46 protein-coding genes and 1 tRNA gene (1 of these 47 running past the window's edge) are annotated in these 57671 nt (G+C 36.9%); 27 read left to right on the forward strand and 20 right to left on the reverse strand.

From position 1 onward, the window contains the following. Positions 1-223: 223 nt before the first annotated feature. The 3 genes from asnS (at position 224) to ACT9TX_RS11635 (ending at position 2780) form a co-directional block, all read left to right on the forward strand. Positions 224-1675 carry an asparagine--tRNA ligase gene (asnS, locus tag ACT9TX_RS11625; protein WP_481338463.1) on the forward strand — a complete coding sequence of 484 codons (1452 nt, stop codon included), beginning with the start codon at positions 224-226 and terminating at the stop codon, positions 1673-1675. 154 nt (positions 1676-1829) lie between these two features. Continuing rightward, positions 1830-2618, forward strand: a complete 789-nt coding sequence (locus ACT9TX_RS11630) for a DUF3050 domain-containing protein (RefSeq protein WP_481338464.1) — start codon at positions 1830-1832, stop codon at positions 2616-2618. An 89-nt stretch (positions 2619-2707) separates the two neighbouring features. Continuing rightward, a tRNA-Phe gene (locus ACT9TX_RS11635) sits at positions 2708-2780 on the forward strand. A gap of 76 nt (positions 2781-2856) precedes the next feature. On the opposite strand, the gene ACT9TX_RS11640 is transcribed toward ACT9TX_RS11635, so the two are convergent. Both ACT9TX_RS11640 and ACT9TX_RS11645 read right to left on the reverse strand, forming a co-directional pair. Further along, a complete protein-coding gene (locus ACT9TX_RS11640) occupies positions 2857-3963 on the reverse strand; it encodes an acyltransferase family protein (protein ID WP_481338465.1) in 1107 nt (368 codons plus the stop codon). Positions 3964-4109: 146 nt separating this feature from the next. After that, positions 4110-12155 (reverse strand): PKD domain-containing protein, encoded by an 8046-nt coding sequence (locus tag ACT9TX_RS11645; protein WP_481338466.1) that lies wholly within the window; start codon positions 12153-12155, stop codon positions 4110-4112. An 816-nt stretch (positions 12156-12971) separates the two neighbouring features. Between ACT9TX_RS11645 and ACT9TX_RS11650 the strand changes: the two genes are divergently transcribed. Both ACT9TX_RS11650 and ACT9TX_RS11655 read left to right on the forward strand, forming a co-directional pair. Then, entirely contained in the window at positions 12972-14294 is a 1323-nt protein-coding gene (locus tag ACT9TX_RS11650; protein ID WP_481338467.1) for a glycosyltransferase 87 family protein, read from the forward strand. Between the two features lie 294 nt (positions 14295-14588). After that, entirely contained in the window at positions 14589-15623 is a 1035-nt protein-coding gene (locus ACT9TX_RS11655) for a 2-oxoacid:ferredoxin oxidoreductase subunit beta (RefSeq protein ID WP_481338468.1), read from the forward strand. A gap of 60 nt (positions 15624-15683) precedes the next feature. Here ACT9TX_RS11655 and ACT9TX_RS11660 read toward each other — a convergent pair whose 3' ends face one another. Continuing rightward, positions 15684-16244, reverse strand: coding sequence for a DUF4256 domain-containing protein (locus ACT9TX_RS11660; protein WP_481338469.1), 561 nt, complete (start codon positions 16242-16244; stop codon positions 15684-15686). A gap of 157 nt (positions 16245-16401) precedes the next feature. Between ACT9TX_RS11660 and ACT9TX_RS11665 the strand changes: the two genes are divergently transcribed. The 7 genes from ACT9TX_RS11665 (at position 16402) to ACT9TX_RS11695 (ending at position 23340) form a co-directional block, all read left to right on the forward strand. After that, positions 16402-17208: an N-acetylmuramoyl-L-alanine amidase gene (locus tag ACT9TX_RS11665; protein ID WP_481338470.1), complete on the forward strand. Its 807-nt coding sequence runs from the start codon at positions 16402-16404 to the stop codon at positions 17206-17208. Positions 17209-17280: 72 nt separating this feature from the next. After that, positions 17281-18444 carry a trans-sulfuration enzyme family protein gene (locus ACT9TX_RS11670; RefSeq protein ID WP_481338471.1) on the forward strand — a complete coding sequence of 388 codons (1164 nt, stop codon included), beginning with the start codon at positions 17281-17283 and terminating at the stop codon, positions 18442-18444. Positions 18445-18598: 154 nt separating this feature from the next. After that, entirely contained in the window at positions 18599-20026 is a 1428-nt protein-coding gene (locus ACT9TX_RS11675; RefSeq protein ID WP_481338472.1) for a TolC family protein, read from the forward strand. Between the two features lie 62 nt (positions 20027-20088). After that, a complete protein-coding gene (locus ACT9TX_RS11680; protein ID WP_481338473.1) occupies positions 20089-21450 on the forward strand; it encodes an efflux RND transporter periplasmic adaptor subunit in 1362 nt (453 codons plus the stop codon). Between the two features lie 247 nt (positions 21451-21697). Further along, a complete protein-coding gene (locus tag ACT9TX_RS11685) occupies positions 21698-21946 on the forward strand; it encodes a hypothetical protein (RefSeq protein ID WP_481338474.1) in 249 nt (82 codons plus the stop codon). Beyond that, on the forward strand, positions 21931-22236 hold the full coding sequence (locus tag ACT9TX_RS11690) for a hypothetical protein (protein WP_481338475.1): 306 nt from the start codon (positions 21931-21933) through the stop codon (positions 22234-22236). The genes ACT9TX_RS11685 and ACT9TX_RS11690 overlap by 16 nt, the downstream gene beginning before the upstream one ends. A gap of 93 nt (positions 22237-22329) precedes the next feature. Then, positions 22330-23340, forward strand: coding sequence for an NAD(P)H-dependent glycerol-3-phosphate dehydrogenase (locus ACT9TX_RS11695; protein ID WP_481338476.1), 1011 nt, complete (start codon positions 22330-22332; stop codon positions 23338-23340). Positions 23341-23655: 315 nt separating this feature from the next. Here ACT9TX_RS11695 and ACT9TX_RS11700 read toward each other — a convergent pair whose 3' ends face one another. Next, entirely contained in the window at positions 23656-24387 is a 732-nt protein-coding gene (locus tag ACT9TX_RS11700) for a YjjG family noncanonical pyrimidine nucleotidase (RefSeq protein WP_481338477.1), read from the reverse strand. Between the two features lie 36 nt (positions 24388-24423). Here ACT9TX_RS11700 and ACT9TX_RS11705 point away from each other — a divergent pair, with 36 nt between their 5' ends. Continuing rightward, positions 24424-25161 (forward strand): SDR family oxidoreductase, encoded by a 738-nt coding sequence (locus ACT9TX_RS11705; RefSeq protein WP_481338478.1) that lies wholly within the window; start codon positions 24424-24426, stop codon positions 25159-25161. Positions 25162-25248: 87 nt separating this feature from the next. Here the strand turns inward: ACT9TX_RS11705 and ACT9TX_RS11710 are convergent, their stop codons facing one another. Then, positions 25249-26394 (reverse strand): esterase-like activity of phytase family protein, encoded by a 1146-nt coding sequence (locus tag ACT9TX_RS11710; RefSeq protein WP_481338479.1) that lies wholly within the window; start codon positions 26392-26394, stop codon positions 25249-25251. Positions 26395-26555: 161 nt separating this feature from the next. On the opposite strand from ACT9TX_RS11710, the gene ACT9TX_RS11715 reads away from it, so the two are divergent. The 5 genes from ACT9TX_RS11715 (at position 26556) to ACT9TX_RS11735 (ending at position 31946) form a co-directional block, all read left to right on the forward strand. Beyond that, a complete protein-coding gene (locus tag ACT9TX_RS11715; RefSeq protein WP_481338480.1) occupies positions 26556-28076 on the forward strand; it encodes a M28 family peptidase in 1521 nt (506 codons plus the stop codon). A 92-nt stretch (positions 28077-28168) separates the two neighbouring features. Then, positions 28169-28705, forward strand: coding sequence for a Uma2 family endonuclease (locus ACT9TX_RS11720; protein WP_481338481.1), 537 nt, complete (start codon positions 28169-28171; stop codon positions 28703-28705). Positions 28706-28723: 18 nt separating this feature from the next. Further along, positions 28724-29560, forward strand: a complete 837-nt coding sequence (locus ACT9TX_RS11725) for a universal stress protein (protein WP_481338482.1) — start codon at positions 28724-28726, stop codon at positions 29558-29560. Positions 29561-29624: 64 nt separating this feature from the next. Further along, complete coding sequence (locus tag ACT9TX_RS11730; RefSeq protein ID WP_481338483.1) at positions 29625-30323, forward strand: RsmE family RNA methyltransferase; 699 nt, start codon at positions 29625-29627, stop codon at positions 30321-30323. A 24-nt stretch (positions 30324-30347) separates the two neighbouring features. Then, entirely contained in the window at positions 30348-31946 is a 1599-nt protein-coding gene (locus ACT9TX_RS11735) for a L,D-transpeptidase family protein (protein WP_481338484.1), read from the forward strand. Between the two features lie 12 nt (positions 31947-31958). Here ACT9TX_RS11735 and rimM read toward each other — a convergent pair whose 3' ends face one another. The 5 genes from rimM to ACT9TX_RS11760 are packed head-to-tail and all read right to left on the reverse strand — an operon-like array spanning position 31959 to position 37000. Then, entirely contained in the window at positions 31959-32474 is a 516-nt protein-coding gene (gene rimM / locus ACT9TX_RS11740) for a ribosome maturation factor RimM (RefSeq protein WP_481338485.1), read from the reverse strand. Positions 32475-32529: 55 nt separating this feature from the next. Then, the gene (gene uvrC / locus ACT9TX_RS11745; RefSeq protein WP_481338486.1) at positions 32530-34344 is read right to left on the reverse strand and encodes an excinuclease ABC subunit UvrC; all 1815 of its coding nucleotides are present in this window, start codon (positions 34342-34344) and stop codon (positions 32530-32532) included. A 34-nt stretch (positions 34345-34378) separates the two neighbouring features. Next, on the reverse strand, positions 34379-34963 hold the full coding sequence (locus ACT9TX_RS11750; protein ID WP_481338487.1) for a hypothetical protein: 585 nt from the start codon (positions 34961-34963) through the stop codon (positions 34379-34381). A 27-nt stretch (positions 34964-34990) separates the two neighbouring features. After that, the gene (locus ACT9TX_RS11755) at positions 34991-36406 is read right to left on the reverse strand and encodes an outer membrane beta-barrel protein (protein ID WP_481338488.1); all 1416 of its coding nucleotides are present in this window, start codon (positions 36404-36406) and stop codon (positions 34991-34993) included. 12 nt (positions 36407-36418) lie between these two features. Further along, positions 36419-37000, reverse strand: a complete 582-nt coding sequence (locus ACT9TX_RS11760) for an RNA polymerase sigma factor (protein WP_481338489.1) — start codon at positions 36998-37000, stop codon at positions 36419-36421. A 272-nt stretch (positions 37001-37272) separates the two neighbouring features. Here ACT9TX_RS11760 and nadB point away from each other — a divergent pair, with 272 nt between their 5' ends. The 3 genes from nadB (at position 37273) to ACT9TX_RS11775 (ending at position 40263) form a co-directional block, all read left to right on the forward strand. Next, positions 37273-38868, forward strand: a complete 1596-nt coding sequence (gene nadB / locus ACT9TX_RS11765; RefSeq protein WP_481338490.1) for an L-aspartate oxidase — start codon at positions 37273-37275, stop codon at positions 38866-38868. Positions 38869-38923: 55 nt separating this feature from the next. Beyond that, entirely contained in the window at positions 38924-39313 is a 390-nt protein-coding gene (locus ACT9TX_RS11770; RefSeq protein ID WP_481338491.1) for a four helix bundle protein, read from the forward strand. A gap of 65 nt (positions 39314-39378) precedes the next feature. Next, complete coding sequence (locus ACT9TX_RS11775; protein WP_481338492.1) at positions 39379-40263, forward strand: lysophospholipid acyltransferase family protein; 885 nt, start codon at positions 39379-39381, stop codon at positions 40261-40263. On the opposite strand, the gene cysS is transcribed toward ACT9TX_RS11775, so the two are convergent. From cysS to serS, 8 genes are all read right to left on the reverse strand, one after another. Beyond that, the gene (cysS, locus tag ACT9TX_RS11780; protein ID WP_481338493.1) at positions 40264-41763 is read right to left on the reverse strand and encodes a cysteine--tRNA ligase; all 1500 of its coding nucleotides are present in this window, start codon (positions 41761-41763) and stop codon (positions 40264-40266) included. 145 nt (positions 41764-41908) lie between these two features. After that, positions 41909-43021, reverse strand: a complete 1113-nt coding sequence (locus ACT9TX_RS11785) for an endonuclease/exonuclease/phosphatase family protein (protein WP_481338494.1) — start codon at positions 43019-43021, stop codon at positions 41909-41911. Positions 43022-43043: 22 nt separating this feature from the next. After that, complete coding sequence (locus ACT9TX_RS11790) at positions 43044-43859, reverse strand: endonuclease/exonuclease/phosphatase family protein (protein WP_481338495.1); 816 nt, start codon at positions 43857-43859, stop codon at positions 43044-43046. 348 nt (positions 43860-44207) lie between these two features. Next, entirely contained in the window at positions 44208-45347 is a 1140-nt protein-coding gene (locus ACT9TX_RS11795; RefSeq protein ID WP_481338496.1) for an endonuclease/exonuclease/phosphatase family protein, read from the reverse strand. Positions 45348-45351: 4 nt separating this feature from the next. Further along, on the reverse strand, positions 45352-46269 hold the full coding sequence (locus ACT9TX_RS11800) for a rhomboid family intramembrane serine protease (RefSeq protein WP_481338497.1): 918 nt from the start codon (positions 46267-46269) through the stop codon (positions 45352-45354). Positions 46270-46305: 36 nt separating this feature from the next. Beyond that, positions 46306-47070 carry a rhomboid family intramembrane serine protease gene (locus ACT9TX_RS11805; RefSeq protein WP_481338498.1) on the reverse strand — a complete coding sequence of 255 codons (765 nt, stop codon included), beginning with the start codon at positions 47068-47070 and terminating at the stop codon, positions 46306-46308. Between the two features lie 30 nt (positions 47071-47100). Further along, on the reverse strand, positions 47101-48552 hold the full coding sequence (gene rlmD, locus ACT9TX_RS11810) for a 23S rRNA (uracil(1939)-C(5))-methyltransferase RlmD (protein ID WP_481338499.1): 1452 nt from the start codon (positions 48550-48552) through the stop codon (positions 47101-47103). 130 nt (positions 48553-48682) lie between these two features. Continuing rightward, positions 48683-49999 carry a serine--tRNA ligase gene (gene serS, locus ACT9TX_RS11815; RefSeq protein ID WP_481338527.1) on the reverse strand — a complete coding sequence of 439 codons (1317 nt, stop codon included), beginning with the start codon at positions 49997-49999 and terminating at the stop codon, positions 48683-48685. Between the two features lie 138 nt (positions 50000-50137). On the opposite strand from serS, the gene ACT9TX_RS11820 reads away from it, so the two are divergent. The 5 genes from ACT9TX_RS11820 (at position 50138) to ACT9TX_RS11840 (ending at position 53161) form a co-directional block, all read left to right on the forward strand. After that, complete coding sequence (locus ACT9TX_RS11820; protein WP_481338500.1) at positions 50138-50482, forward strand: hypothetical protein; 345 nt, start codon at positions 50138-50140, stop codon at positions 50480-50482. A gap of 38 nt (positions 50483-50520) precedes the next feature. After that, positions 50521-51258 (forward strand): peptidylprolyl isomerase, encoded by a 738-nt coding sequence (locus tag ACT9TX_RS11825; RefSeq protein WP_481338501.1) that lies wholly within the window; start codon positions 50521-50523, stop codon positions 51256-51258. Between the two features lie 51 nt (positions 51259-51309). After that, on the forward strand, positions 51310-51687 hold the full coding sequence (gcvH, locus tag ACT9TX_RS11830) for a glycine cleavage system protein GcvH (RefSeq protein WP_481338502.1): 378 nt from the start codon (positions 51310-51312) through the stop codon (positions 51685-51687). A gap of 84 nt (positions 51688-51771) precedes the next feature. Next, a complete protein-coding gene (locus tag ACT9TX_RS11835; RefSeq protein ID WP_481338503.1) occupies positions 51772-52314 on the forward strand; it encodes an RNA polymerase sigma factor in 543 nt (180 codons plus the stop codon). Between the two features lies 1 nt (position 52315). Then, positions 52316-53161 (forward strand): anti-sigma factor, encoded by an 846-nt coding sequence (locus ACT9TX_RS11840; protein ID WP_481338504.1) that lies wholly within the window; start codon positions 52316-52318, stop codon positions 53159-53161. 737 nt (positions 53162-53898) lie between these two features. Here the strand turns inward: ACT9TX_RS11840 and ACT9TX_RS11845 are convergent. Together ACT9TX_RS11845 and ACT9TX_RS11850 are read right to left on the reverse strand one after the other, a co-directional pair. Then, positions 53899-54534, reverse strand: coding sequence for a flavin reductase family protein (locus ACT9TX_RS11845; RefSeq protein ID WP_481338505.1), 636 nt, complete (start codon positions 54532-54534; stop codon positions 53899-53901). 81 nt (positions 54535-54615) lie between these two features. Beyond that, the gene (locus tag ACT9TX_RS11850) at positions 54616-57282 is read right to left on the reverse strand and encodes an MGH1-like glycoside hydrolase domain-containing protein (RefSeq protein ID WP_481338506.1); all 2667 of its coding nucleotides are present in this window, start codon (positions 57280-57282) and stop codon (positions 54616-54618) included. A 191-nt stretch (positions 57283-57473) separates the two neighbouring features. Between ACT9TX_RS11850 and ACT9TX_RS11855 the strand changes: the two genes are divergently transcribed. Continuing rightward, positions 57474-57671: the beginning of a phosphoribosylanthranilate isomerase gene (locus tag ACT9TX_RS11855; protein ID WP_481338507.1), read on the forward strand. It continues 453 nt past the right edge of the window; only the first 198 of its 651 coding nucleotides appear in the window; its start codon is at positions 57474-57476; its stop codon lies off the right edge, out of view.

Here is a 57671-nt window from a genome sequence, read left to right on the forward strand (position 1 = left end):
AATGTTTTCTATCCAAAACGTTCGCCTTTACTTAATAAGTATGCAAAAAATAAATTTAGATGCGTTTGCCCTGTTTTGTTCAATTATATCACATTACTAAGTTGTCAAAACTTTATCTTCGCAATCCTTTTTAAGGTGGGCAAAGCCCAATAATGTATCTAGCCGATGTTGACAGAGACGCATTGCAATGCGTCTTTACTGCCGGCTACCAAAACAAAAAGCCATGTTTAACAACAGAACAAAAATTAAAGCACTACTTGCAAGTGAACAAACGGGTCACGAAGTGATTGTAATGGGTTGGGTTCGTACGTTTAGAAACAACCAGTTTATAGCCTTGAACGATGGTAGTACTAATAATAATTTACAAGTAGTAGTAACACTTGGCTTAGTAGATGACGACACGCTGAAACGCTTAACCACAGGCACTTCTATTAAAGTTACAGGCACTGTGGTACCAAGTTTAGGTAAGGGTCAATCGGTAGAAGTTAAAGCCACCACTTTAGAAATTTTAGGCGATAGCGATGCTGAAAAATATCCTTTACAGCCTAAAAAACATAGCCTTGAGTTTTTACGTGAAAAAGCACATTTACGTTTTAGAACCAATACGTTTGGTGCTATTTTTCGTGTACGTCACTCATTGGCATTTGCTGTGCATCAGTTTTTTAATAACCGTGGTTTTGTGTACTTACACACACCCATTATTACCGCTAGCGATGCTGAAGGTGCTGGTGAAATGTTTAGAGTAACCACCTTGCCAATGGATGGCAGCGCACCAAAAAATGAAGATGGCAGCATTAATTATGGCGAAGATTTCTTTGGTAAAAGCACCAATCTTACGGTAAGTGGCCAGCTTGAAGGTGAATTGGGCGCTATGGCTTTTAGCGATATCTACACATTTGGCCCTACGTTTAGAGCTGAAAACAGTAACACAGCTCGTCACTTGGCTGAGTTTTGGATGATTGAGCCAGAAGTTGCCTTTAATGATCTTGAAGACAATATGGATTTGGCAGAAGACTTTATCCAATACTTGATTAAATATGTAATGGAAAACAACAAGGAAGACCTTGAGTTTTTAGACCAACGCTTAGCAGAAGAAGAAAAACAAAAGCCACAAGCAGAGCGTCAAGAATTTGGTTTGCTAGAGAAATTACGCTTTGTAACCGATAATAAATTTGAGCGCATTACTTATACAGAAGCCATTCAAATATTGTTGGATTCACCGCATTATAAAAAGAAGAAGTTTAAATACGATGTATCTTGGGGTATTGATATGCAAAGTGAACATGAGCGCTACTTGGTAGAAAAACATTTTAAAAAGCCGGTGATTGTAACCAATTACCCTGCACATATCAAATCGTTTTACATGCGCCTAAACGATGGCTGTGAGGAAGGCAAACAAACCGTAGCAGCGATGGATATTTTGGCACCAGGTATTGGCGAAATTGTTGGTGGAAGCCAAAGAGAAGAACGCTTGGAAAAGTTAGAAGCTCGTATGGCAGAAATGCACATACCTGCTGAAGAAATGAGCTGGTACTTAGATACACGTAGATTTGGTAGCGTACCGCATGCAGGCTTTGGCCTTGGCTTTGAGCGTATGGTATTATTTGTAAGCGGTATGACGAACATTAGAGACGTAATACCTTTTGCAAGAACACCTAAAAACTGTGAATTCTAAGCACGAATTATTAGAAGAATTACACGAATGTTACGAATTAGTGTGTCATTATTTTCAAAGAAATATACTACATCGAAACCTGCTAAGTAAACTTTAGCAGGTTTCTTTTTGTTATTATAGCATCCAAGTTTTTATTACAATCGTATTTATAAGCATGAGTAATCAACACATTCAGCAGTTACAAGCAGCCATTGCACCACATAGGGCAAAATTGGTAGCGCATCCATTGTACAGTCAATTACAGAATATCCCTCAAATACAGTTATTTACAACGTATCATGTGTTTGCCGTGTGGGATTTTATGAGTTTGTTAAAGGCGTTACAACAACATCTCACCTGCACTACCACACCTTGGGTACCTGTAGGCAGTGCCAATACTAGATATTTAATTAACGAAATAGTATTGGGCGAAGAAAGTGATGTAGATGAACATGGTAATCGTACTAGTCATTTTGAACTGTACCTAAAAGCCATGCAACAGCTTGGTGCAGACACTGCTACTATTGAACAATTGCTTACATACATTAACAATGGTGTGGATGTAATTACCGCTTTGGATAAGTTACAAATGCCCGAAGCCATCAAAGCATTTGTAGGTTTTACGTTTGATATTGTACGTAATCATCCAGCCCATGTGCAAGCAGCAGTATTTACTTTTGGCAGAGAAGACTTAATACCAGATATGTTTTTAGGTTTGGTAAGAGATTTATCGGCTAGCCACCCTGAACAAGTAAGTACCTTAAAATACTACTTAGAGCGTCATATTGAGGTAGATGGTGACCATCACGGCCACTTGGCTATGGAAATGGTAGCAGAATTATGTGGTGATGATACAGCTAAATGGCAAGCGGCTACAGAAGCATCTATTTTGGCTTTGCAAAAGCGCCAATTACTGTGGAATGCCATTAGTCAAAAGCTAGAAGAAGTGGTTTCTTTAGCTTAAGAAAAATTATTTTAAGATTTCTCCAAAAAAACTAGCAGATTATTTCTGAAATTGCAAACTAGCTATTATATTTGCAGCCCTTTACGGATGGTGCGGTAGCTCAGTCGGTAGAGCAAAGGACTGAAAATCCTTGTGTCGCCGGTTCGATCCCGGCTCACACCACATTTAAAGAACATAAACCCACACTAGTTGTGGGTTTTGTGTTTTGTACCTTTTCCTAATCGCTAAAAGCTATTATTTACTTTCTAGGTACAGCCACTTGCAACCGCTTTCTACAATAATTGTACAGAGGTGTTTCTATAAATTTATATAAGGCAATAGCTATTAGCCACAGTAATACAAAATTCCTATCCGGCAGCAGCACCCATGTTTTTAAACGAAGATTGACGTAGCTAATATGTATTAAATAGAAAGCAAAAGAAGCATTGCCTAATAATACTAACAGTTTGCTACCAAGTAAGCGTTGTAATACTGTCGCTTCGCAAATAAGCCCTGCCAAAAGCAAAGCAATACTCATTGGCAATAAGGTTTTAGACAACAACATACCTACAGGATGATTATAGCCATGCTGATAAGCATTTGGCTGTAGTAAACCAATACCATACATAGCCATTATCAAACTAATGATGCCAACGATAGTTTTATAAGGCATCTTCATTAGCCATGCCTGCTGCTGCTTTATAGCTTTTGCCAGAAGCATGCCTGCTAAAAAATCTGTTGCCCTACCGGGAAAAGTACCCATTAGCAAAAAGTGGGCGGGTCTAAAATACCGCTGCGTATTATGGTTGATAACATACCAAACACTGCCGATAGACCAATAAGCTGCATACAAGCCTATTAGCGCTAGAAACAACCACACAATATGCTTTTGCTGAAGAAAAAATAACAAAGGCGCTAATAAGTAAAAATTAAGCTCTACCGTAAGCGACCAAGCTTGGTTAATACCATCTAAATTATGCACATCACTAAAGCCATGTGCTAGCGTGTAGGTAAATGCAGAAAAATGATAATTACCATAACGCTTGTCTAAATAATATGCGGTTAATATTACCCAATACAAGGGCAGTATTCTGGCACAACGTACCAAGCAATAGCGCCAGTAGCTACTAGCAGATTGCAGTGGTTTATCTTCATACGTGTAGGCAATTAAAAAGCCACTCAACACAAAAAATAGAGTTACCCCAATGTGACATTCATTCGCTAAGCGCATTACCTCTGGATGTAGCCAACCGTACCAATATTTTCGGTTGTGGTAGATAAACACCATACACACAGCAATACACCTAATGCCAGTTAGTGCCTGAAACCGTTGCGTTTGGTTGCTTGCTGCTGCTAAAGAAGTCATATCTGATAAGAGACAATGGGTTTTAAAAGCGATAAATATAAATAGTATTGGTACAACTGGTCGTATAGTAATGAATACAAAGTAAAGCGGCTAATAACTTTCGTTACTAGCCGCTTACTATTTATCTATTCTCTTAACTTATTTACTTACTGCTTCAATATCGCTTTAGTAGCTAGGAAGCCGTTTTGCTCGTCTGATATGTACAATACATAGCTACCACTTTGCAAGCCTCTTGTGTTCATCGTAGCTAGTACATTCACGCCTCTACTGCTTGGTGTTACCGTTTGTACTTGTAAGGTTCTACCTGCTAAGTCCATTAGCTTAAACGTGGTTGGCGTTGCTGACGCTGACACAAAGCTTACTTGTATCGCATCTATCACTGGGTTTGGATACACTTTCACACTTGCTACTGCTAGCTCGGTGATGCTTTGTATCGATGAGTCTTTACAACTACCAATACCACTTACTACTAGTTTTACTGTGTAAGTACCTGGTGTGTAAGTAGTGGTTGGGTTTATTAGGGTAGATGTTTGTCCATTACCTAAATCCCACAAGTAACTCATATTGCCTGCGGCTATAGTGCTTGAGCTGATGAATGTGGTATTCTGACCATTGCCTGTATGCGTTAATATGCTAAAGCCTGCTTTTGGTTGTGCACCTACATGTATTTGTGTGGTAGCTGCGTGGCTAGTACAACCATTGGCATCGGTTACCATTAGGGTGACATCTCTATCACCATAGTTAGCATACGTTTTTGTTACATTGGCTGTAGTGGCTGTTGTACCATCATTTAAATCCCACAAGTAGGTAAATGGTGCGGTACCGCCTGTGGTGGTATTGGTAAATACATACTGATTACCATTCACACATTGGCTAAGATTATTGACACTAAAGCTGGCTTGTAGGTTACATGGTGTAGGTGTTGGTAGCACTACTACTGGCGGTACTACTGCTGTTACAGTAATGCTTAAGCTGGTGGCTGGTGCACCACAACTGTTGCTTACAGTATAGCTGATGGTAGTTGTACCTGCTGCTACCGCTGTTACTACACCTGTATTGGCATCTACTGTTGCTACTGCTGTATTGCTGCTGCTCCATACACCGCCTGTTGTGGCGCTGCTATAGTTGCTGGTGGTTCCTGCTGTTATAGTAGTGGCGCCGCTAATGCCTGATGGCGTTGCTGGTGCAGTTGCTACGGTTACTGTTTTGCTTACTTGGTTACTACCGCAAGCATTAGTTGCTACTAGGGTTACTGTATAGGTATTACCTGCTGTATAGCTATAAGTTGCATTGGTAGTAGTTACGCTTGCGCTGCCATCACCAAAGATCCAGGTGTAATTAGGTGCAGTACCTGTGCTGCTATTGGTAAAGCTGAAGCTATTGCCTGTTAAGCACTGTGTGGCATTGTTGATGCTAAAGTTAGCTACTGGTGCTGCACATGCTGGCGGTGTTACTGGCGGCACTGCTGCTGTTACGGTAATGCCTAAACTGGTAGCTGTTGCACCACAACTATTGCTTACTGTGTAGCTGATGGTTGCTGTACCTACTGATATGGCTGTTACCACACCTGTATTGGCGTCTACTGTTGCTACGGCTGTATTGCTGCTGCTCCATACACCACCTGTTGTGGCGCTGCTTAGTGTAGTAGTAGCACCTGCTGTTATACTGGTTGAACCACTAATACTTGCTGGCATAGCTGGTGCGGTATTTACAGTTACTGTTTTGCTTACTTGGTGGCTACCACAGCTATTGGTTGCTACTAGCGTTACCGTGTAGGTATTGGCTGTTGTGTAGCTGTAGGCTGCGGCCGTCGTGGTTACGGCTGTGCTGCCATCACCAAAGGTCCATGTATAGCTTGGTGCGGTACCTGTGCTGGTATTGGTAAAGCTGAAGGCATTTCCTGTTAAGCACTGTGTGGCATTGGCTATGGTAAAGTCGGCTACTGGTGCGGTACATGCTGGTGGTGTTACTGGCGGTGCTGCTATGCTTACTACCACACTTTGTGTAATAGAATCTTTACAGCCTAAATCGCCTGTTACGACTAGTTTCACTTGGTAAGTACCTGCTGTTGTATAAGTTACCGATGGACTGATTAGTGTTGATGTGGTACCGTTGCCTAAATCCCAGAAGTAGGTCATATTACCATTGGTAATGGTTGAAGTACTAATGTAGGTATAGCTTCCACCGTTCACAGTATTATTTATAATGGTAAAGCCTGGTGTGATGTTACATGTCGTTGGCGCTGGTGGTGGGCAGCTGACTATTGTTACGGTTTGTACTGCCGTGTCCTTGCAGCCGCCTGCACTTATTACGGCTTGTTGCACCGTAAATAAAGCGACTGTTGCGTATTTATGTGTTACGCTATTGCCTGTAGCTGTAGTACCATCACCAAAGTTCCAACTACTTGTTGTATTGGCACTGGTTGAGGTGAATCTGAAGGTGCTATCGCAATTGTTGGTGGCATTTGCTGTAATGAAGCCTGCTTTTACACCGCCTGTTACGGTAGTAACTACTGACATAGCTGAGGTACAAGTACCTGTAGTCACTAATACGCTATAGTCGCCTGGCTCTGTTACGGTAATACTTGGTGTTATTGCACCTGTTGAATTACCATTTTTGAACCATAAATTACCAGTTGCTGATGATGAGGTTAGTGTTACGCTACCGCCATTGCATAAGGTAGTTGAACCGCTTACGCTGATGGTTGGTTTGGTTAAAGTATTGGTGGTGCTCACTACTTGTGGTGCTGATGGAACGCTCCAACAGCCTGCACCGTTGGTACCTGCTAGTGTGTAGCTACCGATGCCTGTGGCATCTACCGTGATACATGAGCTGGTGCCTGTCGTACCTGCTACTGGGTAACCGTCTTTGTACCATTGGTAGTTACTAAAGCCCCATGTTAGTGGGCATAATTGTACCGTTGAACCTGAACAGATAATTGGTGAACCTGCATTTACATTGATAACTGGGCTGGTTGGGCCTGTCACATAAATATCTACGGTGTCTTTACCACCAAACGTGGTGTACACATAACTTAGTTTGCCTGTAAATGGTGCGACTGGCAGGGTGATTTCTACCACACCGTTGGTATTGGTGCCTATAGTTGCCGTTGGGTCGTTGCCTGCCATTGATGACCATACACCTGTGGTTGGTAACGAACCTGTTAAGGTCACTGTTTTTACAGTGCTGCCACACGCTACCGTTTGGTCTGGGCCAGCACTTGGTTTTGGATCTACCGTGAAGTCTAAGGTGGCGATACTGTCACAACCTACCGCATTGGTTAAATGCGCTACATAAATACCTGTGGCACTGTAGGTGACACCATTGAATACATAGGTAGCACCAAATGGCACTTTGATTACTGTCGTTGAGGCGCTTGGGCTGTTAACTACAACAGTTGTATTAGCCGATGTGGTTGTACAGCCATTGGCATTAGTTACAGCTACATTATAGTTACCAGCAGTACTTACAGTAATGGCTCTAGTTGTTGCCCCATTGCTCCATACATAACTACTGCCTGCACTTGCTGTTAATGTTACTGAACTGCCCAAGCACAAGGTTGTTGAACCACTTGCAGAAATGGTAGCTACTGGCAATGTATTTACTGTGATAGACTTTGTAACTGTTGTTACGCAACCATTACTGTTTGTAACCGTGTAGTTAATGCTTGTAGTACCAGCTGTTACACCTGTTACTACACCAGAAGCATCCACACTCGCTACACTTGCATTTAATGATGACCAAATACCACCACTAGTTACGTCAGTAAATTGAAGCTGATTACCTAAACAAACAATGCCGCTTATAACGCTACTATTTGCACCTGCCATAAAATTAGAGATATTACCATTTAAAGATATATTCTGTAATGTGCCGTTATTCGCATTTGAAGTTTTATCTAGTAAAGTAGTTATGCCAGTATTAGTACCACCAGCAACTCCTTGGTTAAAATTATAATAAGCCACCAATCCTGCTTCTGTACCTGCTAGCTCTGTAGCAATAGATGCTTGTATTTGAGCCTGAGTTCTAGCAACATTCCAAATACGTACTTCATCTAAGCCACCATTAAAGTATTCGGTATTATTAGTAGTACCAATTCTTAAATTAGAGGTATTTGTAACTGCTTGACCACTCGGGTTATCTTGACCTCTTAATATACCATCTACATATATTTTACGAGTAGTACCGTCATATGTAGCTGCAATGTGATGCCACAAACCATCAGCTAAACTTGCAGGTAGAGTCACTATCAAATCGTTAGACCACCAGTAGTTTATTACTGTGTTACCGGTGCCTAAACGTAGAGCATTTACTTGGTTAACCGCGCCCCAGTTACCCCATCCTACTATACCATTATTAGCATGTACACTTGGTTTTATGTACGACTCTATAGTGTAAGCACCTGTAGTTACAGGTATATTAGTATTGGTTGAAACACTTACATAGTTAGCAGCGGCGCTATTAAAGGCTAGCCCATTACCAAGATCTCCACCTTGACCAATACCATTTACGGTTGGCAACACATTTACTGTTACTGTTATGCCATTAGAAGATACAGGCGGTGTATATCCATTATTATAGTTTTGTAATACCTCGGCAGCAGTTAATGCTTTACCGCCATAAGCCATAAATGATGACATACTTCCTGTAAAGTTGTAGCCATTATGGCAACAACCACCATTTCTAAGACCTAAGAACATATAGGCTGTAGAACCTGGACCACTAAATGTTTGGTTTGTAGCAGAATTCACCAAAGCGCCATTTACATACAACTTACTTGTTCTTAAAGAACCATCGTACACTAATGTTACATGATACCAGGTATTCAAGGTAAAATCTGACACATCCGATATTGGCGTGTTACTATACACACTACCTATAAATCTTTTATTGGTAAAGTATAATGGCGGCATGTTCCATCCACCACCATTTACATCGCTAGACATGTACATAATAGTACCTGATGTGGTTGTTGGATATACCCAAGCTGACCATGTTACCGAAGTATTACCACCAACACCAGTATTTGGTATAGATGGTGTTCTTACAATACTGTTACTACCATTAAAGGCAAATTCACCATTATTGGCGTTACTGTAAGTAACATTGGTTAATGAAGAGTTATAACCATTACCACTTATATCGTACCAAGTAGAACCCGTACCCGGATAGCTAGTGGTATTTTTTGCATTTAAATAAATAGATAACCCAGAAGTTACGATACCTGTTATCGAATTAGTACTCATAGCACCTGCAACAGTCATATCAACAGTAATAACATCACTGTTTGCCAATGTGTTTGTTGTATAAGTGCTACCTGTTGCACCAGAAATAGCCACACCATTTTTCTTCCATTGATAAGTAGGATTAGTAGCATACTTAGGTGTAGCTGTAAATGTTATCGACGTACCAGCACAAATAGTATTAGTAGGAACATTTGATGTAATAGTTACAGATGGTACAGTAATAGTGCCTGATGCAGTTACATTACCACAGCCACCAGTCAATGTTACTGTATAATTATAAATACCACTTACAGTTGGCGTACCACTAATAGTTACCACATTAGCATTCCAATTACCGGTTACACCATTTGGCAAGCCGCTAAAGCTAGCGCCTGTTGCACCCGTGGTACTATAAGTAATATTAGTCATTGCAGTATTAGCATATACCGTTTGTGCTGCTGTTGCTGCCGATGAAGTAAGCGACATTGTATTAGCTGGCAATGTTGTTACAGTTACAGGTGCCGATGTAGCAGTACAATTACCATTTGACACGGTTACTGAATAAGTACCAGCAGCTGATACGGTAATAGCTTGTGTGGTAGCACCGCCTGTCCAAGCATAACTTGTAGCAGCGTCTGATGTTAAGGTTACTGAACCACCAGTACAAAAAGTAGTAGCACTACTTGGTGTAATAGTTGGTGCAGGTGGTAATGGGTTTACCGTAAGGTTTAGTGTCGCTGCACTATCGCAACCTACTGCATTGGTTAAATGAACCAAATAAGTACCAGCAGTTGTGTAGCTACTACCACCAAAACTATAACTACCACCTGCACAAATGCTAGTATTAGTAGTTGATGTAGATGGTTGTTTTACGGTTACTGTTACAGTATTTGATGTTGCAAGTGTACAACTTCCATTGGTTACCACTACTCTGTAATATGTTGTAGCTGATAAGTTGCTTGCAACATAAGTGGCGCCTGTTTCACCAGCAATATCTGTAAACGTGCTATTATTGGTAGATGATTGCCATTGTATGCTACCTGTATTACCATTTAAACTTAGCGTGGTACTATTTGTACTAGCACATACAGACGTAGAACCACTTGCTGTGCCTGCTACCGAAGCAGGATTAACACTAATAACGCCTATGGCACTAATAGCTGTGCCGCAAGAACCATTGGTTAGTATGGCTCTATATCTTCTTGTTGCTGTAATGCCTGTATAGCTAAGGGTTGTTATGGTGTTAGCTACATCTGTCCATACTACACCGCCATCTATTGAATATTGCCATTTAGATACATTACCTGTAGAACCTGTAAGGTTTAATGTACCGCTATTGCTACCACCGCAGAATGTAGCATTACTTACAGTACCGCCCACAGGTGCCGAACCATTAATTACTGTAATAGTGTAAGGTGTTGTGTTTACGCTATTTGAGCAATTATTTAGCACAGCTCTAAAATAGTATGTACCTGCTGTACTTAATTGATAAGACAATACAGCCGTAGTATTGGCTATGTCTGTAACACCACTTGCAAATGTGCTACTGGTAGAAACCTGCCATTTACTGATTGTGCCACTATAGCCATTCAACGTAAAGTTCACACTAGCCCCATTACAAATGGTGTTATTATCTGCAACAATATTACCTGCCACAGCAGTGCTCACTTTAATAAAAGTTGATGATGTAGGATTATTAGAACAGCCTGTAGTATTTACAAGCGCACGATAAAATGTATTTTGCGAAATATTACTTGCTGTATAACTTGTGCTTGTATTAGCAATATCTGTTGTGTTAGTTGTGGTTATAAAATTATCTGTAGATGATTGCCATTTAGAAACCGTACCAACGCTAGCCAACCCACTTAAGGTTAATGTGGTACTGTTAGTACCCGAACAAACGGTATTGTTACCATTAGTAATTGTACCCGATGGTGCACCTGAAAGATTTATTGTTCTTGTAAACACGACGTTAGATGACACATTATCTGTAGACATATCGCCATACTCATAAATTGTATTTAGATTACAACAAGTAGCTGGCAAATCATTCCATAGACCAGTACCACCGCTTAGCATTTGTCCAAAATTCTCACTACCGTTATTACCATTTGGCTCAGTAGGAAATCCTTGTGCATTACAACAACCATTCCAATTGGCATATTGCCCAACAGCAGTTAGTGGAGAGGTAGAACTAGTATTTCCACTAGAAAACAAAGTACCCTTTTCTGGCCCTGTAACCCAATGCCAAAAACCTTCAGACCCTGTACTTGAAGTACCGCTTGAAGATCCTTGTTGACTATATTTTATAAATCCCACAGCTGTATCTATATATCTATAATCATCAGAAGCCCCTAACCAAGATACAGAGTAAGAAGCAACCAAACTATTTTCAGCAGCCGAAGTAATGGTTACCATATAAGCCTGACGACCAAAATAAGATGTAACTTTTGCAGTGTTATAGCCGGTTATCCAATCTGTTGCATTGGCCGATTTTTCGTAAAAGTGACCATTGATTAAGTTATACAATTTAGGCCCAACAATAAAACTCACTTGTCTTTGCTCTGGATAGCAAGTTACGTTGGCAGTAGTAATCGTTACTCGCCTCAATAAATCTTGCCAAGTAGCTGCATCTGCTATACCAGCAAACTGTAGCGCTTTGTAAGTAGTATTAAAGCTGCCGTTTAAAACAGTAATACCAAAAGGAAGGCTTCCATTATAGCCAAGTACATCGCCATTAGTATAGCTACCAGTTATTTGCACTGTAAAGCCTGAAATGGTACCATCAGATGTAAGTGTTAAATTGGGATCTACTACCGTAGATGTAGCTTTTGTTACCGTGTTGATACTGCTTGTACCGCCTACTTGAACAGTAGAGGCTGTTTGGGCTACAGTTAGTTGTGCTATACAGGCTAATAGTAGCGACAATACGACAGCATACAGGCATTTAGTAAAGGATTTAGGCATGGTCTGATTTTTATAAGGATATATTGGTTTTTTGCTAAGTAAACAATCGTTATAACTTTTACAACCAATACTCTATCACGCAAATAACGTAAATGGGAAGTATTTAGTATTTTGAACAGATAATCTTCATCGGATTAGTGTCAAAATGGTACAAAAGTTATTAACAATTTTTTAGCAATTGTGATGCAAAATAGACTTTTTTTCTATCTACCAAAAAAATATTAACACATTATAGACTATACCCCCTAAGATAAAGGGGTGGCACTTATAAAAGCTGATTGCACTTACTGCCACCTGTATTAGTGACAACTTATTAATCATCAAACTAGTTATCTACTGAATTGTTGTTGCTTGTAGTTGCCTGAAGATAGTCGAAGCAATACAACTATAAACTTTTTTAGGACGAAAAAGTTGCTCGTGAAAAACCCCGTCTGCGACCACCCCTACTCTAAAAAATGGGAATTTAATGTGGTGGGTTGTGATATTATTATGACTAAAGAAAGGGAAAAAAGTAAAACGCTTCACTAGTCTGCTATGCTGTTTTGTTATAATGCAGTTCTAACAATTTTGAAACCTAGCATTTGTATATCCATTGATAAATCGCTTATTTAGGCGGTATTAGTAACCCTATCGGAAAACTTGCTTAAGTGAATTCTAAGATTAAAAAACGTTGTAAATGAAGATTATGGCTATGTGCAGTAAAATACTAGCAATCTATTTCTACTGAATAATCAATATACTATTAGTTTTGCTATTGCAAGCTGACAAAACCATTTATTCTTCGTGACATTTTTAACACACATCAAAACAAAATACTTGATATGGCTTGTTTTACTAGCAATTGCAGCAGCATCCATATTTATAACCTCTCGCTACTTTAAGCAACGCTATTTTCAAGATTTGCGAACAAGAATTACTGGTACAAGATTACTTGATGCGCATAAATCGGCCTATTTTTATAAGTGGCAACTAGGTGATGATATTAGCTTACTCAATTTTACAGAAAGGCAAACTGAAATTGTAAATGGCAATACGGTAACACCTACTGTACTTTTCTTCACCAACCACTTACACAGGCTTACTTATTCTCGAATTGTAGTCATTTGGTATATACTTGGTTACCTTTCATTACTCAGTATACTACTTCTACTTACCCAAAAAATAGAGAACACCATATATCATAACAATCGATTTCTAGTTGTAATAGCATGCCTATTTCCATTTATAGCAGGATGGCGATTTCATTGCAGCAGCGGACAGATATACATTCACTACACATTGCTGGCAGTCGCATCTTTATATGCCTATAAAAAAGAGCAAAAAATTCTTGCTGCTCTATTGGCTGGTATTGTTACGATAGCAAGGTTGCCATATGCCATGGTATTTTTACCATTATTTCTGTTTAAGAAAAATAACAAGATGGTTTTACCATACTTAGGAATCATTATTGTTGTATACACCATTACTAGCCTTGCCTATGGCACTCAGGTATGGATTGAGTATTTTAAAGCGATGCCGTTTTATGGGTTTGAAAATATGGGCACAATACCAAACGTAAGAGAAGAGTTTGTCATTCATTTACCAAGCTACCTAGAAGGTATGCCTACATTTAAAACGCCTGAACTAGTGGCTTATGAAAATTGGGATAAAGCAGATATATTTTCTGTACAAAAGCTCTTAATTCTACTGCATTTACCTAGCAATGCATCGGTATTATATACCATGTATACGTTTGTTTCGGCATTCTTTTTTTGGGGTATCAACAAATGGCATCCGAAGTTTTATCAGCAGGAAAAGCTATATATCCTTTTTGCTGCGGTATTGATGTTAGTACTAGAATATTTTTTACCAGCCCTTCGGTTCAACTACAATTTTCTGCAGTTTTTGGTTATTATAAGCATCATTGTATTTTTTGATATCCCTATCACGCAAACAGCTAAGTGGTTATTAGTAACTGGTATACTGTTGAATATTTTTAGAGTTAGTTGGATACCTGAATCTTATTCATTAGGTGAAGTACTTTGTATTTTGGCTGTACTTCTTACCATTATTCAGTCTCGCAAGGCTGAATTACAAATAACAAAGGAGTTCAATTTTGCGGGTCGTTTTATTAATAGGCTATTAATGTTGTTACCCTAGAAATTTAGCATGTTCTTATTTTTCCGCATAATCAAAACTTGGTTCTGACTATAGAAATTCTCACACGACTGTGGCACATATAGCTAATTTACTATTGCGATAGGACTACTTCAAGTTCTTTTTTACAACTCATTCCAACTAGGTAATAACTCCTACCTTACTCCCATCAAAAGCCGTACTATAGTTGAAAATTACAGCATAGCGGTTTACCATTTCCATAAAATTTATTAGCCAACTTATCTAGTAGACAATATTTCAGTTGGTTAATGCTTTACATTCAAATACTTTTGCAGCATGAGTACAGATACATTAGCAGCACCAACCCTAACAGCAAAAGATTTTGCTACGGATCAAGAGGTGCGTTGGTGCCCTGGCTGTGGCGACTATTCTATACTAGCCCAGGTGCAAAAAGTAATGCCAACTATCGGCGTTCCTAAAGAGAATATTGTAATAATTAGTGGTATTGGTTGTAGCAGTCGCTTTCCCTACTATATGAATACATTTGGTATGCATTCTATTCATGGACGTGCAACCGCTGTAGCTAGTGGCCTTAAAGCAACTAGACCTGAACTAAGTGTATGGATAGTTACAGGTGATGGTGATGGCTTAAGCATAGGTGGTAATCATACCATTCATTTGCTTCGCAGAAACTTTGATGTAAATATTTTATTGTTTAACAATCAGATTTATGGTTTAACCAAGGGGCAATATTCACCTACATCTGAAGAAAATAAGATTACGAAAAGTACACCAATAGGTAGTATTGACCATCCATTTAACCCGATGGCCTTGGCTATGGGTGCTGATGCAACTTTTATTGCACGCAGTATGGACCGTGATCCTAAGCATTTACAAGCGATGCTTACAAGAAGTCAGCAACATAAGGGCGCTTCATTCTTAGAGATATACCAAAACTGCAACATTTTTAACGATGGAGCATTTGAAATATTTACTGAAAAAGGTTCTAAACTAAATGAGGTTATTTTCTTAGAACATGGTCAGCCATTGGTATTTGGTGCAGCAAAAAACAAAGGTATTAAGCTAGATGGTTTGCGCCCTGTGATTGTAGACCTAGAAGAAGGTGCAAGTACTGATGACTTGTGGATTCACGACGAGAACGACTTTTACAAAGCTCAAATATTAGTACGCATGTTTGACGACCCAAGAGTTGAAGGACATTTTCCAAGACCATTTGGTGTATTTTATGCCACCGAAAGAGCTTGCTACGAAGATGTGATGCGCTTACAAATAGAAGAAACCATTGCCACCAAAGGCAAAGGCAATTTAGACGCGTTGTTACGAGGCAAAGAAGTGTGGGAAATTGTATAAAAGGCAAAGAGATAAAAAACAGAAAGACAAAAAGTCATTGGCATAAGCTAATGACTTTTTTTATACCCGTAATAATCCTCTAAAGCCTCTAGCAGCGTAGTAAGATTCTGCACCATTGTGGTAAACAAATACTTGACCATAGCGATAATCGCCAAAAATAGCACCGCCAAGTTGCCTAATTAATGAAGGTGTTAATAGCCAACTAGAAGTTTTGGTATCTACTTTTTCTAGCTGTTGTAGCTGCTTATATTCTTTTTCAGATAATATTGTAATTCCCATTTCTTGTGCCATAGCAATAGCGTTACCCTTTGGCTTGTTTTCTTTACGAGCATCAAGCGCTTGTTGATCGTAACACAAGCTACGACGACCTTTTGGGCTTTCAGCTACACAATCGTAGAAAAGATATTCATTAGAAGTTGCATCAAAGCCAATAACATCTGGTTCGCCGCCAGTTTCTTCCATTTGCCATAATGACCATAGTTTTTGTTGGTTTAATTCTAACTTTAACTGCACATCTTTCCATTCAATGTTTAGATGGCGATATGTGTGTCGCTCAAACCTAGTTTGTAAAGTGGTTAACAGTGTAGATTGTTGTTCTTTTGATATTAATATTTTGGCCATTGATGAAGATTGGGTTAGAATGTTTCAAATGTAATCTTAACAGATAATAAAAATGATTTAAAAGCTTTAAACTAGCCGATGTAGTACATAAGAATCATTTAAATGGTAAAAGCTAGTGACTTGTAAATGCTTAATTTGCCCCAACTAATTTACCGCTATGCTTAAACAAACCTTACCATTACTGCTGCTATTATTCCTAGTTTTTGGCTGTTCAAAATCACCTTACCGCACTACCAATAAAGTGTACAAGGAACAAGCAAAAGCTTTTGCCAGTGTGCTTAAGCAATATCCTTTAACTGATAGTGTATTTGGCAATACAGATTTTGTAGGCACTACCAATTTTGGTATGCGCAAGCCGAACTTTGTTATCATTCACCACACCGCACAAAACAGTTGCGAACAAACACTTAAAACCTTTACCACCAAAGCTTCGCAAGTAAGTGCACACTATGTTATTTGTAAAAATGGTACAGTTCATCACATGCTTAATGATTACTTAAGGGCAAACCATGCAGGCGTAAGTAAATGGGGCAATACGGTAGATTTAAACTCAGCATCTATAGGTATAGAAATAGACAATAACGGCTTTGAAAAATTTACTGATGAGCAAATTAATAGCCTGCTTACATTACTTGGCAATTTGAAAAAGGCATATAATATTCCTACTGCCAACTTTATAGGCCATGGTGATATTGCACCTACACGTAAGGTAGACCCGAATATTTATTTTCCTTGGAAAACACTGGCACAAAAAGGCTTTGGTCTTTGGCAAGATGAAACACTTAACGCTAAAGTAGATAGTAGCTTTAATCATTTACAAGCCTTGCGCATTATTGGCTACGACGTAAAAGACACAAGTGCTGCTATACGTGCTTTTAAGCGTCATTTTATGCAAGACTCAACTAAAAGAATCAATGAAGCAGATAAAGTGGTATTGCAGAATTTGTACAAAAAATATATGTAGAACAGTCGATAGTCAATAGACCATAGACAATGGAAAAGCCAGCAACTAGCAACTTGAAACCAGTAACTAAACATGGATTTATCATACATCATCAACGAATATGCAGAAGGCAGAGAGAACTACTTTAATGCCGTAGCACCACCTATTATTCAAACCTCAAACTTTGCTTTTAAAACAGTAGATGCGCTGCGCAAAAGCTTTGAAGATGAATACAGCACTTACTTGTATAGCCGTGGTTTAAACCCAACGGTTGATATGCTGCGCAAAAAGCTTGCTGCGCTAGATGAAGCAGAAGATTGCTTAGTTTTTAACAGCGGTGCGGCAGCCATATTTGCATCTGTATTAGCCAATGTAAAAAGCGGTAGCCATATTATTTCGGTAAAAAATCCATACACATGGGCAAAGAAATTATTTGAAGTAATACTACCAAAATTTGGTGTTACACATACCTATGTAGATGGCACTAATACAGAGAATTTTGCCAAAGCAATTGCATCCAATACTGCCATCATTTACCTTGAAAGCCCCAATAGTTTTACTTACGAGCTACAAGATTTACAAGCCATAGCAGCACTTGCCAAGCAACACAATATTGTAACCATTATAGACAATAGCTATTGCACACCCATTTACCAAAAGCCTATTGCTTTGGGTATAGATTTAGCCCTACAATCTGCTACCAAATACATTAGTGGCCATAGCGATGTAGTAGCAGGTGTATTAAGCGGCAGCAAAGCCATGATAGAACGGATTTTTAATAGCGAATACAATACAGTTGGTAGTGGTATTCAGCCATTTAATGCTTGGTTATTGCTAAGAGGTTTACGTACTTTACCTATGCGTATAGAACGTATCAGCAACACTACCAAAGTCGTTATCGCTTATTTAGAACAACATCCATTAGTAGAAGAAGTATTGTTTCCCTTATCGCCTAATTTTCCGCAGTACGAGCTTGCCAAACAGCAAATGACTGGCGCTTGTGGCCTGCTAACATTTGCCATAAAAGCAACTACAGTGCAGCAGATAGAAACCTTTTGCGAAAGCTTACAACACATATTAATGGCGGTAAGTTGGGGTGGCTACGAAAGCTTAATTATACCTAAATGCGCAGGTTTGCCGCAAGCAAGTTTTAATGCACAAAATAAAGGTCACAGAATGTTGCGCTTGTACGTAGGCTTAGAAGATGCAGATTATATTATTAAAGATTTAGAACAGGCATTTACTCATATAAGGTAACTGTATTTCTCAGAATGTATGCAACTTTTTACCAATCTTATTATGGCTTATAGAAACGGTAAAATGTCATTTTCTGCGCCAATCAGCGATATCTGCGTGAGAATAAAAAAACAACTTTTGCCACATCAAAGCCTTTCCGTTATTTTGTTATATTATGAAACCCGCATTTACACTCATTGCACTGGCATTTGTACTGCAACTAACTGCTCAAACCAACCCTGAGAAATGGGATTTGCGCAAGTGTGTTGACTATGCCATGAAGAACAACATTTCTGTAAAACAAGCAGATGTACAAGCTAGAATTAGTGCCTTACAACTAAAGCAGGCGCAGTTGTATCAATATCCTACAGCTTCGTTTAGTACAAGTATAGGTCCACAATTTGGTCGCTCTATTGACCCTACTACCAACGTGTATACCAATACTGAGTTATTATCTCAGAACTACGGCTTACAAGGTGGTGTACAAGTATTTAACTGGGGCAGAATTAAAAACAATATTGCTGCGCAAGAATTTAGCGCTAAAGCTGCATTAGTAGATATAGAAAAAGCCGCTAACGACGTGGCATTGAGCGTAGCTACTTATTATTTGCAAGTATTGGCTTCTAAAGAGCAGGTAAATATTGTAGCTATACAAATTCAACAAACGCAATCACAACTTGAAGTTACACGTAAAAAAGTAACTGCAGGATCGTTACCTGAATTGAATGCACTAGAACTGGACGCAAAATTAGCAACAGATAGTAGCAATTATATTGCTGCACAGTCTAGCTTTCAACAAAATGTGTTGCAGCTAAAAGCTTTACTTAACATAGATGCAGCCGCACCATTTGAGGTAGAAATACCTGCTGTAGATAAAATACCTTTAGAACCACTAGCAGAATTACAACCTGAAAATGTTTTTCTATTAGCATTGAACAATCAGCCTATACAAAAGTCAAATACATTAAGAATAAAAGGTGCTGAGAAATCAATACTAGCTGCTAAAGCGACATTGTATCCAACAATATCTGCTAATTATTCTTTAGGTAGTACTTACAATAATAAGTCTGTAGAAGTTATAGGTGTTACACAATCAAGCGTTGCAAGTGGTACGGTAAAAGTAAATACAATAGACTATACAGTTTTTTCGCCATCATATAGTGTCTCTTATGGCAAGATATCTTACTTCAATCAGCTAAGCCAAAATTTTAGGCAAAGTGTAGGTTTAGGTATATCTGTACCAATTTTCAATAGTGGTACTAATAGAATTAACTACGAGCAATCAAAATTGAACCTAAAAAGTTTAAAAGTCACCGAGGAACAAGCCAATCAAAAACTTAAGCAAGACATTTACACGGCTTACACTAATGTAATCAATGCTTTGCAAAAATTTAATGCAGGTAAAAGACAAGTAGAAAGCAATCAAAAAGCACTAGACTTTGCCACTAAACGTTATGAAGTTGGTTTGCTTAGCACCATTGATTTAATCACTATTCAAAATAACCTAGCAACTGCGCAGTTTCAACAAATCTCTAATCAATACGATTATGTGTTTAAAATGAAATTACTAGAGTTTTATAAAGGTCAAGGTTTAAAATTATAAAGCTGAATAACCGTTACAAAACAACAAAACCGAAAACAACAGAACGACATAAAAAAATCATTATGAATAAAACACTCCTTTGGATAATTATTGCTTTAGCAGTAGTAATTGTTGCGCTTGTAGGTTTAAAAATGAGCGGCGTCATTGGTAAAGAAGAAGGTATAAAAGTAGCTACTGATAAAGCCATTTTACGCAACATTACCGAAACGGTAAATGCTAGCGGTAAAGTGTACCCAGAAGTAGAAGTAAAAGTAAGTCCAGATATTAGTGGTGAAATTGTAGAACTACCTGTAAACGAAGGTGACAGCGTAAGACGTGGTCAAATTCTTGCTCGTATTTATGCTGACATTTATGCTACACAAAGAGACCAAGTATCTGCAGGTGTAGCACAAGCTAAAGCACAGTTAAGCAATTCTGCAGCTAGCATTGTTGGCCTAAAAGCAACATTAGACCAAGCTAAAACCAACTACGATAGACAACAAAAATTATTGAACGATAAAGTTATTTCTCGCTCAGAATTTGAAACCGCACAGCAGGCATTTTTAACCGCACAAGCTAACTATAATGCAGCTAAAGAAGGTTTAAAAAGTAGTGAAGCCACCATTAGAAGCAACGAGGCACAACTTGCCAAAGCCGACAAAGACATGGCTCGAACTGTAATTACTGCACCAATGGATGGCATTGTGAGTTTATTGGCTGTAAAAAAAGGCGAACGTGTTGCAGGTAATAGCTTTAACGTAGGTACCGAAATGATGCGCATTGCAGATATGCGTAGCATAGAAGTACGTGTAGATGTAGGCGAAAACGATATTCCTAAAGTAAAAATTGGCGATACTGCTATTGTACAAGTTGATGCTTATTCTAGCAGAAAATTTACTGGTATTGTGTACAAAATTGCTAACCCAACAACCTCTGTAACCACAAGTTCATCTACAGACGTTACTAACTACAAAGTGCACATTCGCTTGCTTGAAAGCAGCTACAAAGACTTAATTGTTTCAGGTAAAAGTTTTCCTTTTAGACCTAACATGAGTGCAAGTGCAGACATACAAACCAAAACAAAGAAAGATGTGCTATCTGTACCACTTAATGCCGTAACTACAAGAGACCCTAAGAGTGATAGCAAAAAAGAAGACGATAAAAAGAAAGAAACTACAACAACGAATAGCGCTGAAAAAGCACCTGCTGCTACCGAACTAGAAGAAGTTGTATTTGTGTTGCAAAAAGATGGCAAAGTGAAAAAAGTAAAAGTAACCACAGCCATTCAAGACCTTACCAATATTGAGATTACAAGTGGACTTAAGAAAGACGATGAAGTAGTAATAGCGCCATACAACGTAGTAAGTAAAAGTTTAAAAGATGGCGACAAAGTAAAAGTGGTAGCTAAAGACAAGCTATACGATGACGGTAAGAAAAAAGAATAAGTAAATGTGTATGTAACCAACTGCTGTACTACTATTTAGCTGCGGTTGTAAATTTATACTGAGTTTACGAAGTACCACTTGTACGTTCTTATCGCTATGCAGCTTTTCGTCTAAGCATACATTCTATCAAATAATTTTAAAGAAAAGGATACATCTGTAAGGATACTGATGTGTCCTTTTCTTTAGTGCAATTAGTATTATTGTATTTCTGTTTTAAATATTTAACTTAGCTATCAAATTACTTGTTATGGTAAATGTGAAAGTAATGCGAAGAGACTTAAAAACATACCTTGATACAGCAGAAGATGCTACTGTAATTTCATTGCATCAAGCAATAATAAAAGACCAACCCATACCATTAACTAAAGATTGGTGGAGTGATTTACCAGAACATCAAGCTGCAGCTATTGATATAGCAATTAATGAACTTGACAATGGTAAAGGTTTATCTGATGCAGATGTAAAAAAACAATACCCACAATGGTTTGTGAAATAATCTGGTCGCAACTAGCCATACAATCTTATGGACAAAATATTGAGTATTTACGAGATAATTGGACGTCTCGTGAGGTTGAAAGATTTATAATTAGCACACAAACAACACTATTGCTTTTACAAACCCAACCAGAAATAGGTGTACCAACTAATCATAGAGCAGGTATTAGAAAAACAAAAGTGAGTAAACGCATCTTATTGATATATCGGTATTTGCCCCATAGTACCACCATAGAATTGGTTCAGTTTTTTAATACTTGGCAACATCCAAACAAACAAGTTTCTAAGTAATTATAGCATTTTCATAAAACAAGTAACAGCAATTAGGTAAAGCACAATTCTACAAGCTTTCGTATGTTTGTTTACTAATAAAATTCTTGTGCCATGCAATTTGGAATGATAGGAAGCGGTAGTTGGGCCACAGCATTGGCTAAAATTTTAACCGATAATGGCAATACCATTAATTGGTTTATTCGCAACGAAAAAAACATTGCTTACCTACAAAAGCGTAGGCACAATCCTCATTATTTAGGTTCGGCATACTTTGATACAAATCAACTGCGCCTGTCTTGTAATCTTGAAGAAGTTGTTGCTCAGTCAGATGCTTTGGTAATAGCAATTCCTTCTGCTTATGTGGTAGATGTTTTAGCTAGCTTACCCAAAGATGCCTTGCAAGGCAAAAAAATTATTTCTGCTATTAAAGGCTTAATGCCTGCAAATAACCAACTGCTTAACGAATACTTGTACGACAATTTCAACGTGTCATTGTGTAATTATTTCACCGTTCTTGGACCTTGCCACGCAGAAGAAGTTGCATCTGAAAAATTATCTTATCTCACCTTTTCAGGTAAAGACGAAGCAGCAACTAGTCTTATAGCCGATAATTTTAAAACAGAATATTTAAACACTATTGTAAACCATGATATCATTGGTGTGCAGTATGCAGCGGTACTTAAAAACATTTATGCGCTTGGTGCAGGTATAGCGCATGGCCTAGAATATGGCGACAATTTCTTGAGCGTGTACATAGCTAATGCAGCCGCAGAAATGGCTGCTTTTTGTCGCAAACTAGTTTGGGATAAAGAAAGCGAAGAAGAACAGCGTAGCATCAATTATTCTGCATCTGTTTACTTAGGTGATTTGTTGGTTACTTGCTACTCACTTTATAGCCGTAACAGAACATTTGGCAACATGATAGGTAAAGGCTACAGCGTAAAATCTGCGCAATTAGAACTAAACATGGTAGCAGAAGGCTACAATGCAAGTAAATGTATCTATCAAGCCAATAAATTGCTACAAGCTGACATACCTATTGCTACAGCTATTTACCAAATACTTTGGGAACAACAACCTGCCGATGAAGGCTTTAAATCGATAGAGAAAATATTGTTTTAATGCGAAACTACTGCAACACAGTACGAAGCCTTAGCAGCAACTGCGAAACTACTGCAACACACTGCGAAGCTTTAGCAGCAACTGCAAAACTACTGCAACATACTGCGAAGCTTTAGCAGCAATAGCGAAACTACTACAACACACTGCGAAGCTTTAGCAGCAACTGCGAAACTACTGCAACATACTGCGAAGCTTTAGCAGCAATAGCGAAACTACTACAACATAGTGCGAAGCCTTATCAGCAACTGCGAAACTGCTGCAACATACTGCGAAACTGCTGCAACATACTGCGAAACTGCTGCAACATACTGCGAATTAAAAAATGCTTTCTAGCATTTTCAAGTGTGTTACCTCGTAAGTAGCTTTTACGTGTGGTTGTGCATTTATGTGATTTACAAACACGGTATCAATACCTGCGTTTATACCACCTTGAATATCGGCATCAAGGTTATCGCCAATCATAATGCTTCTCTCAGGCAAGGCATTGGTTTTTGCAAAAGCATAGTCGAAAATATCTTTGTGTGGCTTTAAGCTATTGCTTGTTTCAGACGTAATCATTTCTTTAAAATAACCCTCTAACTTGCTATTGGCAAGCTTTTTACGCTGTGTGGCTTCAAAACCATTAGTAATTAAATGTAGGTCGTATTGCCTTTCGGTTAAGTAATCTAATATCTCGAACGTGTAGGGAAATAAGTTGGTTTGATTGGGTAGAATGGTTAAAAATTCTTGCCCCATTTGTCTTGACAAGGGTTCGTCTGCAATTTTATAATCCAACAAAGTCAGCCACATACGTTTCCATTTTAGCTCGTCTTGCTTTATAAAACCCTTATGGTATCTATCCCATAAGCGATTGTTGTGTTCATTATATCTTTCAAAAAATAGTTCAAAATCAGCAATACCTTTTTGCGCAAGCTGGTGTGTATCATATAATTCAGCCAAGGTTTCTTTTGAATTCATTTCAAAATCCCAAATGGTATGGTCAAGATCAAAAAAAAGATGCTGGTATTTACGATTAGGGTTAAACAAAGGTTGCTGTAAGTGACTCATACGATATGTTTGCAGAAACAATTTTAATTTACTAGAATGAATCAGCAAAATACATCGGATACAACAAACCACAGCAAAATAATTGTGATTACAGGTGCATCTAAGGGTTTAGGTAAAGCCATTGCCAAACAATTTGCCGCCGCAGGCTATACCTTATTGGTATGTTCAAGGGGCGAATTGCAACTGTATAAAATGATGGAAGAACTATTATTAGAATTTCCTGAATGCACCATAAAAGCCATGCCTGTAGATATGAGTGTAAAAGAGGAAGTGCTTGCCTTTGCTACATGGTGCTTACAATATGGTACACCAGATATTATTGTGAACAATGCTGGGCAGTTTTTACCGGGTTCAATACATAATGAAGAGGATGGTTTGCTAGAGCAAATGATACAAACCAATTTGTACAGTGCTTATCACTTAACAAGATTGTTATTACCAACCATGATTGAAAGAAAAAGTGGTAGCATCTTTAATATTTGTTCCATTGCTTCGCTACAAGCTTATGCTAATGGTGGTAGCTATAGCATTAGTAAATATGCGCTACTTGGCTTTAGTAAAAACCTACGTGAAGAGTTAAAACCTTATGGCATAAAGGTTTCGGCAGTAATGCCTGGTGCTGCTTATACCGACAGCTGGATAGGTAGTGGTGTAGAAGAAAGCCGCATAATGGAAGCCAATGATGTAGCTAAAATGGTATTTGCAGCATCGCAATTATCGGCACAAGCTGTAATGGAAGACATTGTGCTTAGGCCACAATTGGGCGATTTGTAGTTTTTATTTTCACCACATAGCAACAATAGTCACATAGTTTATTTATAAACATCTCAGCAATTCTATGTGTCTATGTGACAAGTATTTTTATGGTATTATATCAAACAGAAAAAACTGCGTTTTTTCAAATGCTGCAAAGTTGTTATCAGCCACACAAACTAATGTGCGATGACCATTAGGTAAAGTAGGGCCAATCGTCATGCCTTCAACATTATCTGTAAAAATACCCAAGCTGTCTAAATTCAAAATTAAGCGCTTGGTAGCTGTTGTAAACTTTGTATGCTGTTGTAGCGAAGGGTTGTTACGAATATTAGTAGCGCCATTCAAATCTGCCTCATAAATTTTAATGGTGCATGGCAATCTACCAGTAGAAAAAGAGCGTTCCATTACCAATAATTTATTGTTACCAATGCTTAATATATCAGGTACACCATTTATCTTAAAGGCATCTGTAGGTGTAGCAGGATAGGCAATTGGATCTAGCTTGTACGCGTATTGCCTTAATTGCTTTTTACTTTTTACATCGTACTTAAAAATGCGTATCCAAGCAGTTGTATCAGTAAGCATGGCTCTTGGGCCATCCTCATACAAAGGTTCTTCTACATTCACATACAATTGCTTGTAATTATTGGTAAATGTTAAGCCCTCAAGCACCCCATTTTGCCTTGGCCCTTTGTCTATGGCTTGCATTATTAACTGCGATGGCAACTTAAACGTATCTATATATTTACCATCGGTAGTGATAGTGGTAATTGCAGGATTGGCAAGCACTGTATCGTTCTTCTTTACAATACGCTCACCCTCGCTTGTCCATATTAATTGCTTGGTTACAGGATTGTAGCGAATGGCTTCTGGGTCGGGTATTTTAGCAGGGTTTTGTTTACTATTAGGGTATACTGAGCCATCTTGCTGGTGTAAAAAAGTTACATCTACAAAAGCCACACTATCTATGCCTTTTAGGCTTGTAAATAATTTAGCCGTGTAAAATCTTGCTGCATTAATACTACTTCTATCATCACAAATAAGATAGTAAAGATTATTAGCTGAATCGTAATCGATACCGCTTAAGCCACCAACAGTAGTATTTTTAAATTGTAGGTTGTGTGGTACATCTATTTCACCCAACAATTTTAACGCAGAAATGCTGCTAATAGTAGGTTGCTGCTGAACACTTTTAGTAGCTGTGCAAGCGAATAACAGTAAGCTTAAACTTATGATAATTAAACCCTTCATGCGATTGATTGAGTTTCAAAAATACAGATACTACAAGGCTTTTATAGAAACTTAAAGCGCATTCTTTCCCATTCATCCAAAAAAATTATTGGCAAATGCTTACAGATGTTATCTTTCACATTCGCTACTATAAAAAGTAACGCTTATTTTAAAACATAATCATGAAGAAACTACTGTTTACCCCCATGCTATTGGCTTCTATGTTTGCCATGGCACAAAACGATGATGCTGCGGCAAAGTTTGCTGGCACCATTACTGCTAAGTCATTAAAAGAAAAATTGTCTGTAATTGCTAGTGCCGAATTTGAAGGTAGAGAAACGGCTACACCTGGTCAGAAAAAAGCTGCTGCTTACATAGAAAGTTTGTTTAAAAAATTTGGCTTAAAGCCAGGCAATGGTGATAGCTATCAGCAAGTATATCCTGTGTATCAAGATGAGTTGCTTGGCGTAAAACTATCTGTGAATGGCAAGCCATTTCAGCTAGATAAAGATTTTACATTTACTGTACAAAGCGCTGCTACTGGCGTTAGTAACATTAAAGAAGTGGTATTTTTAGGCTATGGCTTACCTGAAGACTTTGCCAATATTGATGTTAAGGGTAAAGTGGTTTTATTTTTAGATGGTGCACCTGCAGATTACAAACCAGCTGCAAACGCACCTACACGTAGAGGCGGCCCTACAGCATTTTTTGCAAAAGCTGGCATGGCACGTACCAAAGGTGCAGCAGGTGTTGTATTGATTTCAAATACTTTTCCTAGAAAAGTAGCTACTGCTACCAAGGGTGAAATGTTTTTAACAAAAGCTACTAGCACTTTTACTACCGTTACTGTTTCTGAAGAAATTGCATCAGCATTATTGGGAAGAACTTCTACTTTATCAATTGACAAATTGAAAGAAGTAAACAAAGGCACTTACTATGCTGAAACAAAGCTTGATGTAAATAAAGTAACCACCAATCTAGAAAGTAGCAACGTAATAGGTGTACTAGAAGGTACCGATAAAAAAGATGAGTATGTGGTATTAAGTGGCCACTACGACCACCTAGGTAAACGTGATACTGTTATTTACTACGGTGCAGATGATGATGGTAGCGGTACTACTAGCGTATTGCAAATGGCAGAAGCTTTTGCAGCCGCTAAAAAGAAAGGTAATGGCCCACGTAGAAGCATTATCTTCTTGGCTGTAAGTGGTGAGGAGAAAGGCCTTTGGGGTTCTCAATATTATTCTGAACATCCATTGTATCCTTTAGCAAAAACAACTGTAGACTTAAACACTGACATGGTAGGTAGAATAGATACTGAACGTAAAACTGCTGATACTACTAACTATATCTATGTAATTGGTCATGATAAATTAAGCAGTGATTTGCCAGTCATTAACGAGGCCGTTAATAAAAAATATACCAACCTTACCTTAGATTATAAATACGATGATCCTAACGATAAGAATCAAATTTATTACAGAAGCGACCACTACAACTTTGCAAGAATGGGTGTGCCTATTTTGTTCTTCTACGATGGTATGTTGCTAGCAGATTATCACAGACCAACAGATACTGTAGATAAAATTAACTTTGAGTTGATGGAAAAACGTACACGTTTAATATTCCATACAGCTTGGGTAATGGCTAATAGAGACCAAATGTTAAAGCGAGATATTCCTTTAAATATGCCTAGCCGTTAGTATTAAAAAACATGATTTTAAACACCCTTTTCTATGATAGAAAAGGGTGTTTTTGTTTAACGATAAAAAGTAACTTTACAAAAAATAAAAGCATGGCATATCCAGTAAAAATATTACCACATTATACCTACACCGACTATTTGTTATGGGAAGGAAAGTGGGAATTAATTGATGGCTTTCCTTACGCTATGAGCCCTGCACCAACTACTAAACATCAAAGAATTACAATGGCTTTGGGTGCGGTATTACATGCAGCTTTAAAAGATTGCAAGCATTGCCATGTGTACGATCCTGTTGACTACAAAGTTGCAGAAGACACTGTACTTCAACCTGATGTTTTGGTAATTTGTGGTGAGCCAAAACTTAGTTATTTAGATTTTGCCCCAAGCCTTATTGTAGAAGTATTATCACCATCTACAGCGTTAAAAGATAGGCACACTAAGTATGCTATTTATGAAACCAATGGCGTAAAATATTATTTGATTGTTTCGCCAGATACCGAAGAAATTGAGCTATACGAATTGGCAAACGGTGAATATATTTTAAAAGAAAAAGGTCACGCCGTTAACTACACATTTGCACTTGATGACAACTGTAAAATTGATGTAGACTTATCGGCTATTTGGTAATACAATAAAAAATTAATCATGAAAACTATTCTTGTTCCAACAGATTTCTCAGCTACGGCAAAAAATGCCGCCTTATATGCCTTAGGGCTGGCAAGACAAGTAGGTGCTACTAAAGTGGTGCTATACAATGCCTATGAAGCCGTTGTGCCGTCAATTTCTATCGATCCTACAGTGCCATCTATTATGCCTGTAGACCTTGAAACGTATAAAAGCATTAGTGAAACAGGGCTAACAGCTTTTGCAGAAGATATTAGCCATGCTTGTGACAGCACGATAACAATAGAGCAACTTTGTAATCTTAATACATTGGTAAATGGTATTAGCGAAGCTATTATATCAACTGGTGCAGCATTAGTGGTAATGGGCATTACAGGTGGTAATGCACTTGAAGAAAACTTAATAGGCAGCAATACTGTAGATGTAGCTAAAGCAATTACTGTACCAATGATTATTGTGCCACCAAATGCCGCATTTAAAACCATAGAAGAAATTACACTTGCTGTAGACTTAAAAAAAGTAGCCACTACAACACCTGTTGCGCCTTTGAAAAAATTATTGGATACTATTCAAGCACAGTTTTTTGTACTACATGTAAATGATGGTGAAGATGATACCGATAAAGACGAGCAAATGGCAACACTGAATAGCTTGCTACAAGGCTACAACCCTCAATACTTTTTTGTAAACAATATTTCCTTTATTGATGGCATTAATGACTTTGTAGATTCTAAAAATGTTGACTTATTAGTTACTATACCTAAAAAACATGGCTGGTTCGAAACCATTTTTAAACGTAGCCACACTAAGCTACTAGCATTTCATAGCCATGTACCTTTAATGGTAGTACACGACTAGATTGTGAATAAAAAATACGTTAAAGCCTCTTTAAGTAGAGGCTTTTTTATTAATCTTGTTTTTAATGGCATTACCTTTTTTTTATCAACCAGAAATAGTAGCTGCATCTTCAATAATACTAAGCGAAGAAACGAGTAAGCATTGTGTACAAGTGTTGCGCATGAAAGAAGGCGAACGCTTACAATTAACCGATGGCAAAGGCAATGCCTACGTTGCTGCCATTATCAAAAGCGATAAAAAACATTGCACTGTAGCCATAGAAAGCACTAGCTTTTTACCACCATGTACAAGGCAAATAAGTATTGGTATATCGTTACTTAAAAATGCCAATAGATTTGAATGGTTTTTAGAAAAAGCTACTGAAATGGGCATTTCAGACATTATACCATTACTGTGTAACAGAACAGAGCGCCAACATTTTAGGCATGACAGAATGCAAAGCATTGTAATAGCTGCGATGCTGCAAAGTCAACAAGTGTGGCTACCTATTTTACACGAGCCAACCATTGTTGCAAGCGTTATTGAAAAAAGTACAAATGCTCAAAAATTAATAGCCCATTGCGAAGAAAGTGATAAAGCAATAATAAGTGGCTTAGATATTGCTAATGACACACAGATATTGATTGGTCCTGAAGGTGACTTTTCAATACCAGAGATAGAAATGGCATTGCAACACCATTATCAGCCAGTAAGCTTAGGCAATACAAGATTGCGCACAGAAACAGCTGGTGTTGTAGCAGCGGCTTTACTGGTAAATACTTAATTTTAAAAAAGAATTGATAGGCTTATGCGCAAAGTGCTACTTGCATGTATGGTTGTTGGTGTGGTAATGATAGGCTGTAAAAACAAGCTTAGAAAGATTATTACCACTGATACTTCTATTAACGAACAAACATCGTACAACAACCTATTTTTAGATAGTGTACAGCTTGATAAATTTATCGCTAGCGATAGTGCTTTGGCAAAGTTTAAGCAAGATTTCTTCGATTTTTATAGGCATCGCAACTACGAGTTTGCATGGTTTGATACAAGTGGCTTAATAGAGCAATCGCACAACTTTTACAATTTACAAAACAGCTACATTGCTGACATTAAAGACAGTAGCATTTTTAGCCAAGAGCTACAAAAATTATACGAGCAATTTAATAATCATAGCTTTCATCCCGATGCTAAAGATGCTGCAGTAATAAAAGCAGAATTGTTACTTACTGGGCAGTTTTTTAAGTACACGTCTAAAGTGTACCAAGGCAGCGATATTAATGCAACAGAATTGGGCTGGTTTATTCCTAGAAAAAAGATAGATGTAAAAGCTGCCTTAGATTCTATGATGAAAACCAAGGGCAAAGGCTTAGATGATTACGAGCCCTTAAATTCAGATTATAGGCAACTTGAAAAGTATTTACTACAATACTATGCGCTGAAAAACAATGCCAAATGGGATTCAATTTCTACAGTAAAATCATTAAAAAAAGGCGACTCAAATACTGTTGTACAGCAAGTAAAAATGCGCTTAATAGCCTTTGGCGATTTAGCTATGACGGATACTTCACCAAAGTTTGATACCACACTACTAAAAGCAGTAAAACAGTTTCAGAAACGCTATGGCTTAAATGCGACAGGTCAAGTGGGTGCAGCCACTTTTAAAGAATTGAATAGACCAATTGATACCTTGATACGTAAGATACTGGTGAATATGGAAAGAGCAAGATGGATGTTGCCAGATACATTAACCACCGACCATTTAATTGTAAATATTCCTGAGTACAAACTACATGTGTACGATTCTGGCAAGTACAGTTTTAACATGAATGTTGTGGTGGGCACAGCAGCCAATAGTACCGTAATTTTTAACGGCAAATTGCTCTACGTAGTATTTAGTCCTTATTGGAATGTTACTGATGATATTACCAAGAAAGAGGTAATGCCAGCCATGAAACGAGATCCTAATTACTTAGCAAAAAACAATATGGAAATTACAGGCTATCATGGTAAAATACCTGTAGTAAGGCAGAAACCTGGAGCATCAAATTCTCTTGGCGGTGTAAAGTTTTTATTTCCTAATAGTTACAATATTTACCTACACGATACGCCTAACAAAGAATTGTTTTCTGCATCAAAACGCTCATTTAGCCATGGTTGTATAAGACTAGGCGAGCCAGCAAAACTGGCACAATTTCTACTTCGTAGAGATACAACGTACACGATGGATTCTATTAAAACCTTAATGAAACTGCCAAAGGAAAAGTGGCTGACCATTAAGCCTACTGTACCTGTAACAATTAAGTATTTTACAGCTTGGGTAGATAGAGATGGTTTGCTAAATTTTAGAGACGATATTTATCACCATGATGCTAAAATGGCGGATAAACTTTTTGCAAAAAAATAAACGAAAGTGTTTCTATTGATAAATATCTAACAAGCCATCGGGTAAAAACAAATGTACTTCTTTGGCTTTTCTATCTATTCTATCAATGGTTTCTTCGTGCAAGGGAATCAACGCTTCATTACCATTATAATCTATTTGCAATAGTACTTGATGCGGCTGTTCTATTACCTCATCAATTACACCTATTGCCGTACCATCATCAAAAATAGTAAAGCCTAAAAGCGAAATAGGACTTGCATTACCTGCTAATCTTCTAAAGTCTGCATCTAGCAACCACACTTGCTTTTGTACTAATTTTTGCGCCTGCTCTTTAGTAGCAATGCCTTCAACTTCTACATAAGTTTCATCGTGAGATTTAGCTTTAGACGCTATTAAAAAATAAGGCAAATAGCTACCTTTTACTTCCTCTATAAAAAGCGCTTCTACATTTTTCAAAACTAGTTTCTTAGCTAGGCCATGTTTTAAAATTAATTCGCCTTTTAAGCCAAAAGGCGCTACTATTTTCCCTATGTTGATGTAATCTATCATTGTGGTGAAAAGTGAAAAGTGAAAAGTGAAAGTCTATAGACTCAACCAATCCCTATTAACCATTTTGATTTGTGTTAAAATGCTGCAATATCAATTTTGCTTTTGATAAACCTATAATTTCTGTCAGTTCTTTTTCGGTTTTAGTTTGAATATTTTTCACCGATTTAAACGCTTTAAGTAAATCTGTGGCTGTTTGTTTACCAATGCCTTTTATGTTTTCTAATTCGTTCTTAAACGTGCCTTTACTGCGTTGGTTTCTATGAAAGGTAATGCCAAAGCGGTGTACCTCATCACGTATGCGTCTAATCAACTTTAAACTATCGCTATCCCAAGGCAGTTTTACCGATTCACTTTCACCAGGAAAAAATATTTCTTCTTCATTTTTCGCAAGGCCTACCACCGTCATTTCGCCTACTAAATTCAGTTCTCCCAAAGCTTGCATAGCGCTACTTAATTGCCCTTTACCGCCATCTATAATTACCAATTGTGGTAGTGGTAAATTTTCTGTGGTTAATCTTTTATAACGCCTATACACCACTTCTTTCATAGTGGCAAAGTCGTTAATGCCTTGCACTGTTTTTACATTATAGTGCCTATAATCTTTATTGCTAGCTATGCCATCTTTAAAACAAACCATAGCACTTACAGGGTAAGCCCCTTGAAAGTTAGAGTTATCAAAACACTCAATATGCACAGGCGCTTCGGGTAGTTGTAAATACTCTTGTAGCTCGTACAGCACATTTTTCTTTTCCCAATCGCTCTTACCTTCTAAGTGTAGAATTTTCTTCTTTCTTATTTCTTCTTGGTAGTAGTTTACATTCTTTGAGCTAAGGTCTAGCAGCTTCTTTTTGTCACCTGCTTTTGGTATAGTAATAGTGATGTTCGGATCAGCAACTTCTACCTCAAATGGTACAATAATCTCGTTACTAAGGCTATTGAATGTTTCTCTCAAATTGGCAATCGCAAAGCTTAAAACCTCTGCTTCTGTTTCGTCCAATTTAGGCTCAAGTTGTACAGTATGTGTTTGCACAATAGTACCACCTTGCACCATTAAATAGTTTACATAAGCCGTTTTCTCATCCTTTAAAATTGAATAAACATCAAGATTGGTTAAGTGCTTACTTACAATAATACTTTTAGCTTGATAGCTTTCAAGATGCTCTAATTTTTTTCGCATCATTTCAGCTTTTTCAAACTGCATATTAGTTGCGTATTCAAGCATTTGCGCTTTGTATTTACTAATAACAGAGCCTAAATTACCCTTTAGCAAATCACGCATTTGTTGAATACCTTCATTGTAATCTTGTAATGTTTGTAAGCCTTCGCATGGGCCTTTACAATTGCCCAAATGATATTCTAAGCATACTTTAAACTTACCCTTTTGTATATTGCTTTCTGTGAGATTAAGCTTGCAAGTACGTAACGGTATGTACTGTTTAATAAAATTTATAAGCTCTCGAACCTTGCCTGAAGAAGTAAATGGGCCCAAGTATTCTGAGCCATCATTAAACTTCCTTCGTGTTAAAAAAATACGAGGGTAAGGCTCTTTTTTAATAACAATAAAAGGATAGGTTTTGTCGTCTTTTAAGTTGATGTTAAACCTTGGCTGAAACTGCTTGATTAAAGAGTTTTCAAGCAAAAAAGCATCTTGCTCAGTATCTACAATTGTAAATTCTAAGCGATGAATACGCTGAACTAATTCGTGGGTTTTGTAGCTAGTAAAGGTTTTTGAAAAATATGAGCTTGTGCGCTTGCGCAAATCTTTTGCCTTACCTACATACAACAACTCGTTACTAACATCGTAGTACTTATAAATACCCGGCTGATGCGGTATGGTATGTGCTATATTCTGATATTCTTGCTGCGTCATTTCATCAATCTTCTTCAGTAAACAAATAGTATCACTAGTTCTTATCGTTCCAGTTTACATACTGTTGCTCGGTATATTTTGTGCCATCTTTTTTAACTACCGATTTTGTAATGGTAAAACTTTTATTGGCTTTCCAGCTATATAATACAGTTGTAGATGAGTCTTTGTTGTCTAATGCTTGTCTTATAAAAATACGCCTTACATTGTTTGTCTCTTCATCAAACAATACATCAATGCTTTGTACAGGCAAGTCTTTATTAGCGGTGCTATAATTAAGTGTAATACTCTTGGTAGAATTGTCTTTAAACGCTACTTCTTTATAAGATTGCTTTTGTACACTATCGCTAATATCGCAAGCTATAAATTGCTTAGCCAATGAAGCAAAAACAGTTTTGTCTATAGTGCTAGAATCTTTAGTACCGTTGGCTTTGGTAGTAATTTGGTAAATAAGATAAGGTGTCTTTTCTAGCTCTTTAACATCACTGATAAAAAAATTACCAATACTAAAAAAGTGCGTAGTATCGGCATTGCTAGTAGTTTCAGCTTTGGCAGATTTATTTTTACAGCTATAAGCACCGAAAGCACATATAAATAACAGCAACAGAACATTTTGTTTCATGCTGCAAAATTATTCGTTCAGCTACAATTAAAATCCTTTAATAAAGCCAATTTTTACACCATAATCCAATCGATATTCTTTAATTGGGTAGGCATCGTTGTAAGTAGGTAAATGTTGGTAGCGTACTTGAGGACCAATGTATATTTTTCCGCCATTTAGTTTGTAAGTAAAGTTTAGATTAACTGCAGTATTAACGTTCCATTTTCTAAAAAACGACTCACCATTTGCATAGTACTTATAATCAGTAGAAATAAGGTACACATTTTTGTTTAAAGTAAATGTAGGCTGAACAGAAGCCCCTACATTCAAACCAAGTTTCTTTCCTAGTAAAGCTGTCCATTCTACACCAAGCGGCAACGATAATTGATACAATCTATTATCCAATTTTGTTTCGGTATAACTGCTACCAGCACTACCAAATCTTGTATAAAAACTTAAAGAATCTAAACGGTTATTCTGTACAATAGCAATAGTTGCAATACCAAATGTTTGGTAAGCATCAATGTAATACTGCCTAATATTAAACTGTACACCAGCTTTAATAGCAAGCCTATTAGTAAGATTATAACCAATAGCAACACCAGCCTCTAAACCTAAGGCTGGCTTATGTTTTACAGCATTGCCTAATGTGGTAGTACTGCTATTACTTATTGCATTTGGTATGCTTGTAGTAGCGTATTGGTCTCGTACTTTATCGTCTTCTAGGTTTCTATAGCTTTTAGATGGTGTTGCATAAATATCATACGTCCATCTTGTGCTTTTTCTTGTTACTTTCTTTTTAAGTAGCGCAGCAAAATAGTCTTTGTACACATTATCAGTTACACCTTCATTGGCATCATTTTCACCAGTTTTACCATTACTTTTTTCTGAGTCAGTATTGGATGTAGCTGCAACATCATCGGTTGTCGTGGCAGTAGTTAGTGGTAGATTTTCTTCTTTGGTAAATGGCAAGTCATTATTTGCCAGAACATTCTCTTTTACTGCGAGTGGCTTACACACTTTTTCTGTAACTGCAACTTCTGGTTTAGCTTGTACAACTGCGACAGCAGGTACAGTTGCTGCTAAAGCCAAAGCTTGTTGGTGTTTTTCTATTTCTGCGAATGTTTTTGCAGTAATTTTTTGAGAAGAAATACGAGACTCTAAATCATCATCTTTTGCTTTACTGGCAATAATAGCGGCGGCTTCTTTTTGGTGTGCTAGCTGAACACTATCGTTGTAATGTGCTTTGGCTAAAATATTATCTGGCGGGTAATTTAAAATAGTAGCTACACTTAGCCCAATAACAATAAAGAAGGCAACAATAGTAAGCGCTGGCCAAGATTTCTCTTTCTGTACCTGCTTGCTAATATTTGCCCAAACAGCATCTGACGCAAACATATGATGCTTGTCTGTCTCGTCAGTTAAAAACTGTTCAAATGCGTCTCTGTTGTTTTGGTCATTCATACACCTCTGTCATCATTTGTTTCTTATTGTGGTCATCCAGTTTAGTTCAGGTTTTGGATGCTCAATAATTCTTTTCTTCACCAATATCGTTTCAAGCATTGCTTTTGCTCTTGTATATTGACTTCTACTAGTGCTTTCACCTATTTCAAGCATCTCGCCTACCTCTTTGTGGCTGTAGCCTTCTATAGCGTATAAGTTCAATACAGCTCTATATCCTAGCGGCAGCAGTCTTATACATTCAACCACTTGCTTTGCTTGCATTATAGATGGTATCGACTCTTCTTTTACAAACAAGTTATTGGCATAATCAAGGTCTATATGCTCATTAAACTTCTTGTATTTTTTTAAAAAATTAATACACGTATGCACAACTATTCTGCGAATCCAACCCTCAAAAGCACCTTTGTTTTGAAACGTGTGTATTTGTGTAAACACCTTTATAAAAGCCTCTTGAAGCATGTCTTCAGCATCTTCTCTATGCTGTGCAAATCGATAACAAACACTTAGCATCTTAGGGCTGTACATATTGTACAACTCTCTTTGTGCCAACAAATCGTTTTGCAAACAACCTTGTATTATGGTTTGTTCCGTCATCGGGGTAATGTTTTCACCCGTAATATAGACATTTTTATAAACCAAGCGCTGCTTTGCAATTTATTTTTAAAAAAATCAGCATTTTTTTGTCATCAGCATTTGTACTACTATTTATCATCTGTTGCGCACACTTCTACGTTCTTATCGCTACGCAGCTTTGCCCACATTTGCACTAGCAAACAATTCATATAATTTTAGGTTATTTATTCTGCCAGCCTTTCTAAATTTGCAGGCTTATCTATTTCCACACAACAGCACATACACAAACATATATGCAAACAGATTTTTTAGTAATTGGTAGCGGTATTGCAGGGCTTACTTACGCCTTAAAAACCGCCAAAGCGCATCCTGATAAAACCATTGTTGTAATTACCAAAACCCAAGCCGACGAAACCAATACCAAATACGCACAAGGCGGTATTGCAGGTGTGTGGGACGAAGAAAAGGACAGCTACGACAAACACATAGAAGATACCCTAATTGCAGGCGACGGTTTATGTAATCCCAAAACGGTAGAAATAGTAGTAACAGAAGGCCCTGAGCGCATTAAAGAAATTATAGAATACGGTGCAAGATTTGACAAAGATGATAATGGTGACTATGCACTTGGTAAAGAAGGCGGCCACAGCGAAAACCGTATTCTACACCATAAAGACGTTACCGGTAAAGAAATGGAGAGAGCCCTACTGCACGAACTTCAAAATACCGCTAACATACAATTACTTAACCATTGCTTTGTAGTAGACATCATTACACAACACCACCTTGGTTATTTGGTTACAAAATCTACTACTGATATTACTTGTTTTGGTGTGTACGTTCTAAACTTACAAACTAATAAAATTGATACCATCTTGTCTAAAATTACCTTACTAGCTACTGGTGGTAATGGGCAAGTTTATAGAACCACAACTAATCCTCGCATAGCTACAGGTGATGGTGTAGCTATGGTGTATAGAGCAAAAGGTAGAATAGAAAATATGGAATTTATACAGTTTCATCCTACTGCTTTGTACCAACCAGGCGAAAGTCCTTCCTTTTTAATTACAGAAGCTGTACGTGGTGATGGCGGCATACTTAGAAACAAGCAAGGTGAAGCTTTTATGGAGCGTTACGATGCACGTAAAGACCTTGCCCCTCGTGATATTGTTGCTAGAGCTATAGATAATGAAATGAAGAAAAATGGTACAGAACATGTGTACTTAGATTGCAGACATATGGACCTAGAAAAGTTCATTCACCATTTTCCTAACATTTACGAAAAATGCTTAAGCATAGGTATAGATGTAGCTAAAGACATGATACCTGTAGCACCAGCAGCACATTACAGTTGCGGTGGTATTAAAACTGATGAATACGGCAGAACATCTATTCAAAATTTATACGCTTGTGGTGAGTGTGCAAGTACAGGCTTGCATGGCGCCAATCGCTTAGCTAGCAATAGTTTGCTTGAAGCAATGGTTTTTGGCCATAGATGTTATTTAGATACTGTAAATCGTGTAGAAGAAATAGCATTTGAAACCAACATACCAGAGTGGAAAATTAAAGGTACTAGCGAGCCAAAAGAAATGATTTTGATTACACAAAGTCGTAAAGAACTTGAGCAAATAATGAGCGACTATGTAGGTATTGTTCGTACAGATGTGCGCTTGAAACGTGCCATGAAACGCTTAGATTTATTGTATGAAGAAACAGAAGAATTGTATCGTAACACAAAGGTTTCGCCACAATTATGTGAGCTAAGAAACTTAATTACGGTTGGCTATCTAATTGTTAAAGGGGCAGAATTTAGAAAAGAAAGTAGAGGCTTACATTACAATACAGACCACATAGAAAAAAGTAGTTTGCTGCAAAATATTATTCTTTAGTTCATTAATAGTTTATGAGTTTAAGAAGGTTTATAAGTTTATTTTAAGACCAATAATGAGTACATTTAAACAACTTGAAGATATTATTGCTTGGCAGAAAGCAAGGGCTTTTTGCATTGAGTTACAAGCTGATATTAAAAGTATTGAAACAGCTAGAGATTTTGAACTAAAGAATCAATTAAAGGCTGCAAGTGGCTCGGTAATGGATAATATTGCCGAAGGTTTTGGTAGAATGGGAAACTTAGAATTTAAGAATTTCCTAACGATAGCACACGGTTCACTAATGGAATGCCTTTCACAGTTGTACAGAGTTTGTGACTTTCAAATCATTACAATAGAAAGATTCAATTTTTTAAAAGTGATGATTAATGAAATTTCTAGACTTATTCGTTCGTTAATACAAAGCATTCAAGCTTCTGACTTGAGAGGTGTAAAGTTTAAGTAGTGGCCGCTAAACTCATAAACTATTTAAACTATTACATAAACTTACAAACTCCAAACTAAAAACTAATGTACTACATAATTTACGCCATTTTCTATTTACTATCACTACTACCATGGTTTGTTATTTACTTAATAAGCGATGGCTGTTATTTTCTTGTATATTATGTATTTAAATATCGCAGGCAAATAGTAGCTGATAATTTAAAAGTTGCCTTTCCTGATAAAACTGGGGCCGAAAGAACGCAGATTGGCAAAGCTTTTTACAAGAATTTTACAGACAATTTTATCGAGTTAATAAAGCTAGTATCAATCTCAGAAAAAGAAATTAAAAAGCGTTTTGTAACCAACATAGAAGTAGTCAATAATCTTATTAGCGAGCATGAAAGGGTACAGTTAATCACAGGTCACTACTTTAATTGGGAAGTAGCAAATTTAGCAGTTGGCCAAACTTGTAAATATCCATTTGTAGTAGCTTACAAACCTGTGTCAAGTAAAATTTTTAATCGACTAATGTTTGAGATTCGTTCTCGGTTTGGAACAAAACTTATTTCCGCAACCAATTTTTCTCAGGAGTTTCAGCCCTATGCAAAAAGTAAACATGCGCTTATTTTGGTAGCAGATCAAAATGCTGCTAATACATCTAAAGCTTATTGGGTGGATTTTTTTGGCAAAAAAGTACCATTTGTAAAAGGCCCAGAACGTGGGGCCAAAATGGGCAATTTGCCCATTGTTTATACGCATTTTTACAAAGTAAAAAGAGGTTATTACAAAGGTGTATTTGAACTAATTACTACTACGCCAAACAATTATAAAGACGGCGAACTTACAAAAATACTAATCAAAAAAATAGAGGATTCTATTAAACAAGAACCCTCTAATTATTTATGGAGTCACCGTAGGTGGAAGCATGTATTTAATCCAGAACATCACGCACATTTAGCAGTAGATTAATTATTCAATAGTATAACTCATTTCACCACCTTTTTCGTCTTTAATAAGTACACCAAGCGTTGCCAATTCATTGCGTATTCTATCGCTAGTTACAAAGTCTTTCTTAGCTTTTGCATCTTTGCGTAAGGTGATGAGTAATTCCATAATACCTTTTAATTTATCACCACCAACTGCATCTTGTTTTAGGCCAAAAATATCTTCTATAAAAGTCTTCATTTGTTGCTTAAGTAAACTAATGGTTGTTGGCTGCAACGCTTCTATAGCAACATGTTTATCCTTTATACCATTAATAATTGGCACTAGCTCAAACATATTTGCAATCACTTTGGCGGTGCTAAAATCATCATCCAAAAACTCATCAAATTCTGCAACCAGTTTATTCACTTTTGCATCTAGTTCTGCATCAGTCATTTGCCAATCACCTACTTCAAACTTATTCAAATTATCATAAGCTTCCCATAAGCGTTTAAATGCTTTTTCTGATGCTTTTAAGGCTTCATTACCAAAATCTAAAGGGCTTCTATAATGGCTTTGCAAGATGAAAAAACGAATAGTCATTGGATGATAAGCTTGCTCAAGCAACGGATGATTACCTGTAAACAATTCACTCAGCTTAATTACATTGTTATAGCTTTTGCCCATCTTTCTACCATTGATGGTAATCATATTGTTGTGAATCCAATACTTAGCCATGGTTTTATGATTGCAAACGGCACTCTGCGCTATCTCACACTCGTGATGTGGAAATTGTAAATCCATACCACCACCATGTATATCAAATTCATCACCCAAGTACTTATTACTCATAGCGCTGCACTCAATGTGCCAGCCAGGAAAACCATCACCCCAAGGGCTTGGCCAACGCATAATATGTTCTGGTGGCGCATTTTTCCATAAAGCAAAATCAGCTCTATTTCTTTTCTCTTCTTGGTTGTATAGCTCTCTCGTTGTATCTAATTGATCCTCTAAGTTTCTGCCGCTAAGCATACCGTAAGGCATACCTAGTTTAGAGAAATCGGTATTGTATTTCTCTACATCAAAATATACTGAGCCATTTACCACATAAGCGTAACCATCTTTAATGATCTTCTCAATCATTACTATCTGCTCTACAATATGTCCAGTAGCTGTTGGTTCAATACTTGGTGGTATGGTATTAAATTGATCCATAGCCCAATGAAACATATTGGTGTACTTCTGTACCAATTCCATTGGCTCAAGCCTTTCTAGCAATGCTTTCTTACTTATTTTGTCTTCGGCTTCTCTACCTTCTTCTTCAAAATGACCAGCATCTGTAATGTTACGTACATAACGCACTTTATACCCTAGATGTAATAAATAGCGATGTACCACATCGAATGTTACATATGGTCTTGCATGGCCTAAATGGCTTTCGCCACTTACTGTAGGGCCACATACATACATACCTACACGGCCTTCTGTAATGCTTTTAAATACTTCTTTTTGTCTAGTTAATGAGTTATATACTTTTAGAGACATGATGGTCTATTCGTGATTTTGAAAATAATGTGAAAATGAAACGCAACAAGGCAAAACCGCTGCAAAAATAGCGGATGGCTGTATTAACAACAGCAACAGTATATGGTGTAGAAAAATGTCATTATGATGCGAATATAAGAAGATGCTATTTACTTTTTAATTTCAAGTCTGTAACCAACATAATATGGTCACTAAGTCCTTCATCTACCATATCAAATTGCAGTACATCAAATTGCTTATCGGCCAGCACATAATCTATACGTAACGTGGGTGCAATAGAGATAAATGTTCTACCAATACCAAAACCTTTCTTTAAAAAAGCATCTTGCTTATCGCCTTTAATGGTAAAATAAGTATAGCTATTAGGTACATCGTTAAAATCGCCGCAAACTATTGTAGGATAAGGACTTTGCGCTGTTGCATCGTGCACCATACCAGCTTGTACACCTCTTCTTTGAAAAGCAGGTTTCATTTTGTTAAACACATTTTTAGATGCGTTCAAGGCATCGTCTTCTTGCTCTTTTATCTTATCAATATTATCGTAATCGTTTTTCTTAAACTTAAACGATTGTAGATGCGTGGTATAAATTCTTATGGTATCTTTTCCTTTCAGTATATCGGCAAAAATTAAGCTTTCTGCTTTTGGATAATTGATTTTACCAGTATCGATTATTTCAAATTTTGAGAAAATAATACAACCAGAAAAATAGCCACTTGCGCTGCGCTTATAATCTTTAGAAAAATAATAGTACGGGTACAACTCTTTAAACAAGCCAATATTATTACCGGCTTCAGTTTTAGAATGGTTAAATTCTTGCAAACAAAGCACATCAGCGTTTAATCTTTTAATGCTTTCGGCAATGTCGTTTGGCACTAATTTTTTCACTTGCTTGTTACTAGATAATCCATTAAAACTTTGAACGTTCCAATCTACAATTCGCAAAGTGTTTTCTAGTTTTTCAGGATTAAAAGTGGCTTTAAAATGGTACGCAAATACCGCATCAACCTGCTTGTAGCCAAGTGCAAGAACAAGGATTGGCAATAAGGACCATTTGGGTTTTGCGTACAGCCAAAATACAATTGTAAAAATGAGGGATACAATTAAAAAAGGCGCTGCTAAACCTGCAAAGCCCACCCACCAAAACCTTGCAGAACTAATATAAGGCACTAAACACACATGCAAAAAGGCGATACTCAACAAAACGGTGAGTATTTGTATGGAAGTTTTAAAAATAGAACGTCCCAAATTTTTTGCCATACACTAAAGTAAGCAAAAAAAGCTACGGCAATGCAATATCTGTTACTAAAGGAAAATGGTCAGATGCTTTAAGTTTAGGGCAATAATGTTGTACTACTTTCAGTTGTGGCGATAATAAGGTTACATCTATTCGTAGTGTATGAGATAAGCCATCATAAGTTGGCCCCAAACCCAAGCCTTTTTGCAAAAATGCATCTTGTAAACCACTGCTTATATGGTGGTACACATAGCTAGATGGTACAGAATTTAAATCAGCACAGAAAACAAATGGTATTGGCGATTTATTAAGTTGTTGTTTTACTAACTCTGCTTGTTTAACGTGTATAGAATCAAAGTATAAAAGTCGCGACAATTTTCCTTTATTAAAAATTACTGCAGTATCATCCTGAATAAATGAATAGTCTTCTTTGCTATTTTTCACCGATGCTCCTAAATTAATAGACCTAAAATGTGTATTGTAAAAACGAATCTTTTTGTCTTGAATTAATATATCTGCGAAATTTAAATGTTCTGGCTTATGCTTAAAATTGTACGCAACTCTTCCCGTGTTAATAATTGGATATTTTGAAAATATTGCAGTGCCATAGCCATCTAAAGGATGGTCTAACCATATAGTGTCATCAATTGAAATGTAGCAAAATGGATATTTTAAAGTATCAATGATATACTTTCTATTATTATAGTTCCAGCCATCTTCTGGAAAATCTCGATAATCTTGTAAGCAAATAATATCAGCGTTAGTAGATTTAATAAAATCAAGTATTTGCCTTCGAAAGTTTGGTTTTAACGTGTCTGCTCGTCTTTCGTTACTGATAAATTCTTTAACATTCCAAGACAAAATTCTTAAGTTATGCTGGTTTTTTATTTGATTGGGTTGTTTTGTTTTCAAATTAAATGCTACTGTGGAACGAATATTTGTAAATCCCCAAATAACTACGAAAAAAAATAGCCACGATTGCTTTCTGAAAAAATAGATACTTAAAATAGCAGAAACACAACTTAATAGCAATAGGAAAGGAAAGCCGATAGATAGAAGCACACCAAATTTTAAACTTGAATATCGAAGAAAGGGTGTTAAAGAGGCTAATAAATACAAGGCTGTATTTATTAACATTGAGCTTTTAATGACCAATATTAAATATCTTCTTCTTTTCATTTTGCCATTGTAATTATGAAACTCTTGGATTTATGGCACTGCGATATCAGTTACTAAAGGAAAATGGTCTGATGCTTTTAATTTGGGGCAATAATGTTGTATAACTTTCAATTGTGGTGATAATAAGGTTACATCTATTCGTAGTGTGTGTGACAAGCCGTCGTAAGTTGGCCCCCAACCTAAGCCCTTTAGCAAAAATGCATCTTGCAAACCATTACTAATATGATGGTACACATAGCTAGATGGTACAGAATTTAAGTCAGCACAGAAAACAAATGGTATTGGCGATTTATTCAGTTCTTTTTTTACTAACTGGGCTTGCTTTACGTGAAAAGAATCGAAAATAGTAATACGTTCAAGTTTGCTTTTATTAAGTAAAATAGCTGTATCGTCTTGTATGTAAGTATAATCTAAACCCGCATTTTTTCGCTCAGCGGTTAACTGCATAGAACTTAAATGCGTGTTGTAAAAGCGAATTTTTTTATTGTTTACAAGAATATCTGAAAACCCTAAATGCTCGGGAAAATCTTTTGAATCATAGGTTATTCTACCTGTATCTACTATCGGAAATTTTGAAAAAATAATGCAACCATATATATCTTCTTTCGATGGCATATGTTCAGATTCTCTATCAACAGAACAGTAATAATATGAATATCCTAGCGAGTCTTTTATGTGTAAAATGTTAGAGCGGTAATTTTTATCGTTTGGATAGTTACGAAAATCTTGCAAACAAATAATATCTGCATTTGTCATCTTTATAAAAGCAAGCGTTTTTTGTCGTGCACTATTTGCGGTATCTCTTTTTCTTTCAGATGGATAAAATTCATTAACATTCCAAGATAATAATCGTATGGTGCCGTAAGGTTTTTGCTGTGAAAATACTTTTGTAAATAGATGTGAACCTGTAGTAGCAACTATATTTTTAGCCCCAACTAATAAAAGCATAACAAAAACCCAAGCATATTTCTTAAAACAAAAAAAAGCAAGGAAACTTGCTAATAACATTACCAATAAAATAAAAGGAAACCCTAGTGCAAGAAAGGTAAAAATGCTACAATAAATTGGGTTAATATAAGACGTTAAACTTGCTGCAATATAAATTGCAGTAGTTGTAAGGATAAAGGTTTTAGTTGCATTTTTAAAAATTGCAGAGATTGCTTTTGCCATCAATTTATAATTCTTCTTTACTGGCTCGCTTTAGAAAATCCTTTTCTTCGTTAGTTAATAGATGATAACCTTCTGTATTGATTTTATCCAATATCTCATCTAGCTTTTGCTGTGTAAGATTTGGGGTTTTTACAAATGGTTTAGCATTTGTTTTGTAAAACAAACGGTCTTTCTCTTTTTTTACAACGTGCTTTTTTTCTGGGTTAAATAAATCATCCAACCATTGCCACAAACTAACCATCCAAGCACCCCAATCGTTGCCTTTACGCAATTGCTTTACATACAAAAAACCCATACCGCCTGCTGCAAGATGCGCCATACCAATACCTGCTTTACCATTACCGATTGAAGCAAAATCAATAGCAACAAAAACAATGGTAAGTACCCAAAGCGGTATACCACCATTTATAAGCGGAAAAATACGATAATCTGGCGACAAAGTGGTAGTTGCAACTGCTACTGCCATTAAACAAGCACTTGCGCCCATCATATCTGGTACAGTATCTACATCTTTTGCCAATACGGGAAAGATATTATTAGTAAACACAAAGAAGAAAGCACCAACCACACCACCATAAATATAAATCGGTATTAGCTTTTGATTACCCGTTAAATCTTGTAAAATATAACCAAAACTCCAAAGCCACAATAAGCTACCAATCAAACTGAACACACCAAAATGTGTGAAAAAGCTGGATAAAATAACCCAAGGCCTTGAAGATAATTTTTCTAGAGAAGCTGGTAATGTGTACCAATTGAGTATTTGGCGTTGAAATAATTCATCAGGAATATCTGATAAACTATAAACAATTTTTAGGAAGTTTAGAATAATAAATACACTAGCATTAATAATAATTAGCCATGTAAGCGCATTGCTATCTTGCCCTAAAAGCGGTATGCGTCTTTGTTTATAATCACTCACTTGCTAAGATATTTTTGATGATAAGTTATTATACTATTAATAAAACGTTCTTCGGTTGTTTTTGTTCCAAAAATAAACCAGTAAAAAACCTACTAACGCACCACCTAAGTGTGCCACATGCGCAACGTTGTCACCAGCAGAATTACTAATAGCTTGCGTAAATTCAAAACCAGCATACAGCAACACAAACCATTTTGCTTTAATAGGGATTAAAAGATACACATACAAGTAGGTATTAGGGAATAAATAAGCATAAGCTGCTAAGCAGCCGAAAACAGCACCCGATGCACCAATTGTAGCTTCATTAAGTCGAACTTCTAATACTTGAGAGGCGATATCGTAGTTATATGGAATTTCTTGAGGTACTGGCAAATATTTGATAATAAAGTTTTGAATACCGCTAGCATCGTTTACCGAAATCGATTTGAACGCATTAATCATCATTTCATTCTCAAAATATAATACTCCTAAATGACAAAATGCTGCGCCTAAACCACACACTAAATAAAATCCTAAAAACCGTTTAGAACCCCAGGTGTTTTCAAGTGTAGAGCCAAACATCCATAATGCAAACATGTTTCCTAACAAGTGACCTGGATTTTCTCTCGCATGCATAAACATATGCGTTATCAGCTGCCAAGGCTTAAATAATTGGCTTTGCCAAGTATGCAATGCAAACCAATCATCAAGGGCAAATTCTTTACCTAGCGTTAGTTGTGCCAAGTAAACAAGCGCATTAATAATCAATAGATTTTTAATAACAACTGGTAATACTTCGAATCTGCTTGGTCTAAACTGCATTGCTTGAATTTAATCTAATAATTGATCTTATTATACTTCTTCGTTAACTATTGGCTTCAATTTTAACTGCACCACATTTTCTATATGATGCGTATGTGGAAACATATCTACCGGCTGAATTTTAGTCACCTCATATTTTGCGTCTAATAATGCTAAGTCACGTGCCTGTGTGGCAGGATTACAACTTACATACACAATAGTTGGTGCGGCTATTTCCAGCAATTTGTTTACCAATTTTTCATGCATACCTGCCCTTGGTGGATCAGTAATGATAACATCTGGTCTACCATGGGTTGCAAAAAAAGCATCATCACAAATAGCTGTTACATCACCTGCTGTAAAAAAAGAGTGGCTAATATTGTTTAACGCTGCATTTTCATGCGCATCTTTTATAGCATCTTCAATTAACTCTACACCTATTATTTTTTTTGCCTGTTGGCTACAAAAAATACCAATACTTCCTGTACCACAGTATAAGTCGTATAAGGTTTGTGTACCATCTAGTTCAGCAAAATCTCTTGTAATTTGATACAGCTTTTCTGCTTGCTTGGTATTGGTTTGAAAGAAAGATTTTGGGCTAATTTTAAACTGAAAATCTTCTAGCTTTTCTATAATATAACCTTTGCCATGCAATGTTTCAGGCTCTAAATCGTAAATACTATCGTTGAACTTACGGTTGATGGTTACCAGCAAAGTGGTTATTTGAGGAAACAAACCAAGCAAATGCTCTTTCAACTGCGTTTGCATTTTTTTATCCTCAAAACCCAATACTATGTTTAGCATTATTTCGCCAGTGGTTGCAATACGTATTACCATATTGCGCAACCAGCCTTCATGTGCTTTTACATTGTGAAACGAGTAGCCATTTTTTTTTGCAAATGAAACAATGGCTTTGCGTATTAAGTTGGTTTGTTCTTCTTGCAAATGGCAAGTGTCAATTTCTACCACTTTATCAAACTGCCCTTTAGCATGAAAGCCAGCCGCACCACTCATATTATTAATCTCGTCTTCTGCTTTACCAGCAGCACGTAATTGCTGAAACTCTTCTTTAGGTATAAAGCGCCTTGTAGCAAATGTGTATTCTATCTTATTGCGATATTCTCTAGTAGCATCTGCACCTACTATTGGTAGCATTTCTGGCAATGCCACTTTACCAATACGACTTAAATTATCTGCTACTTGCTGTTGCTTAAATACCAGTTGTTGCTCGTAAGGCAGCATTTGCCACTGGCAACCACCACACACACCAAAGTGCGAACAAAATGGTGTAACACGCTGCGCTGAATATTTTTTAAACTGTAAAGGATAAGCTTCTGCCCAATCTTTCTTGTTTTTGCCCAATTGAATATCTACAATATCGCCAGGTACGGTGTGTTCTATAAAAATTACTTTACCATCTACACGTGCAATGCTTTTGCCTTCGGCAGCATAGCTTTCTACCAAAACATCTTCTAAAATAACTGGCTTTTTAAATTTTCTCACTTTATCTTTTTATTGATAGCAACATTGATGATTTTTGCTCGCAGAAACCGCAGATGTCGCAGAAATTTTACGGTTTAGTAGTAAATAATCTGTGAAAATCTATTCAATCCGTGTCATCGGCGTTCCTATCCTAATTAATTACTGTATTTCCAAAATAGCTGTGCAATACTTTTGGTAAATGAATACCATCTGCTGCTTGATTATTTTCCAATAAACAAGCTACAATACGTGGCAATGCCAAAGAACTACCGTTTAATGTGTGGGCTAGTTGCATTTTACCAGTTTCATCTTTGTAACGGCATTTCATACGGTTGCTTTGAAAGCTCTCGAAATTACTTACTGAACTTACTTCTAGCCAGCGTTGTTGTGCAGCACTGTACACTTCAAAGTCGTAAGTAATGGCACTAGCAAAGCCCATATCGCCACCGCAAAGGCGCAGAATCCTATAAGGTAATTCTAGTGATTGCAACAAAGCTTCTACATGTTTTACCATATCGTCTAGCACTTCAAAACTTTTGCTTGGCTGTACTATTTGAATAATTTCTACTTTCTCAAATTGGTGTACACGGTTTAGGCCACGAACATCTTTACCATAGCTACCAGCTTCACGCCTAAAACAAGGACTGTAAGCGGTCATTTTCACAGGCAATTCTTTTTCTTTTAAAATGGTATCTCGGTACACATTGGTTACAGGCACTTCGGCTGTAGGTATTAGGTAAAGGTTATCTTCTGTGGCATGATACATTTGCCCTTCTTTATCTGGCAGCTGACCTGTAGCATAGGCACTTGCTTCATTTACCATAAACGGCGGTAAATATTCGGTATAGCCAGCCGCAGTATTATAATCTAAAAAATATTGTATTAAACTACGCTGAAGTTTAGCGCCTTTGCCAATATAAACAGGAAAACCGCTACCAGTAATTTTATTACCTAGCTCAAAATTGATGAGCTTGTATTTGTCTAGCAAATCCCAATGTGGCACAGAATCTTCGGGCAAGTTTGGCTTTACGCCACCTTCACGTACTACCACATTTTCTTCAGGTGTTTTACCAATTGGCACTTCTTGTGCTGGCAGATTAGGTAGAGCAAGTAGCATATCATCTCGCTTCTTTTTAAGCTCAGATATATTATCTTCAATTTTTTTTGTTAAGTCTTTTCTTTTTTTAGAATCCTCAATTATATCGTTGATTCTTGCTTGCCATTTTTCTAAAACATCATGATTTTTTACTAGCTTCTTTAAATCATCAATTTTATCAGTTATCGATGTATGATTCTTCGAAATAGCATTTTTTATTGAGTTTATTTCACCTAATACACTAGTACTTTCGCTTAGCAAATCATCTAGTTTAATAATTTCATCAACCAATTCTGGCTGCTTGAAATTTTTCACTGCTAAACGCTCTTTAACCCATTCTGGATTGTTGCGTAGCACACTTACTTGTAACATGGTTCTGTCAATTTTGCTGCAAATATAGTTTTGTAGTAGCGATTGCTTTAATTGAAATGCTAGCAATTGTTAGCTCGCTGTTTTTTTAATCATGTAATTTCATTTCAATCACAATAATCAGCGGTTTACATTTGCCACATGTTAGCATCAGATGATTTACAACAACGTTGGTGGGCTTTAGAAGCCAAATTGCTAGAACGCTTTGGCAAAAAGCCCGATATGGAAGCCATTTTATTTTTAATAGGCTTACAAGAAACAGGTTTTGAAGCAGAAAGCATTAGTAAAGAGCAAAAACAAGACTTGATGCATGTAGCAGTTTGCACCTTGTTGCAACCTAGTGGCTATTTTATGCTTGAAGGGAAAGACCCAGATAATTGGCCGCACTTTAAACAATTAAAAGAAATGCCAGGTTATGGTTTAATTGAGCAAGAGAATATTTTAAAAGACCACGTTTTATTATATTTTAGCCAATTGGGATTTTAAAGAGCTAGTTCAATTAATTTCACTAATTACACGAATGTATGATTAGATACTTCCTTGCCATTTTAGCCTGTGTAGCTTTAGTTTCAACTACCGCACAAACCAAATTATCAGCAAAAAAAACAGTTCCTGCAAAAAAAATAGTTGCATCGTCGTTAAAAATTTCGCCTGCCACCAAAGAGCAATTGGTAGAAATAAGTACCAACTATGGGGTTATGATTGCCAAATTGTACAACCAAACACCACTGCACAGAGATAATTTTATAAAACTAATTCATCAAGGTTTTTACGATAGCCTGCTATTTCACAGAGTGATAAAAGAATTTATGATTCAAGGTGGTGACCCTACTAGCAAATATGCTACTGACACTAGTAGGCTTGGTGGCGGTGCTGCGCCAGGCGAAAGAATTCCTGCCGAGATACAAACAGGTTTGTACCATAAGAAAGGTGCTTTAGCGGCTGCAAGAGATGGTAACCCTGCAAAAGCAAGTAGCACTTGCCAGTTTTACATTGTACAAGGTAAGCGCTACGATAGCGCACAACTAAACGCTACGTACAACAGTAGGGTGAAAGCGGCTAATCCGAATTTTAATTTTTCTGCTACGCAAAAAGAAGTGTACGAACGTATTGGTGGCACGCCACAACTAGACCAAAGCTATACCGTGTTTGGCGAAGTGATAAGTGGCTTAGATGTGATAGATAAAATTGCAACCGTTCAAACAAAACCAGGCGATAGACCGTTATTTGATGTACGTATGAAAATAAGATTGTTGAATTAAGTTGCGACAACCGATTTTTATCTCAATATTTGTGTTCTAAATTTTAAAACCATGAATTTTCCAGCAAACTTACGCTACACAAAAGACCACGAATGGATAAGCCTAGAAGGCAATATTGCAACAGTAGGTATTACCGATTTTGCTCAAGGCGAATTGGGTGATATTGTGTATGTAGACATTAATACAGTGGGCCAAGATGTAGCTGCAGAAGCGGTATTTGGTACAGTTGAAGCTGTAAAAACTGTGAGTGATTTATTTTTACCAATTGCTGGAAAAATTTTAGAAGTAAACCCAATTTTGGAAAAACAACCAGAGCTTGTAAATAGCGACCCATATGGTGACGGTTGGATGGTAAAAGTAGAAGTAGCAGATGTTGCTACAGTAAGCACATTAATGGATGCTGAGGCTTACAAAAATTTAGTAGCCTAATTATTTTTTGAAAAATAAAACCATAGCTTACGGCACATCGTAAGTAATTGCACCATCACATAAAAATCTCGCCAAATAGTTTAGTTGGAAGCCACAGTAAAATATAGCGAATCAGAGCTAGTGCAGTTGCTAAAGCAAAGGCAGCAATCTGCATTTAGTTATCTTTACGATAATTACAGCGCTGCTTTGTTATCTGTAATTGTAGGTGTTGTGGCCGATACAGAACTAGCTAATGACGTGTTGCAAGAAGTATTTATAAAAATATGGCGTCAAATAGAATCGTACGACGATGCAAAAGGACGCTTATTTACATGGATGCTGAATGTAGCAAGAAACGCCTCTATTGATACTGTGAGAAGCAAAAGCTATCAAAACAGTCAGCAAAACCAAGAGTTAACAGAAACAACCTACCATGCAGGTGGTACTACACAGATTCAAACCGATCAAATGGGTTTGCGTAAAGTAGTACATCAGCTAAAGGAAGAGCATAAAGTATTGGTAGAGCTAGCTTATTTTCAAGGATTTACACAAGATGAAATCTCTAAAATACTAGACATACCATTAGGCACGGTAAAAACAAGATTAAGAACAGCATTAATTCAACTAAGAACAGTTATTAAACAATAAAGTGAACATTGATAATTACATATCAAGTGGTGCAATTGAAAGCTACGTTTTAGGACTAGCTACCGCACAGGAAGCCGCAGAAGTGCAGCAACTAAGCTTGCAATATCCTGAAATTAAACAGGCTATCGCAGACTTTGAAGCCTCGCTTGAAGCAGTAGCCTTTGCCAATGCAATTACACCTGCAGCTTCTAGTAAAGAGAAGTTGATGTTTGCTATGCAAGATGAATTTGCTGCGCCAATAATTGATAATAACGAAGCAATTGCTTCTGTAATTGTAGATGAAACTTCTTCTACGCCAGAACAAGAAACGGCCGTAATTAGAAAAATGAACCCTTTTCGTTTTGTTGCGGCTGCATCTATAATATTATTAGTAATAAGTGGTGGTTTAAACGTTTATTATTATTCAAAATACGATGAAGCCAACAAACAAGTTGTAGCCTTACTAAATGAAAAGAATACCTTAATTGCTGATAATAAATCAATGCAGGTTAAGTATAACTCTAGTTTAGAAGCGTTAAGTGATACAAATGTTATTAAAGTACCGATGAAAGGTGCACCTGGTAAAGAAACCAACCTTGCCACTGTTTACTGGGATAGCAAAACAAAAGATGTGTATTTGTATGCTAATAATTTACCAAAAGCGCCATCAGATAAGCAGTATCAACTTTGGGCCTTGGTAGATGGTAAGCCTGTAGATGCTGGTATGCTAAGTGCAGACTGTAATGGTGTTTGCAGAATAAGCAACATCAATAAAGCTCAGGCATTTGCAATAACTTTAGAGAAAAAAGGCGGCAGCCCTACACCCGACTTAACACAATTACAGGTAATAGGCAATGTAAAAGCTTAGTATCGTTTTCAATAACTCTACATATATCAATAAGAAAGGCTTTCGTTATGAAAGCCTTTCTTTGTTTTATAGATTCTTTTACAAAGCACCTTTGCGTCTAATTTTTATTTGAATACTTTCAGGCAAAGGCTTGTCAACAACTAAAATTAAATAGCCACCACCACCAGATAATTTTTGACCAAGGTTTTATCTATCGTATTTTTAATTAACTCAACAATCGTTTCACCTATCACATGTGGATAGATTGTTGTTTTCAGAGCAAAAGAGGCTTCAAAAATCTTATAATTTTTACTGTATCTTCCTTAAAATAGAAACAATAAAATACGCATTTTACTACAAGCTATTAGTAAAAAAAAGTGCACCTATGCACTTTAATTAATAATGCAGTGTTTATACAGGTGAGTAAAACTATTTGATGTAGAATTTGACCCCGCTACAAGCATTAGTAAACACTAACGATACCCAAATCTAATAACGAAGTAATTGTATTGTAATGCGTAAGCGAATAGCTGCACGCTTATTGCCACATACATATTTAGCAAGCTTGCTAAAAACGTATTCATAGACCATATGGTTTATGAGTTTTCAAAAGGATAGAAACATCCCGTTTCTACGGAATGTCTGTTTTTTTATTAGGATTTAAACGTCCCGTTTCTACGGGACGTTTTGTATTGCCGAAATACCTTGTAAATAATTTGTGGAAAAATGGTAGAGGCGAGGTTTAAAATCAACTAAATCTATTTTAAATTTTCAATAAGTTTATCTGGCTTTGCATAACCAAATCTTGCAAGCTGCAGTGTAGTATAGTAAGCATCAACGCCAAGGCTAGCAAGGCTTTCAGCTTGCTCTAGCGCTAAGAATCCATCTTGTAGAATAAGATTTTCTGCAAGCATAACATCGGTTACTTTGCCTATTACTAAAAAAGTATTGTTGTGTGTAATTGGTACAATTTCTACTAAAGCCAAGGCATATTTAACATTACATTCTTCTACAAAAGGTGCAACCACATTTGGGAGATACATTTCAGTTAACCCTACTTTAGTAAACTCATTCACATCTACAGGATATTTAGCACTACTTTGATGAGCTTGTGCCGCTATAGCAGGATGAATATGATTGATAGTATAAACACCTGTTGCTTTGATATTATCAATAGTATGTGGTGCAGCAGCCAATGGTCTATTGATAAAACCTATTAAAGCAGGATCAGAACCTAAATGCACCACACTACTAAACACACCTAAATTGGGTTGCCCATCTGCATTAACAGTAGCTATTAAACTCACTGCTTTAAAACCTGTAAGGCAGTTGATAAAATTAGCTCTGTAAAATCGTTCCCAAGTTTTTATAGTATCTATAGTAATGTGCTGCATGTGTTATGATTTACTAGCTTCTCAAACAGTTTTGCATTTTAAAATGTTCGTACTACTTGCAGTTTTGATACACTTATTATTTTAATCGTCATTTTCATCGTTAAATACTTCCACTACTTTCTTTGGCTGAGGTTGTCGTAACTCCATGTGGTGAATTAAATCTGCAATTACAGCCGTCCACCCTGTTTGATGCGAAGCACCTAAACCTGTGCCAGTATCACCATGGAAATATTCATAAAATTGTAGCAAATCTTCGTTACCCGATTGCTGATAAAACCAATTATACTTACCATTAAATGAGCGCTTTCCTTCCTCATCTTTCGTAAATAAACTTATTACTCTATCGGTTAAAAAATTAGCCACTTGCTCTAAATTCATCATATTGCCAGAACCAGTAGGGCATTCTACTTGCAATGTATCGCCATAGAAAAAACCATACCTTCTAATAGAGCGAATAATTAAATAATTTAAAGGCATCCAAACAGGGCCGCGCCAGTTTGAATTACCACCAAACATATTAGATGTGCTATCACCAGGGTCATATTGAATAGTATAAACCTTTCCATCCAATGTAATTGAGTACGGATTGGCTTCATGGTATTTTGATAGCGCTCTAATACCACCATCAGACAAAAATTCAGCCTCGTTTAACATACGTTTTAGCAAGGCAATTAAGCGCTCTCTAGGTACAAGCGAAATTAAAATTTTATCACTATCGCTACGTTCTTCATTGGGCCAGTAACGGTCGTTCTTTTTACGATAATTCTCAAACCAAGTAATGCGTTTTTTAAAATCTGGTAGCTTGCTAATAGTCTCTTTTTCAATAAGTGATACTGCTAAAATTGGTATTAACCCAACTATCGATTGTACCTTGAGTGGTATTGCTTCACCGCCTTTTACACTTACAGAATCGTAGAAAAATTGATCTTTCTCGTTCCATAAAATGTTTTCATTCATGGCTTCTGCAATTAATACAAAATGCTCAAAAAATTTGGTGGCCATGTCTTCAAACGATACATCATGTGTTGCAATTTCCAGCGCAATATCCATCATATTTAAGGCGTACTTGCCCATCCAACTCGTACCATCTGCTTGCTCTAAATGCATATTCGCTGCCACACCATGGCTTCTATCAAACACACCAATATTATCTAAACCCAAAAAGCCGCCTTCAAATAAATTATTGCCACTTTCATCTTTACGATTAATCCACCAAGTAAAATTGATGATAAGTTTTTGGAAGATCCGTTTTAAAAATGTCAAGTCGCCTTTACCAGTATTTAGCTTGTCTATACGATACACTTGCAAGGCAGCCCAAGCATGTACTGGTGGATTTACGTCACCAAAATTCCACTCGTAAGCAGGCAATTGACCATCTGGTTTCATATACCACTCACGCATAATTAGCAGTAGTTGGTGCTTCGCAAAATTGGCATCAATCATGGCCATTGGTATACAATGGAAAGCCAAATCCCATGCAGCATACCACGGATATTCCCATTTGTCAGGCATTAAAATAACATCTTGATTTTTAAGATGCTTCCAATCGCTATTACGGCCTTTTTTCTTGCCATCATTTACAGGTGTTAAACCATCGGTTGTGGTTAACCAAGCTTCTACATCGTAATGGTAATACTGCTTGCTCCACAATAAACCAGCAAAAGCTTGCCGCTGAATAGATAATAATTCTGGTGTGGCAGATTGGCAAAATATTGACGCATAAAAATCATCTGCCTGCGCCTTACGGTTTGCAAATACCTGTTCGAAACCCGTACCAAAAGGCGTATCGTGCGACTTGCTACTAAGCCTACAATAAATGGTTTTAGTACTGTGTGCTTCTACTTGTAACTTATATACTGGCGAAAACTTAGTCCCCTTTTTTCTATTGCGTAAAGCCTCAGTATTTTCACCATCAATTATAGATGTATGAAAAGCATCTTTTACAAAAGGTGAGGCATTTGGTATGCCCATAATTTTTTGCTTATTGGTTTCATTATCAGTATATAGATTATCGTCGGGCCTTTGAAAGTAAAAGTAATATTTACCCAATCTTTCTTGCTCTGCTTTTACCGATGTTTTATTAATTTCGGTAATCAAGGGTTTCTTTTCATCGCTACTATTTTTCCACCTGTTATAAAACCAAAGTATAGGTAATACGGTAATTGGCGCCGCTTTGCGGTATCGGTTGGTAACTTCAATTTTTATAAAGATATCCTGAGGGCTTTGCTTAGCGTATGTGACTTTTACATCAAAATATTCATCATTGTCAAAAACACCTGTATCTAAAATTTCGTATTCTGGTTCGGTTTTGCTACGCCATTTATTACGTGCTACTAATTCATTGTAAGGAAATTTTTGCTGTGGGTATTTGTACAAATATTCCATGTAATAATGCGTGGGTACATTATCTAAATAGTAATACAATTCCTTTACATCTTCACCGTGATTACCCTCATTATTACCAAGGCCAAATAAGCGTTCTTTTAGTATAGGATCTTTGCCATTCCAAAGTGCTACGGCAAAGCATAAGTTTTGAAAATAGTCTGTAATGCCAGCCAATCCATCTTCACCCCAGCGGTACACCCTACTATGCGCATGGTCGTGAGGAAAATAATTCCAAGCATCACCATACTCACCATAGTCTTCTCTTACAGTACCCCATTGGCGTTCGCTGAGGTAAGGCCCCCACTGTTCTAAAGGTATTTTTTTTCGATCATTAACCGATAGTCTTTGATGTTCTGCTGTCATAATATAAGTTTACAATTGCCAATCAGTTTAGGTTTAATAGTATATTACTATCTCATTTTCAAACGGTTGCAATTGTTAGGGTTTACGCAATTAGTGCGCTAAAATACAGCAATTGTGGTTTGTATAAATAACAGTGTTGTAAATACACAATGAGTGTTAGTTGCTTATCTTCAATTATCAAACTAAAATTTATGTTTCCGAAAGTTAAAATTTGTTGTATTAGTTCCGAAGAAGAAGCAAGTATAGCTATAGGCTATGGCGCAGCAGCATTGGGTTTGGTAGCAAAAATGCCTAGTAGTCCAGGTATAATTGACGACGCTTTAATAGCTAGTATTGCTGCAACTGTGCCACCACCAATAGGTACTTTTATGCTTACAAGTGAAACAAGT

The sequence above is a fragment of the Parasediminibacterium sp. HNIBRBA5674 genome (genome assembly GCF_056745525.1).

Bases quoted from the DNA above. Each gene is read 5' to 3' on its own strand.
- asnS (WP_481338463.1), top strand. From the start codon at position 224: ATGTTTAACAACAGAACAAAAATTAAAGCACTACTTGCAAGTGAACAA.
- ACT9TX_RS11630 (WP_481338464.1), top strand. From the start codon at position 1,830: ATGAGTAATCAACACATTCAGCAGTTACAAGCAGCCATTGCACCACAT.
- ACT9TX_RS11640 (WP_481338465.1), bottom strand. From the start codon at position 3,963: ATGACTTCTTTAGCAGCAGCAAGCAACCAAACGCAACGGTTTCAGGCA.
- ACT9TX_RS11645 (WP_481338466.1), bottom strand. From the start codon at position 12,155: ATGCCTAAATCCTTTACTAAATGCCTGTATGCTGTCGTATTGTCGCTA.
- ACT9TX_RS11655 (WP_481338468.1), top strand. From the start codon at position 14,589: ATGAGTACAGATACATTAGCAGCACCAACCCTAACAGCAAAAGATTTT.
- ACT9TX_RS11660 (WP_481338469.1), bottom strand. From the start codon at position 16,244: ATGGCCAAAATATTAATATCAAAAGAACAACAATCTACACTGTTAACC.
- ACT9TX_RS11665 (WP_481338470.1), top strand. From the start codon at position 16,402: ATGCTTAAACAAACCTTACCATTACTGCTGCTATTATTCCTAGTTTTT.
- ACT9TX_RS11670 (WP_481338471.1), top strand. From the start codon at position 17,281: ATGGATTTATCATACATCATCAACGAATATGCAGAAGGCAGAGAGAAC.
- ACT9TX_RS11675 (WP_481338472.1), top strand. From the start codon at position 18,599: ATGAAACCCGCATTTACACTCATTGCACTGGCATTTGTACTGCAACTA.
- ACT9TX_RS11680 (WP_481338473.1), top strand. From the start codon at position 20,089: ATGAATAAAACACTCCTTTGGATAATTATTGCTTTAGCAGTAGTAATT.
- ACT9TX_RS11685 (WP_481338474.1), top strand. From the start codon at position 21,698: ATGGTAAATGTGAAAGTAATGCGAAGAGACTTAAAAACATACCTTGAT.
- ACT9TX_RS11690 (WP_481338475.1), top strand. From the start codon at position 21,931: ATGGTTTGTGAAATAATCTGGTCGCAACTAGCCATACAATCTTATGGA.
- ACT9TX_RS11695 (WP_481338476.1), top strand. From the start codon at position 22,330: ATGCAATTTGGAATGATAGGAAGCGGTAGTTGGGCCACAGCATTGGCT.
- ACT9TX_RS11700 (WP_481338477.1), bottom strand. From the start codon at position 24,387: ATGAGTCACTTACAGCAACCTTTGTTTAACCCTAATCGTAAATACCAG.
- ACT9TX_RS11705 (WP_481338478.1), top strand. From the start codon at position 24,424: ATGAATCAGCAAAATACATCGGATACAACAAACCACAGCAAAATAATT.
- ACT9TX_RS11710 (WP_481338479.1), bottom strand. From the start codon at position 26,394: ATGAAGGGTTTAATTATCATAAGTTTAAGCTTACTGTTATTCGCTTGC.
- ACT9TX_RS11715 (WP_481338480.1), top strand. From the start codon at position 26,556: ATGAAGAAACTACTGTTTACCCCCATGCTATTGGCTTCTATGTTTGCC.
- ACT9TX_RS11720 (WP_481338481.1), top strand. From the start codon at position 28,169: ATGGCATATCCAGTAAAAATATTACCACATTATACCTACACCGACTAT.
- ACT9TX_RS11725 (WP_481338482.1), top strand. From the start codon at position 28,724: ATGAAAACTATTCTTGTTCCAACAGATTTCTCAGCTACGGCAAAAAAT.
- ACT9TX_RS11730 (WP_481338483.1), top strand. From the start codon at position 29,625: ATGGCATTACCTTTTTTTTATCAACCAGAAATAGTAGCTGCATCTTCA.
- ACT9TX_RS11735 (WP_481338484.1), top strand. From the start codon at position 30,348: ATGCGCAAAGTGCTACTTGCATGTATGGTTGTTGGTGTGGTAATGATA.
- rimM (WP_481338485.1), bottom strand. From the start codon at position 32,474: ATGATAGATTACATCAACATAGGGAAAATAGTAGCGCCTTTTGGCTTA.
- uvrC (WP_481338486.1), bottom strand. From the start codon at position 34,344: ATGACGCAGCAAGAATATCAGAATATAGCACATACCATACCGCATCAG.
- ACT9TX_RS11750 (WP_481338487.1), bottom strand. From the start codon at position 34,963: ATGAAACAAAATGTTCTGTTGCTGTTATTTATATGTGCTTTCGGTGCT.
- ACT9TX_RS11755 (WP_481338488.1), bottom strand. From the start codon at position 36,406: ATGAATGACCAAAACAACAGAGACGCATTTGAACAGTTTTTAACTGAC.
- ACT9TX_RS11760 (WP_481338489.1), bottom strand. From the start codon at position 37,000: ATGACGGAACAAACCATAATACAAGGTTGTTTGCAAAACGATTTGTTG.
- nadB (WP_481338490.1), top strand. From the start codon at position 37,273: ATGCAAACAGATTTTTTAGTAATTGGTAGCGGTATTGCAGGGCTTACT.
- ACT9TX_RS11770 (WP_481338491.1), top strand. From the start codon at position 38,924: ATGAGTACATTTAAACAACTTGAAGATATTATTGCTTGGCAGAAAGCA.
- ACT9TX_RS11775 (WP_481338492.1), top strand. From the start codon at position 39,379: ATGTACTACATAATTTACGCCATTTTCTATTTACTATCACTACTACCA.
- cysS (WP_481338493.1), bottom strand. From the start codon at position 41,763: ATGTCTCTAAAAGTATATAACTCATTAACTAGACAAAAAGAAGTATTT.
- ACT9TX_RS11785 (WP_481338494.1), bottom strand. From the start codon at position 43,021: ATGGCAAAAAATTTGGGACGTTCTATTTTTAAAACTTCCATACAAATA.
- ACT9TX_RS11795 (WP_481338496.1), bottom strand. From the start codon at position 45,347: ATGGCAAAAGCAATCTCTGCAATTTTTAAAAATGCAACTAAAACCTTT.
- ACT9TX_RS11805 (WP_481338498.1), bottom strand. From the start codon at position 47,070: ATGCAGTTTAGACCAAGCAGATTCGAAGTATTACCAGTTGTTATTAAA.
- serS (WP_481338527.1), bottom strand. From the start codon at position 49,999: ATGTTACAAGTAAGTGTGCTACGCAACAATCCAGAATGGGTTAAAGAG.
- ACT9TX_RS11820 (WP_481338500.1), top strand. From the start codon at position 50,138: ATGTTAGCATCAGATGATTTACAACAACGTTGGTGGGCTTTAGAAGCC.
- ACT9TX_RS11825 (WP_481338501.1), top strand. From the start codon at position 50,521: ATGATTAGATACTTCCTTGCCATTTTAGCCTGTGTAGCTTTAGTTTCA.
- gcvH (WP_481338502.1), top strand. From the start codon at position 51,310: ATGAATTTTCCAGCAAACTTACGCTACACAAAAGACCACGAATGGATA.
- ACT9TX_RS11845 (WP_481338505.1), bottom strand. From the start codon at position 54,534: ATGCAGCACATTACTATAGATACTATAAAAACTTGGGAACGATTTTAC.
- ACT9TX_RS11850 (WP_481338506.1), bottom strand. From the start codon at position 57,282: ATGACAGCAGAACATCAAAGACTATCGGTTAATGATCGAAAAAAAATA.